Annotated in this window: 41 protein-coding genes (1 of these 41 running past the window's edge); 22 read left to right on the top strand and 19 right to left on the bottom strand. The window is 46.5% G+C overall.

What is annotated here, in order from left to right; all coding sequences use genetic code 11:
• From E5331_RS13745 to E5331_RS13730, 4 genes are all read left to right on the top strand, one after another.
• Positions 1–854: the 3' end of a TonB-dependent receptor gene (locus tag E5331_RS13745; RefSeq protein WP_135984795.1), read on the top strand. 1,840 nt of this gene lie to the left of the window's left edge; only the last 854 of its 2,694 coding nucleotides appear in the window; its start codon lies off the left edge, out of view; its stop codon occupies positions 852–854.
• The gene (locus tag E5331_RS13740; protein ID WP_123483307.1) at positions 842–1,963 is read left to right on the top strand and encodes a DUF4249 domain-containing protein; all 1,122 of its coding nucleotides are present in this window, start codon (positions 842–844) and stop codon (positions 1,961–1,963) included. The genes E5331_RS13745 and E5331_RS13740 overlap by 13 nt, the downstream gene beginning before the upstream one ends.
• 342 nt (positions 1,964–2,305) lie before the next feature.
• Positions 2,306–3,247, top strand: coding sequence for a YeiH family protein (locus tag E5331_RS13735; RefSeq protein ID WP_275441224.1), 942 nt, complete (start codon positions 2,306–2,308; stop codon positions 3,245–3,247).
• Between the two features lie 50 nt (positions 3,248–3,297).
• Positions 3,298–4,245 carry a prenyltransferase gene (locus E5331_RS13730; protein ID WP_135984797.1) on the top strand — a complete coding sequence of 316 codons (948 nt, stop codon included), beginning with the start codon at positions 3,298–3,300 and terminating at the stop codon, positions 4,243–4,245.
• Between the two features lie 91 nt (positions 4,246–4,336).
• Here E5331_RS13730 and E5331_RS13725 read toward each other — a convergent pair whose 3' ends face one another.
• Positions 4,337–5,530, bottom strand: coding sequence for an ATP-binding protein (locus E5331_RS13725; protein WP_123483304.1), 1,194 nt, complete (start codon positions 5,528–5,530; stop codon positions 4,337–4,339).
• Positions 5,531–5,865: 335 nt separating this feature from the next.
• On the opposite strand from E5331_RS13725, the gene E5331_RS20420 reads away from it, so the two are divergent.
• The 8 genes from E5331_RS20420 (at position 5,866) to E5331_RS13690 (ending at position 16,920) form a co-directional block, all read left to right on the top strand.
• Complete coding sequence (locus E5331_RS20420; protein ID WP_168355239.1) at positions 5,866–6,003, top strand: hypothetical protein; 138 nt, start codon at positions 5,866–5,868, stop codon at positions 6,001–6,003.
• 456 nt (positions 6,004–6,459) lie between these two features.
• Complete coding sequence (locus tag E5331_RS13720) at positions 6,460–9,696, top strand: helicase-related protein (RefSeq protein WP_123483303.1); 3,237 nt, start codon at positions 6,460–6,462, stop codon at positions 9,694–9,696.
• Positions 9,697–9,699: 3 nt separating this feature from the next.
• A complete protein-coding gene (locus tag E5331_RS13715; RefSeq protein ID WP_123483302.1) occupies positions 9,700–10,305 on the top strand; it encodes a DUF4391 domain-containing protein in 606 nt (201 codons plus the stop codon).
• Positions 10,298–11,062, top strand: coding sequence for a hypothetical protein (locus tag E5331_RS13710; RefSeq protein WP_123483301.1), 765 nt, complete (start codon positions 10,298–10,300; stop codon positions 11,060–11,062). Before E5331_RS13715 ends, E5331_RS13710 begins: the two co-directional genes overlap by 8 nt.
• Positions 11,055–12,929: a site-specific DNA-methyltransferase gene (locus E5331_RS13705; RefSeq protein ID WP_169477663.1), complete on the top strand. Its 1,875-nt coding sequence runs from the start codon at positions 11,055–11,057 to the stop codon at positions 12,927–12,929. The genes E5331_RS13710 and E5331_RS13705 overlap by 8 nt, the downstream gene beginning before the upstream one ends.
• Positions 12,930–13,054: 125 nt before the next feature.
• On the top strand, positions 13,055–13,264 hold the full coding sequence (locus tag E5331_RS13700) for a hypothetical protein (RefSeq protein WP_123483300.1): 210 nt from the start codon (positions 13,055–13,057) through the stop codon (positions 13,262–13,264).
• A complete protein-coding gene (locus E5331_RS13695; protein WP_123483299.1) occupies positions 13,257–13,874 on the top strand; it encodes an ATPase in 618 nt (205 codons plus the stop codon). The genes E5331_RS13700 and E5331_RS13695 overlap by 8 nt, the downstream gene beginning before the upstream one ends.
• The gene (locus E5331_RS13690) at positions 13,858–16,920 is read left to right on the top strand and encodes a type III restriction-modification system endonuclease (protein ID WP_136013264.1); all 3,063 of its coding nucleotides are present in this window, start codon (positions 13,858–13,860) and stop codon (positions 16,918–16,920) included. Before E5331_RS13695 ends, E5331_RS13690 begins: the two co-directional genes overlap by 17 nt.
• A gap of 53 nt (positions 16,921–16,973) precedes the next feature.
• Here the strand turns inward: E5331_RS13690 and E5331_RS13685 are convergent, their stop codons facing one another.
• The 11 genes from E5331_RS13685 to E5331_RS13635 form a co-directional block, all read right to left on the bottom strand.
• The gene (locus tag E5331_RS13685) at positions 16,974–17,816 is read right to left on the bottom strand and encodes a glycosyltransferase (RefSeq protein ID WP_123483297.1); all 843 of its coding nucleotides are present in this window, start codon (positions 17,814–17,816) and stop codon (positions 16,974–16,976) included.
• A complete protein-coding gene (locus tag E5331_RS13680; RefSeq protein ID WP_123483296.1) occupies positions 17,813–18,142 on the bottom strand; it encodes a hypothetical protein in 330 nt (109 codons plus the stop codon). Before E5331_RS13680 ends, E5331_RS13685 begins: the two co-directional genes overlap by 4 nt.
• Positions 18,143–18,144: 2 nt before the next feature.
• Positions 18,145–20,448, bottom strand: coding sequence for a translocation and assembly module lipoprotein TamL (tamL, locus tag E5331_RS13675; RefSeq protein ID WP_275441221.1), 2,304 nt, complete (start codon positions 20,446–20,448; stop codon positions 18,145–18,147).
• Positions 20,449–20,455: 7 nt separating this feature from the next.
• Entirely contained in the window at positions 20,456–25,423 is a 4,968-nt protein-coding gene (locus tag E5331_RS13670) for a translocation/assembly module TamB domain-containing protein (protein ID WP_136013263.1), read from the bottom strand.
• 66 nt (positions 25,424–25,489) lie between these two features.
• The gene (locus E5331_RS13665) at positions 25,490–25,891 is read right to left on the bottom strand and encodes a VanZ family protein (RefSeq protein WP_123483294.1); all 402 of its coding nucleotides are present in this window, start codon (positions 25,889–25,891) and stop codon (positions 25,490–25,492) included.
• Positions 25,892–26,097: 206 nt separating this feature from the next.
• On the bottom strand, positions 26,098–26,844 hold the full coding sequence (nudC, locus tag E5331_RS13660; protein WP_123483293.1) for an NAD(+) diphosphatase: 747 nt from the start codon (positions 26,842–26,844) through the stop codon (positions 26,098–26,100).
• Entirely contained in the window at positions 26,845–27,312 is a 468-nt protein-coding gene (gene folK / locus E5331_RS13655; RefSeq protein WP_123483292.1) for a 2-amino-4-hydroxy-6-hydroxymethyldihydropteridine diphosphokinase, read from the bottom strand.
• Positions 27,312–30,293: a translation initiation factor IF-2 gene (gene infB / locus E5331_RS13650; protein WP_123483291.1), complete on the bottom strand. Its 2,982-nt coding sequence runs from the start codon at positions 30,291–30,293 to the stop codon at positions 27,312–27,314. The genes folK and infB overlap by 1 nt, the downstream gene beginning before the upstream one ends.
• A 62-nt stretch (positions 30,294–30,355) precedes the next feature.
• The gene (gene nusA, locus E5331_RS13645) at positions 30,356–31,603 is read right to left on the bottom strand and encodes a transcription termination factor NusA (RefSeq protein WP_123483290.1); all 1,248 of its coding nucleotides are present in this window, start codon (positions 31,601–31,603) and stop codon (positions 30,356–30,358) included.
• 6 nt (positions 31,604–31,609) lie between these two features.
• Positions 31,610–32,074, bottom strand: coding sequence for a ribosome assembly cofactor RimP (rimP, locus tag E5331_RS13640; protein WP_123483289.1), 465 nt, complete (start codon positions 32,072–32,074; stop codon positions 31,610–31,612).
• A gap of 241 nt (positions 32,075–32,315) precedes the next feature.
• Positions 32,316–34,166 (bottom strand): DNA polymerase III subunit gamma/tau, encoded by a 1,851-nt coding sequence (locus E5331_RS13635; protein WP_420813814.1) that lies wholly within the window; start codon positions 34,164–34,166, stop codon positions 32,316–32,318.
• Positions 34,167–34,414: 248 nt separating this feature from the next.
• Here E5331_RS13635 and E5331_RS13630 point away from each other — a divergent pair, with 248 nt between their 5' ends.
• From E5331_RS13630 to E5331_RS13615, 4 genes are all read left to right on the top strand, one after another.
• Positions 34,415–34,972, top strand: a complete 558-nt coding sequence (locus tag E5331_RS13630) for a cob(I)yrinic acid a,c-diamide adenosyltransferase (RefSeq protein WP_123483287.1) — start codon at positions 34,415–34,417, stop codon at positions 34,970–34,972.
• A gap of 104 nt (positions 34,973–35,076) precedes the next feature.
• Complete coding sequence (locus E5331_RS13625; RefSeq protein ID WP_123483286.1) at positions 35,077–35,298, top strand: DUF2795 domain-containing protein; 222 nt, start codon at positions 35,077–35,079, stop codon at positions 35,296–35,298.
• 517 nt (positions 35,299–35,815) lie between these two features.
• Entirely contained in the window at positions 35,816–36,757 is a 942-nt protein-coding gene (locus E5331_RS13620; RefSeq protein WP_123483284.1) for a hypothetical protein, read from the top strand.
• Between the two features lie 308 nt (positions 36,758–37,065).
• A complete protein-coding gene (locus tag E5331_RS13615) occupies positions 37,066–37,512 on the top strand; it encodes a DUF3800 domain-containing protein (RefSeq protein ID WP_123483283.1) in 447 nt (148 codons plus the stop codon).
• 416 nt (positions 37,513–37,928) lie between these two features.
• Here E5331_RS13615 and E5331_RS13610 read toward each other — a convergent pair whose 3' ends face one another.
• On the bottom strand, positions 37,929–38,492 hold the full coding sequence (locus E5331_RS13610; protein WP_275441220.1) for a YdeI/OmpD-associated family protein: 564 nt from the start codon (positions 38,490–38,492) through the stop codon (positions 37,929–37,931).
• Positions 38,493–39,238: 746 nt separating this feature from the next.
• On the opposite strand from E5331_RS13610, the gene E5331_RS13605 reads away from it, so the two are divergent.
• The 6 genes from E5331_RS13605 to E5331_RS13580 all read left to right on the top strand — a co-directional run bounded on the left by E5331_RS13605 (position 39,239) and on the right by E5331_RS13580 (position 48,646).
• Positions 39,239–39,727 carry a hypothetical protein gene (locus tag E5331_RS13605; protein WP_135984812.1) on the top strand — a complete coding sequence of 163 codons (489 nt, stop codon included), beginning with the start codon at positions 39,239–39,241 and terminating at the stop codon, positions 39,725–39,727.
• A 107-nt stretch (positions 39,728–39,834) separates the two neighbouring features.
• On the top strand, positions 39,835–42,597 hold the full coding sequence (locus E5331_RS13600; RefSeq protein ID WP_123483281.1) for a DEAD/DEAH box helicase: 2,763 nt from the start codon (positions 39,835–39,837) through the stop codon (positions 42,595–42,597).
• Between the two features lie 190 nt (positions 42,598–42,787).
• A complete protein-coding gene (locus E5331_RS13595) occupies positions 42,788–44,182 on the top strand; it encodes an alpha-amylase family glycosyl hydrolase (RefSeq protein WP_168355237.1) in 1,395 nt (464 codons plus the stop codon).
• Positions 44,183–44,686: 504 nt separating this feature from the next.
• A complete protein-coding gene (locus tag E5331_RS13590; protein WP_123483279.1) occupies positions 44,687–46,006 on the top strand; it encodes a TolC family protein in 1,320 nt (439 codons plus the stop codon).
• Complete coding sequence (locus tag E5331_RS13585; RefSeq protein WP_123483278.1) at positions 46,003–47,037, top strand: HlyD family secretion protein; 1,035 nt, start codon at positions 46,003–46,005, stop codon at positions 47,035–47,037. Before E5331_RS13590 ends, E5331_RS13585 begins: the two co-directional genes overlap by 4 nt.
• Position 47,038: 1 nt before the next feature.
• Positions 47,039–48,646 carry a hypothetical protein gene (locus E5331_RS13580; RefSeq protein WP_123483277.1) on the top strand — a complete coding sequence of 536 codons (1,608 nt, stop codon included), beginning with the start codon at positions 47,039–47,041 and terminating at the stop codon, positions 48,644–48,646.
• Between the two features lie 219 nt (positions 48,647–48,865).
• On the opposite strand, the gene E5331_RS13575 is transcribed toward E5331_RS13580, so the two are convergent.
• The 6 genes from E5331_RS13575 to E5331_RS13550 form a co-directional block, all read right to left on the bottom strand.
• A complete protein-coding gene (locus tag E5331_RS13575; RefSeq protein ID WP_123483276.1) occupies positions 48,866–49,927 on the bottom strand; it encodes a TIGR04133 family radical SAM/SPASM protein in 1,062 nt (353 codons plus the stop codon).
• Entirely contained in the window at positions 49,924–50,388 is a 465-nt protein-coding gene (locus tag E5331_RS13570) for a radical SAM-associated putative lipoprotein (RefSeq protein ID WP_123483275.1), read from the bottom strand. Before E5331_RS13570 ends, E5331_RS13575 begins: the two co-directional genes overlap by 4 nt.
• Positions 50,389–50,491: 103 nt before the next feature.
• Positions 50,492–52,549 carry a transporter gene (locus tag E5331_RS13565; protein ID WP_123483274.1) on the bottom strand — a complete coding sequence of 686 codons (2,058 nt, stop codon included), beginning with the start codon at positions 52,547–52,549 and terminating at the stop codon, positions 50,492–50,494.
• A gap of 168 nt (positions 52,550–52,717) precedes the next feature.
• A complete protein-coding gene (locus E5331_RS13560) occupies positions 52,718–54,394 on the bottom strand; it encodes a helix-turn-helix domain-containing protein (RefSeq protein ID WP_135984814.1) in 1,677 nt (558 codons plus the stop codon).
• 72 nt (positions 54,395–54,466) lie between these two features.
• Positions 54,467–56,173: a sigma-70 family RNA polymerase sigma factor gene (locus tag E5331_RS13555; protein WP_123483272.1), complete on the bottom strand. Its 1,707-nt coding sequence runs from the start codon at positions 56,171–56,173 to the stop codon at positions 54,467–54,469.
• A gap of 73 nt (positions 56,174–56,246) precedes the next feature.
• A complete protein-coding gene (locus E5331_RS13550; protein WP_123483271.1) occupies positions 56,247–57,344 on the bottom strand; it encodes an ROK family protein in 1,098 nt (365 codons plus the stop codon).
• Positions 57,345–57,671: the final 327 nt, after the last annotated feature.

Below are 57,671 nucleotides of genomic sequence, written 5' to 3'. Positions count from 1 at the left end.
CGCTCAGATGGCAGCCGGCAAAGGATTGGGCGGTGAAGGCCGGCTATTCACGCACAGTGCAATACGTGCATCAGCTCATCCAAAGCTCCATATCACTACCCACCGACCAGTGGGTGCCCGTCACCAACGATCAGAAACCCCAGACCGCCGACAAAATTTTCGCCGGCGCATACTATTCGTTCGGCAAAGGCTGGACTGTATCAGTGGAGGGTTACTGGAAAAAGATGCGCAATCTGCTCGAATATGCAGATGAATACTACCTGCTCTCGCCTGAGACCGATTGGACAAAGAAACTGACTGCCGGTAAGGGTTCGGCAAAGGGATTGGATTTCAAGATCTCAAAAGATTTCGGTGCCTTATCCGGACATATCGCCTACTCCCTGATGTGGGCAGACCGCCAATATGCCGATAAGAATGGTGGCAAGCCATTTCCCGCACGCTTCGACAACCGCCACAAGATAAATGTGCTCCTAAATTGGAAAATCAACAAGAAATGGGAGATGTCGGCAGCTTGGACAGGGATGACCGGCAACAGAATCACCCTCCCTACCCAGTGCTGGCAGGATCCCGCGCTCGCCCCCTGGAATTATGACATGACGCTTGCAACGGAAGTGAACAACTACCGCCTCCCCTTCAATCACCGCCTTGACCTCAACTTCCGACGCTATAATCGCCGAGGTTATTGGGATTTCTCCCTATACAACGCCTATTGCAACATGAGCACCATAGGCGTACAGCGTGACTATTCCGATAAATTCGACTACAACACCGGACAATATAACTTCTATCGGGTATTCAAGAAAATCAAACTCATACCAGTAATCCCATCAATATCTTACACATGGCTATTCTAAAATATTTCTTCCGCTACTTCCGGACCCTCTATTTCTCTCTGCTCCTTATCCTGTCGGCTATGCTGACGGGATGTTACGAGGAATTTGACCCCAACATAGCATCGACCCCAGTGCTATGCATGAACTCGCTCATCACTCCCGGCGACAGCATCAAAGTCAACCTATCACGCACCTGGAGATGGAATGAAGTCGACCCGAAAATCGTAATTACGGATGCCGATGTCTCGCTATTCGTAAATGATGAATTTAAGGAGACTATGGTATGCAAACTCGTAACTGACAATAATGACGGCTATTACGAATTTGATGAGAACGGCATTTATATTTATCACAAGAAAACACATTACGCATATCTTGCCGATTATATCCCTAAAAGCGGCGACCGCATACGCATTGAGGCACACGACAAGAAATATGGGGATGCTTCGGCAGAAGTGACAGTGCCATACCCAGTCGAAATAGATGCCGTAGAGACAACCATGCATAATTTTAGGGTTTACACAAATAAGTTCGGACCGGATACCTACGGGATGGATCTTGATATGTTGGTATGGTTCACCGACCCGGCAGACACTGATAACTTCTTTGAACTCTCATACCCCAAAAAACAATACTCCTGTTCTGACTATGAAGGCTCAGACGACCTTTCAACTGAAGACAGCTACTATGAAAGGGTGGATGTAAATTATATCGACTATTCGGGAGAACCTTTGTTTACCGAACATGTGTCGATATTGGAATCAACCATTACCGAGACATTCGGATATACCATCTTCACCGACCGTCGCATAAAAGGGAAGAGCTACCCTCTCCACCTAAAGTTTGAACGTGTTTCATACGAATGCTATAATCCCGACAAGAATCCGGAATTGGGGAAGGTAGGCATTACGGTCACGCTATCGCATATCGACCGTAGCTACTACGACCATGTGTTGTCGGTGTGGCAGGCAAACGACGGCATCGCCGGCTCATTGGGGAGTATCGGTTTCGGCGAGACGGTATTCGCCTACAGCAACGTCTCGACGAAGGCGGGCGTGGTCACCGCCGCTGCCCCCTACACCGTCAAGGTGCCGATCCGCGACCTCGTATTAGAGAAACTGGAGAAATAATAAAACACCGCCAAATAACGCTATTCTGCTCATGCAGATTTCCCGACGGTCGGACAGGCTATCAACAAAGTCTATCCGACCGTTAAAATTTTCATATTAATGCAACAGTTGTTTAATCTGATTTTGCAAATTTCCTATTTTTATTTAATTTTGCATCGCAATCTCGAAAGCAGACCGGACTTTCCATTATGCCCCCTCTACTTTTATTGAGGTTATAACCCAAATCAATAATTATATATGACATCTAGAAACACAAATCTTCAATCCGAAGTAAATCAGAACCCGCAAAAAAATATGATCTCAAAAATAGGCGGTCCTCTTTATTGGATACTTCTCGTGATAATGCTTTTCCCGTTTGACCTTGTGTTTGGAGAGAAATACCAATTCATCACCCCTCCCGTAGCACTCTTCATCGGGTTGGTATTCGCATTCACATTCGGTATCCCCTATCCTAAATTCAATAAGAAACTCTCCAAATATCTTCTGCAATTCTCTGTCGTGGGCTTAGGCTTCGGCATGAACCTTCAGAAGTCGCTTCAATCAGGAGCCGACGGCATGCTGTTCACCGTAATTTCCGTAATCGGGGTCATGGTCATAGGCGTGGTGCTCGGTCGCTACATGATGATTGACCGCAAGACCTCCTACCTCATCTCAGCCGGCACAGCAATCTGCGGTGGCAGTGCGATAGCAGCCGTAGGCGGTGCGCTGAAAGCCAAGGAGAACGAGATGGCAGTGTCGCTTGGCGTAATATTCATACTCAACGCCATAGCCCTCTTCATCTTCCCCCCCTTGGGACATCTATTCGGATTATCACAAGCACAGTTCGGCACGTGGGCGGCAATAGCGATACACGACACAAGCTCCGTAGTCGGAGCCGGAGAAGCCTACGGTGCGGAGGCTTGCGAGATAGCCACACTGATAAAGTGCACACGTGCCCTCTGGATAATCCCACTCGTATTCTTCTCAATATGGTATTTCCGCAAGGATAAGAGTGGGGAAGGCAAGGCAAAGATCTCCATACCCTGGTTCATACTTCTCTTCGTCGTGGCAATGGTAATCTACACCTACACTCCCGAGAGTGCTCTTCCTGTAATGGCACCCATCTATTCCAGTCTCGTCTTCATAGCCAAGAAGGCGCTGGTGGCAGTCCTCTTTGCAATCGGTGCGAGTCTGAGCCTTAAAGTGATACGTCAGGTAGGCGTAAAGCCGTTGATTCAGGCACTCACCCTATGGATGGCAATCGGTGCGACAAGCCTCTTCGTGGTGATGTATACGATCGCCTGATGCTCTTTTAGAAACATTCCTAACTATTCCACCAAAACTATCCATCTATTATGTCCCCCCGTCAATCAATCCTGACCCATGTCCGTCTCAGTTCACTGATGATGGGCATTGGTTGCGTATTCGCCGGCACTGCATGTGCTGCGATTGGAGGCTACACTGAATTATTACCTGCCAACCTGTGTATGATTTTCGTAATCTTCGCACAGTTGGCAGGCAATTTCTATTTCCGATATTTCAATGAAGTGCATGCCTGCGGCAATCATATCGACTCCAGGATCAACTCCCACTCCAAGTCCTATTCCAAGACCTTTCTAAAGGAGGGGAGCATCGCCTGCGCACTGATTGCTGCTCTTGCCGGATTATCGATAGCCGTATCAGGAGGATGGTGGACACTTATGGTGGGTATATTCGTCGCATTTGCAGGCTGGATAACGATGGGTGGCAACATGCCATTGCTCCGTACCCCTTACGGAGTCATTGCCCCGTTTATCCTTTTCGGGCCGGTATGCGTCATCACGACAGCCCTGATACAGATCGAACGTCATCCGGAGCATCCTCTGAGTTGGATTGACGTCGCTCCCGCCCTATATATGAGTATAGTGATGGGGTTGATGTGCGTCAACGCGACAATGGTATACGGATATAATAATTACTACCGCAACAAACGCAATTCAAAGGAAACTCTTGTAGTTGCCGTTGGCAAGAAATTTGCACGTGTGATATTCCTCTTGAACGGCGTCATCTATACGGCAGTGACAATTGTGATGTGCCAACAGTTGAATTTCTCATTGAAGGGTCTCGACATAGTCCCCTCCATACTCTGTCTCCTTATTGACATCTACATCTGGTATCAGATGCGCACACTGCCGCGCGAACATCATCACACCCTCATTGACTTCGCCAACTTCAACGTGCTCCTCATGGGTCTCCTCACCTTCATCATCTTCGAGATCACCGGCACACCCGACGTCAGCACAATGAGCTTCTTCGGTCTCTGATCCATCCGACAACTTCAAGACAAACAGATATAACGGAATTATGACGATATCGCCATAATTCCGTTTTTTATCACCGGCAACGATAATGGAGTCAATATAAGAAACCGAATAGCCACAATGGGATTTTATTGCTGAATCCAAATTCAATGTCATCTGCCACGACAAAGCTATCAGGAATATTTCGGATCTGGGCAAAACCTTTGCCTTTCCCTCCAACTTCAAACAGATAACGCCCATCCACCATGAAATCTCCATCTTTTGCAAATCCCACCTTATGACTCACACTAAGGAATGAGGCGAAGGTGCTTTCCCGTGCAGCCCCAATCTGCGGTGTGCCAAGTGCATACATCAGCGAGGAATTATCAAGCAATATTTTCTGAGGCTTCACAAGGGCTTTCGGACCTCCGACAGACATAAACAGCTGACGTATGATACCAGCCCTATCCAACAGATCAAATAACTTCAGTAGCTGACTTCTGTTGCTACCCATGAGTCCCGCCAAAGTACTCATATTGGGAATGTATGGCAAGGATGCAGAAACAATTGCCACCAGTCGCTTTGCCTTTATTAGAGTCTCATATTCAATTTTTTTCTCAACAGCAGGTATATCATATTCTATGACTGTAGATACACTCTGCACAAGCCGACTATAGTAGTCATCCGTTTTCATTGACTTATAGAACGGATAGTAACCTTTCTCCATGTACTTTCTGAACATCGGAAGCACATCTATGACCGACGATATTGAGGCTGCAATCTTTTCATGAGAGAAAAGTACATCTGAAAGGTCAAGTCGTTGCGGGATATCATATCTTTCAAACATCAGGAACTCCCTAAATGATAAACCGGGCAATGTGTGCATTGAAACACGACGAGATAAGTCGCCTATTGAATGATCTATCTCAAGCAGCGAGGAGCTTGTGAACACAACGTGAAGTTCCGGATAGGAATCATACAGATTCTTAACCTGTTGTTCCCATCCAATAAGCCTATGAACCTCATCCAGATAGAGATGCGAGACACCTCTATCCAACATATTTTCAGCCAATTCAATCAGAGAATGGTTGGCAAACCATATATTATCAAGAGATACATAAAACGATTTTTCACCTGTTGGATCCATCGCCTTGATTCTCTGCATCATCATGGTTGTCTTGCCCACTCCTCTTTGCCCCATGATACCTATCAGAGGTTGTTCCCAGTCTATTTCAGAGAAAAGGAAACGATGGAAACGCGTATTGACATCAGCCAGCCGTCTTTTATATGTCCTTATCAGAATATCCATATCTATCAATATTAATTATTTTGCAAAGATAATAAATTGTACCGAGTAAAGTACAATTTATTCAATTAAACCTTCAAAGGTACAATTCGCAAAATTGTACTAAGCAAAGTACAATTTACCAAATTAGACTATCAAAGGTACAATTTTAAGAATTGTATCGAGCAAAGTACAATTTATCCAATTAGACCATCAAAGGTACAAAAAATGATTTAATTGTTTGGATTTTGTCTGAAAACAGCGATTTAATTGTTTGGATTTTGTCCGAAATATAGTTTAATATCCTGTGTATATGAAGAATAATTACTAATTTTGTAGGCAAACTAAAATCCATTCTTATGTATATTCCGAGAATCATTGACAATTATCTGAAAGATTGGGCGGCAGACAATGCCATACGTAATGTGGATATCTGTCCCCTCTATGCCATTTCCATGATGAGAAAATTACTTTCCCAAAACAATACTTTCTGCTAAAGGATGTACTTTCCCCATCATATTAGATTGTCTCTTCAAATATTTTTAGTAATTTTGCACATAGACTTCCACGCTGTGGGAGCGTTGCTCAGAGAAGCATAACGCTACGGTACGCGGGAAATCTAACAACATATTTAAGAAAAGCGTATATTGACGCTTTGTTCTTGGCAACTCGGAACTTCGAACACTCCAAACAATCGCCAAAGGACAGAGTAACGATAGACGCCACGGGTATGTATATACCTATCCGGCTCATTTCAAGCACTGCTTGGAATGAGTTTGGGGTATCTGCACATAGCAGCGTGGAGTCGAAGTTGCTCGTTCTGGCGATTAAAGCAAGTTCGAAGGCTACGAGTTGCGGGACGAGTAACGATAAGACTCCCGCTTTTCTTTTTGCCCAAACAAATCTAATTATGCCATGTAGGAGTCAATGGCTGAGAAAGCGAGTGACCCGAAGTGCAACTCATTGACAACATAAATCAAACCCTGCGTAATGATTTGGTGTATACCATCAAATCAGGTAGTCGTGTGTCAATTGCAGCAGCGAGTTTTTCAATTTATGCCTTTCAGGAACTTAAAGAGCAACTGAAAGAGATCGATGAGCTACGTTTTATATTCACATCGCCGTCCTTTGTTACAGAAAAAGCTGACAAACAGCGTAGGGAATTCTACATACCCCGTCTTAACCGTGAACGGGATTTATTCGGTTCTGAATTTGAGATTAAATTACGCAATGAGCTGTCTCTTAAAGCCGTTGCAAAAGAATGTGCAGACTGGATAAGGAGAAAGGCTTGTTTCAAGTCAAACCGCACCAATGAGAATATGATGGGCTTCATCAATGTAGATGATGTCAATTACATGCCTATCATGGGATTTACAACTGTGGATCTTGGATGTGAACGAGGCAATAACGCCTATCAGTTCGTTCAACGCACAGATTCACCGATGTCTCAGTTCTACTTGAATCTTTTCGACCAAGTGTGGCACGATAGCGAAAAACTGCAAGTAGTTACAGACCAAGTTCTCGACAATATCACCAACGCATACAAGGAGAACTCGCCTGAGTTTATCTACTTTGTGACACTATACAATATCTTCAACGAATTTCTTGAAGATATTTCCGAAGACGTTCTGCCCAATGAGGCCACCGGCTTCAAGTCAAGCGTGATCTGGAATAAACTATATAATTTTCAAAAGGATGCCGCTCTCGCAATCATTAACAAGCTGGAAAAATACAACGGCTGCATACTCGCCGATAGCGTCGGACTCGGCAAAACCTTCACCGCACTTTCTGTAATCAAATATTACGAAAACCGCAACAAGTCGGTGTTGGTGCTATGCCCTAAAAAGCTGCATCAGAACTGGGTGACATACCGCTCCAACTACGTCAACAACCCATTGGTTGCCGACCGTCTGCGTTATGATATTCTCTATCACACCGACCTTTCCCGATCATCAGGACAGAGCAACGGTCTTGACCTCGAACATATAAACTGGGGCAATTACGACCTTGTAGTTATAGATGAAAGCCACAACTTCCGTAACGGCGGCAAGGTAACTACCGATGAAAACGATGAAAACCCTCGCGAAAACCGCTACCTTCAACTGATGAATAAAGTGATCCGTGCAGGAGTGAAGACAAAGGTGCTGATGTTGTCGGCAACCCCCGTAAACAATCGTTTCAACGACCTCCGTAATCAGTTGCAACTCGCCTACGAGGGGGATTCAGAGCGAATGGACGCACTTCTAAACACCTCGTCATCCATCGACAAGATATTTCGTGATGCACAGTCTGCTTTCAACCGTTGGTCAAAACTCAACCCGAAGGAACGCACCACGAAGAATCTACTCTCGCTACTCAGTTTCGATTTCTTTGAAGTGCTTGACAGCGTGACAATAGCCCGCAGTCGTAAGCATATCGAACAATATTACGATACCACCGACATCGGGAAGTTTCCCGAAAGGCTCAAACCAATCTCACGTTCTCCAAAACTTACAGATCTTCCTACGGCGGTGACGTTTAACGACATATTTGTGAGTGTTACTGAGCTTAATCTCGCCATCTACACGCCTTCCGACTTTATCCTGCCGAGCAAACTTGAAAAGTATATTGACTCAAAGGGTGGCTCACTTGGAAATCTCTCTCGTTCAGGCAGGGAGCGCGGCATCCGACAGCTCATGAGTATCAACCTGCTCAAACGATTGGAGAGTTCGGTAAATTCGTTCCGTCTTACACTGTCAAGAATTAAAAGGCTATTGGAAGACACAATCACAAAGATTGATGACTTTGATATCAACCATAATAATTCCAGTGTCGCAGAGCCGGGCGTTCATTATGGCTTTGACTATGATGAACAGGAAGAATTGGCAATGGTGGGAGGCACAAAAACAGCCGTTGCCCTTGCCGACATGGATTATATTCAGTGGCGCGAATATCTCGCCAAGGATCTCGATAATCTCCGCACACTGCTATTCATGCTCGAAGAGATTACCCCGGAACATGACAGCAAACTCCGGATGCTTATAGAAGACATTCGCTTCAAGTTTACGAATCCTATCAATCCCGGCAACAAGAAGATCATAATATTCACCGCCTTCTCCGACACTGCTCAATATCTTTACGAAAATATTGCTCCGCTTATCAAAGAACATACCGGACTTAACACAGCACTTATTTCCGGCGATGTCGAGGCAAGATGTACGATAAAGACACGTGAGAAGATGGATTTCAACAAAGTTCTCACCCTTTTCTCCCCCATATCGAAAGAGAAAACAGCCATATATCCAAACCTTAACAAAGAGATAGATGTGCTTATAGCAACAGACTGCATCTCCGAAGGTCAGAACCTTCAGGATTGTGACTATCTCATAAACTACGATATCCACTGGAATCCTGTGCGTATCATCCAACGCTTCGGGCGCATTGACCGTATCGGCTCGCGTAATGCAGTGATTCAACTGGTGAATTACTGGCCCGACTTAGACTTGGATGAATATATCGATCTCAAAGGGCGTGTAGAAGCCCGCATGAAAGTGTCAGTACTCTCTGCCACCGGCGATGACAATCCTCTCACAGATGCCGAACAGGGCGACCTAAAATATCGACGTGACCAGTTGGAACGTCTCAAAGAGGAAGTTGTGGATATTGAGGAAATGAATACCGGTGTCTCGATAATGGACTTGGGCTTGAACGAGTTTCGCCTCGACCTGCTTGAATACATCAAGCATGGTGAGGACATAGAGCATACCCCGATGGGGCTTCATGCCATTGTTCCTTCGTCAAAAGGTGCACCGCCGGGCGTAATCTTCGTTCTCAAAAATCGCAACAATGCAATCAATATTGACCGTAAGAACCGACTCCATCCATTCTACATGGTCTATATCTCGAAAGAATCGGAGGTAGTCATTGACCACCTTGACCCGAAGAGTATGCTTGACACAATGCGCCATTTGTGCCGTGGCAATGCCACACCGATCCTTGACCTTTGCCGCCGATTCAACTCCGAGACACGCGACGGTCAACGCATGGGTATGTATTCCCGGCTACTCGGCGAGGCCATCTCCTCACTAATAAAAGTCAAAGAGGACACAGACCTATTCTCGTTTCTCGACGGCGACAGCGGCTCTCTTTTCGGCAATGAGATACGTGGTCTTGATGACTTTGAACTTATATGTTTCCTTATAATCCGATAAAGAATGTTAGGACTGCCACCAACCACTGAAGTCAAACGACCGCTTCCAAAGGCACAGCTATTTAAGCGGTTTGATTGGTCCCCATCGCAACGAGAGCGTTTCGATGGTGATGTGTCGCGTCTTGACTTCGTGAATTGGATTTCCCCCCGCACCATTCCCGGTATTGCAGAAGGGAAAGAAGTAAAGGAGATATTCTTAGTCGAAGTATCACTAAAATCGCGTGATTTCGACACGAAGAATATCACCTTTCTTGCCAAAAGCATACCGCAACGCATTGTGTTTGCCCTGCGATTTGAGGATGAAGTGAGCTTTGCCGTCTATCACGACAAACTTTTCATTTCATCATGGCTATCAATTGATGAGGCAACCTTAACTATCTCAGGTTTGAATCTGGATGCCGTTTGGGAAAACATTGTTTCATCAATCGGTCAATTCGCTGTGGAAGAAGACAAATCCCTTTCAGAGCAAATCAAGATTGACGAGGAGCGCGCCAAACTGGAGCGTCAGATTGCGGCATTGGAGCGTCAAATGAACGCCACCAAACAACCTCGCCGAAAACGCGAATTATTCATTGAACTACAAAAACTTAAATATATAATCAATGCATAGATTTTCAAATGTTCATAAAACTAATACCGAGATTGAATCTCTATTGCGTAGTAATGATATACCAAAAAAATACCGATGGTATCCATTTTTGGTGTCAGAATTAGAGGCAGATTTATCCCATGGAATTTTTGATAGACTTAATTTAACTATCAAAAAAAACATAGCATATAGTTTACAGTATTTGGAGTATATCGACTTACAACTATCTGAACTTCAATTCTCGGACAGCCTATATTGCATGCTATATAAAAACTATATTATCACAGCTGCAGCTATTGTTGAGTCTGTATTTTATCATATACTTTTCTACTATAAAAAATTAAAATATCAATTATATGGCAAACCGATTCTTCATGATGTGAAAACTTACAAAGAAGGCGAAAAAACTTTTGTCAAGGTTGAAGGTCATAAAGAAAAACTTAATTCTCCTAAAGAAGCTGTTCAGGATTTTCATTTCCTTATAATTTCAGTTTTAGAGGGTAATTATCTTAATATTACTGATTCCAAAGTGGCTCGTTCATATATATCTTACTGTAAGGAACTTCGAAAACGAGTGCATCTACATCTAAATCAAGAAGCATGGACATCGGATTACCATATATTCTCTCATAAGGAGTATGCATTGGTGCGATATGTTTTATATAGAATATTATCAGACCCTTTGTTTGGGCGTGAAAAGCAATTGATATTCCCAGAATTAGAACAAGAATCTTTGAATGTAATAATTAAAAATAGATATAACTATAATAATGGATAAGTTGAATATGCAGAGCGGTGATTTTGTGCGAAGCAATGTGGCAAAGATTGCTACATTGTTTCCGCAGTGCGTAACTGAGCGACTAAATAAGGATGGGAAGCCAGAGCTTGCCATCGACTTCGACAAGTTGCGGTCGGAGCTAAGTGACGAAATCTTCGGTGATAGCGAGGAACGCTATCAGTTCACTTGGCCGGAAAAGCGCAAAGCATCACATTTGGCCAATGAGCGCACGACTATGACGCTTCGTCCATGTAGAGAAGAAAGCGTAGGTAAGGATGGAACACCTGGAGGTTTCGATTCTGAGAACCTTTATATTGAGGGTGACAACCTTGATGTGCTTAAAGTTATTCGCGAAACTTATCTTGGCAAAGTCAAGATGATTTATATTGATCCACCATACAATACCGGCAATGACTTCGTCTACAACGACGACTTCGCCGTCAGCCGTGATGAGTTTGAGGCGCATAGCGGACTATTCGATGAAGAAGGCAACCAAACTGTTGACCCAATGGTACGCAATACCGAAAGCAACGGTCGCTTCCACACTTTCTGGCTAAATATGATTTATCCACGTCTGAAAGTTGCCCGCGACATTCTTACCGACGACGGTGTTATTTTCATTTCAATTGATGATAGAGAAATATCCAATATTACTAAACTATGTGATGAAATTTTCGGGAATTCTAATTTTGTATGCCAATTTACTTGGAAGTCAAAATTAGGAAAGGTCGGTACTACATCAACTATATCGGCAGTTCATGAGTATATATTATGCTATGCTAAAAATGTTGATTTAGTTAATTTTGAAATGATTGTAAAACAATCAGATGGGCGTAAGGAAAACCTTAGACAATGGGGGGTGGCAGATCGACGCGAAGATAGACCTTCAATGTGGTATCCTATAACTATAAATGGTATTACTGTTTATCCATACAAAGACAATGGAACAGAGGGGAGATGGCGTGTAGGGGAAGAAATGGCAAAAGAATTGTTGGCATCAAATGCTCTTGTTTTAGGGAATAAAGACGGTAAGTATAATATATACCGTATCTTTCCCAAGAGCGAATCGATATCGGCTTATACGACTTTATTACTTGATGATATTGGAACAACGGCAAAAGGAGCGATAACTTTAAAGGAACTCAAATTAAACAAAATATTTGATTTTTCTAAACCAGTTGAATTGATTAAACATTTTGTTTTTTTGTCAAAAGATAAACAAGGTCTGTATCTAGATTTCTTCTCCGGGTCTGCTACTACCGCACACGCTGTAATGCAGTTGAACTCCGAAGACGGAGGCAATCGCCGTTTCATTATGGTGCAACTCACTGAGGAAACAGACAAAGATAGCGAAGCTCGCAAGGCCGGATATGCCAATATCTGTGAGATTGGCAAAGAGCGAATCCGGCGTGCCGGGAAGAAAATCAAGGAGGAGGCCGGACTTCAAGGTCAAGACCTTGATATCGGTTTCCGTGTGCTCAAACTTGACTCGTCGAACATGGAGGACGTCTATTACACTCCCGAAGATTTTGATGCGAATAATATATTCTCATCTATTGACAATGTAAAGCCTGACCGCACTCCGCTCGACTTGTTATTCCAAGTGATGCCCGAACTCAATATCGAGTTATCAGCCAAAATTGAAGAAAAGGAAGTCATTGGTAAAAAGGTATTCTTCGTTGATGATACCTATCTTATCGCCACCTTCGATATGGATGTAAACGAATCAACCATTACTGGAATCGCCAAAATGAAGCCACAATACTTCGTGATGCGCGATGCCTCTGCTGCCAATGACAACGTACTCGACAACTTTGAACAAATCTTCCGTCACTATTCACCGGATACTATCCGCAGGGTGCTATAAATAAATCTGTTAAGATGTGTCAACCCCGACACCTTTGGTTATCAATTAAAAAATTTTATCCAAAACATCATTATTATAAGAATTTTTGTTATATATTTGTAGATTAATATGTAATTAAAAATAACATGTCGGAACAGGAACTCAATTCTTATCGTTTTGTGTCAGGTCTTGAACCCGGTGACGAACGACTTAGCCAAATCATGAAAGAGGCGGCTGAAACAGCTATCGCCCGGCATCAGGCAGCTGAAGCACAAATTTCTATGAAAATAGATTTGATGAGAAAAGAATTACGCGCCAAGTGGAGCAATCAAATTAAATCCGCAATCAATGGTTAAACCTAATCACAAACCGGAGCTTATAGTTATTGCCGGACCTAACGGATCCGGCAAAACCACTGTTACGCAAAAATTCCTGCACCATGAATGGGCTGAAGGAACAATCTATATCAATCCTGATCAGGTGGCAAAAGATGTTTTTGGCGACTGGAACTCCAAGGAAGCTGTACTTAACGCCGCCAAATATTGCTCAGAATTGAGGGAGAAAAATCTCAAAGAAAAGTCCAGTTTTGTGTTTGAATCCGTTTTTTCCGCTCAAGATAAAATTGATTTTATTTTAAGGGCGAAAGAAGCCGGATTTTTTATAAGATTGTTCTTTATTGCAACCAAACATCCCTCCATCAACGCATCACGAATCACTAAACGAGTAATGGAGGGCGGACATGATGTTCCGATTGCAAAAATTATCTCAAGGTATTACAAATCAATTCTTAACTGCGAATTAATCGCAAACGTAGTAGACAGGCTTTATGTCTACGATAACTCAATAGATGGAGAGGAGGCAAAGCCTCTTTTCCGATTGTCGAATGGTGTTTTGGGTAAAATGTATGTAGATAAACTGCCGGAATGGGCAAAAAACATTTTACCTAACAATGAAATTCAAATTTAAGATACAGTCATATCAAACAGAGGCGGTGAAGAACACCACCGACATTTTCACCGGACAACCCAACAGGGATGCCTCCAAGTATCGCCGCGACCTCGGTAAACGAATTAAAGGAGTAATCCACTTCGATGGTGACGATGACGGCTACCGTAATGCCGACGTAGAGCTTACGTCAAAACAGTTGCTTGAAAATCTCCATTCTGTACAGACGGCTGCCGGAGTACAACTCTCCAAATCATTAAGCAATATTGAAGGTCTCGGTGCAGTCAATCTCGATGTGGAAATGGAAACCGGTACCGGCAAAACATACGTCTACATCAAAACGATGTTCGAGCTTAACAAGCTATATGGCTGGTCGAAGTTCATCATCGTTGTGCCAAGTATCGCCATCCGCGAGGGCGTGGCAAAATCTTTCCGTATGCTCGAAGAACACTTTATGGAGCAGTATGGTAAGAAAGCTCGTTGGTTTGTCTATAACTCGTCAAACCTCAACCAGCTTGACCAATTTTCACAGGATGCCGGACTCAATGTAATGATTATAAACACTCAGGCATTCGCTACCTCTATGAAAGAGGGTGGCAGGAGCAAAGAGAGCCGCATAATATATTCCAAGCGCGACGAGTTTGCATCGCGTCGACCTATTGACGTGATTGCTGCCAACCGTCCGGTTATCATTATGGACGAGCCACAGAAAATGGAGGGTGCAGCCACGCAAACCGCTCTCAAAAAATTCAATCCGCTTTTTGTGCTTAACTACTCAGCCACGCACAAAACTAAACACGATACCGTCTACGCCCTTGACGCACTCGATGCCTACCGTGAGCGTCTTGTGAAGCGCATCAAGGTTATCGGTTTCGAACTGAAAAACCTTCGTGGCACCAATGGCTATATGTATCTTGACAATATTATATTGTCGCCAAGCAAGCCTCCAATGGCAAGAATATCCATTGAGGTGAAGAATGTCGCCGGTGAACCACGCCGACATTTCAAAACCTTTGGGGTTGGTGATTCACTGTTTATTGAGTCCAATGAACTGCTCCAATATAAAGATTATACTATCGCTGAGATATTCCCAGGCTCCAATACGCAACCTGTCGGCTATGTAACATTCACTAATGGAGTCACACTCCGCAGGGGGGATGTCGTTGGTGATACAAACGAGCTGCACATGCAGCGTGTTCAAATCCGGGAGACTATCAAGGCTCATTTTGAGAAAGAACGCCTGTTATTCAAAAAAGGCATCAAGTGCCTGTCGCTTTTCTTCATTGATGAAGTGGTGAAATACCGCTCTTACGATAGCGTTGGTAATCCGGTCAAAGGTATTTTCCAACAGATATTTGAAGAGGAATATGCACGCCTTGTAAATGACGAGTTCCACATCTTCGATGAGGAGTATAACAAGTATCTGCGTCGATTCGCGCCATATCAGACTCATCGCGGCTACTTCTCAATTGACAAGAAGGGGAAGATGATAGACACCAAGACAAAGCGCGGTTCTGACATAAGCGAGGAAGCGTCGGACTACGACCTTATCCTTCGTGACAAAGAGCGTCTGCTCAGTTTTGACGAACCTACACGTTTTATCTTCTCTCATTCGGCACTGCGCGAGGGTTGGGACAATCCCAACGTGTTCCAAATTTGCACACTTCGCCACAGCAATTCCACAACTGCAAAACGTCAGGAGGTTGGCCGCGGATTGCGTATATGTGTCGACAAGAATGGCATTCGTCAGGATAAAGAACTGCTTGGCGATGAAGTGCATAATATCAATGTGCTTACCGTAATAGCTAATGAAAGCTACGCCAACTTCACAAAAGACCTACAACGTGAAACACGAGAAGCATTGAGAGAACGTGCATCCAAAGCCTCCACAAACTACTTTGAGGGTAAGACAATCAAAGTTGATGGTCTGCCACATGTCATCACAGACTCTGAGGCAGCCCGCATAATGATTTATCTTGAAGATAATGACTATGTGGATGACACCGGGGATATCACCCCGAAATATCATGAGGACGTTGCCGATGGATCGGTTGCTCCATACGGAGAAAAACTCGCTCCAATAGCAGAGGGTGTGACCCGCCTTATCAACTCCATCTTCGACCCCTCACTGCTTGAAGATATGACTGAAAATGGAGGTAAGACAAAGTTGCCCGAACCAAAACTCAATGCCAACTTTGCCAAACCGGAATTTCAGGCTTTGTGGAAAGCCATCAACCACCGGTATGTATATACAGTAAGTTATGACTCTGTGGAGTTGATTGACAATGCCATATTGCATCTCAATACCGATGAATTGAAAGTACGCACGTTACTCTATATCAAGATTGAGGGTCAGCAGGATGTTGAGGATGTAACGCAGTTTGGAGATACCAAGTCAACGTCAAATGAGTTGACTGATGTGAGCACATCATCAGTAAAATATGACCTTATCGGTCAGGTGGCAAAAGGGGCCAATATCACCCGACGAACTGCCGCAAAAATCCTTCAGGGGCTTAGTCCTGCAAAACTCGCTTTGTTCCGCAATAATCCCGAAGAGTTTATCCGTAAGGTAGTGGAGATAATTCGTGAGCAGAAAGCCACGATGATCGTTGACCATATCCACTATCATCTCACAGAAGGGAAATATAATTCCGATATCTTCACTGCGGCAAGCCGTGCTGACTTTGACAAGGCTGTTCAGTCTTCAAAGCATATAACCGATTATGTTGTTTCCGACAGTAAGGGTGAGCGCGACTTTGCACACGATCTGGATGAAGCGAATGAAGTCGCGGTGTATGCCAAACTGCCCCGGACATTCAGTATTCCCACCCCCGTAGGGAACTACGCTCCCGACTGGGCAATTGCCATGCAAAAAGGGGACGTCAAACATATTTTCTTCATTGCAGAGACCAAAGGCTCATTACAATCCATGCAGCTCAACGCAATAGAAAATGCCAAGATCGACTGTTGCGCCCAACTTTTCGAAGAAATCTCTACGGACAATGTCAAGTATCATAAAGTAACTTGTTACCAAGACCTTATCGATGCTATGACTTCTGCGAAATAAAATTTAGACTCCATTCATAAAAAGCGATAAGATTCCATTTTTGAGAGGGGGTCTTATAGCTTCCAGTGGTAGCGGGAGGGATAGGCAAGGAGCTTTCTTTTTGCTCTTACACCCTCGATGAGGGCGCGTAGCGCTGTGGGCAAATTTATGGTGCCGTTGCGGCTTGCACGCCATGCTTTCAACGGGATGCGCAGCAACAGACTCACCGGGGAATATATCATTGACATCACTGCGCCTTGTCCTCGCAGTATCGGAGCCGTAGCCCGTCCCCCTGTGGAGGGCTGCGGATGGGCGCATAGACGCCTGTCGATATACCGGCAGTCGTAACCCCTCCTTATAGCCGATACCACAAACATCTCGTCCTCCCCACATCCAAGCATCATCCTTCCAAATCCCAGCACGTCTGCACCGGGTCCGAAACCGGGATGGAACTGCAAATCGCCTATCCTATCCCTGCGGAAAACTATCTCCACACAGGAGACCCAATACCCTTTCGGGAATGGCAATCCAAGACGGCAATTGGAGGATGGATACCGCTTCCCTCCGGGCATATCCGCCCGGAAGAGCGCGACGTCAATCGACGGCTGATCCGCAAAGGCATCCGCTACCCCTTCCAGATCCTCCTTACGGAACACAAGATCATCATCCGCCACGACCACCAGCCCACTGCGGCAATGCGACAAGGCATTGTTGCGGTTACGCGACACTCCCTCCTCATCAAGCCGCCACACCTCTACATCTCCCCTACACTCCAATCCCTCCGGCAACGGCATACCTTCGTGACGTTGCCAAGAAATAACATATCGTACCCCCTCAATGGGTGGAAGCAGCATCCTCTCCACCCACTCTATGCGGATGCCGAACGTGGCTATAGCTATGTCTATACTCTTCCTCATCTTCTCCCTATATCATCAAATAACCGTTCATCAAGGAAATTACGCCTACGGGGAGCAGTAACAACACGTTCCCTCTTCCCGGAGACAGAATCAGACCTGTTCCTCCGCTTCCGTCGGGCACGTTTCCCGTTCACCTCCGCAGATTCCTTTGCCGCATTATTCAGGGAATCACCGTCAACCAATATCTCAATATCAGCCGGAGAGATGTCGTCATCCTTGCTGTCGCACTGCCGGAATATAAGTCCGATGCCGGTAATAAACAAAGCGAGAGCCGCGACTACAATTACGCCGCGTCTCTCGGATGATGTCAGTGGATTCTTTTTCATAATCAGAATGGATAGCCTATTGCAAGATGGAAGGCGAAGGCATCCTTAAACGGTATGTTGAAATATCCAGGCTTATATGGTGCGTGAAGACCATAACCGAGATCACCACGTATCACCATCATGCCGATATCTACACGAAGTCCCACACCTGTGCCCAGAGCGATATCCTTCAGGAAAGTAGCCCCTTGCAACTGACCTCCGGGACGCATCGGGTCATTCTTAAGAAGCCATATATTGCCGGCATCAAGAAATACTGCCCCATGAAGCACACTCACTATCGGGAAACGGTATTCCGTATTCAATTCCAGTTTAAACGTACCGGTCTGGTCAAAATATCCATCCTTGACAGATTCCGGTGCCCGATACGAACCGGGACCTATTGACCTTACCGTGAATGCTCGTATGGAGTTGGCACCCCCGATATAGAACTGCTCTGAATATGGCACCTCACGCGAATTTCCGTAGGCGTGGGCGGCTCCGATAAGCACTCTCGACACAAGCCAATGGTCTGTCGCCTTAATCAACCGGCGGCTGTAGACAAGTTGCGCCTGTCCCTTCACAAACTGTGAGAAGGGGGTGCCGAACAGCTTCTTCTCACCTTTCACGCCACACGCACTCCATATACCATTGAAGATATTGCCCGCCTCTGTCACTGTAACGGAGAAATTGATGCCATTGATACGCTCGCGTTCAAAAAACTTGTCGAGAGTATAGGTGTATGACATCTGCGGGATAAACTGATTCTGGAAACTGAGTGCCACGGCAGGATTCTGCGACATGATCGAGTCAAACTCATGGGTGGTGGAGATCAGCTTATTGTAGGAGAGCTTGAATGGAGTGAACTGATTGACGGAATTACGTGATGCTTTCCATTCGTATGTGATGCCGGTATTGAACTCCGCCAGCTTGAAGAAGTGCGGACGGTTCAATATGCTTGCGCCGAGATTGATTGTGGTCCAGTTAAGTTCCCTGTTGGTACGCTTTATAAAACTTGGAGCCAACATACGCGGGAAAGCAAGACTCGCATTCAGTCCGAATTCGTAACTGTTGAACACGCTTCCACGGTTGCGTCCCGTCTGCCATTCATAGGCGGCAGTAAGCTGCAACCCAAGTCTCTCGCCACCGCCGAAGAGATTGTTATGCGACAGACCGAGGATAAGACCCGGACCAAGATAACTGTTGGATTTCGAAGTGGCGTTCACCTCTATCGAAGCCTCAATCGGCTGATCAAACTGGCAGGTGGTGTAGACATCAAGGGTGGCGTTTCCGGAAGTGGTGTCCACAGGCACCGGCTGTATCTGTATGTTGCCGAATATACCGAGACGGGAAAGACGCGTCTGCGTGCGATTCATATCACGCACAGAAAATATCTTCCCCTCGCGGAATGTCACGCATGAGGGTATGAGATTCTTCCTCAACCGGGCAGGACGCATTACTATGACGTCGCCTCGCTTAGTAGGGATTGTATCCGGCGTGCCGGGATCGCTCTGGCTGTCACGCAGGATAGTGGTGTAGATATTGCCTGTGCGATATTGCTGGCGTGCCATCTTGGGAGTGTTGGCGGCGATTGTCAGTTTGATCGCCACATTGCCGGGGGTGATCAATGAATCTGCCAGGAACTCAATATATTCCGGACGGAAATAATAATATCCCCTGTTGCGCATTGCATTGACGATACGGATACGTTCGGAGGCAAGGGAATCCACACAAAACACCTCACCTTTCTGCAGATACGGACTTTTCTTCGCCACGGAATCAACAAAGCGCGCCATCGGTTCCGGCTTGTCAAGATAAATGATGGAATCTATGCGATACGGATTGGTAAGGCGGATCTCATAGTCCACACCGGCTTTCTTATGATTGGTCTTGCTGTAGCGTATGTCGTAAGTGGCGGTAGAGCCGAAATATCCATTATTATCCAGAATCTGCTCCATCAGCTTGACACGCATCTCAGGCCTCACCTCACTTATCAGCACAGGAGCCTTCACAAGTTTATTATACAGCCATCCTTTGAGTCCGCCGGCACTGTCGTTCCAGTTGTTGTAGACCCAAAGACCGAGAGGAATCTTTATGAAGGGAGCCACCACGTAGTCATTGGCGTCACAGTTGGCAGCCTCTTTCAGCCCGTCGACAAGCGCAATAGGAGCCTTCTCATCTCCGGGTGTCTCCACATTAAATTTCCCGACACCGGTGTAGCGTGTCTCTCCGGCACCCAGACGACGGGTGGTGGAACAAGACACCGCCGCCAAAGCCATGACTGCCAATGCAATCAACGGCATATATATCCTTATATTTCTGGTCATCATAATCCTGTCATTCTTTATTGGTGATGGAATCGGGTTTTATACTATCCTCTTTTATAACCGCACTCTCGCCGGGAGGCACAACTTCAGTGCTGTCCTTAGGCACCGAATCTTTTGGCAATGCCGGGAACATCGGACGCGCAATAAGATCGGATTTCTTTTCCGGTATCCACGTGCTAAGCCTGAACAGATTGCGGAGATTTGCAAGACGGCGTTTCATCACGAAACCGACACCAGTCTCCGTAATCTCACCCTCAAGGATACTTTCGTAGCCCGTGTGGCGGAACAGACGCATATACATGGTGACGTTGCTCGTCTGCTTCAGCATGTATTCAAACGATATGTCGCTTATCAGATTCTCCGAGAAGTTCTCATCGGCAGAGGCATCAGTGGTGTAGTTGCCACCGACTGAGATCTTGAAGCGGTTGTCGAACAATGACTTCGACATGCTGTAGCTATAGCTCATCGTGCTTCCGGTCTCTCCGTTGACCGTCTTGTTATACTGATCGACGCCGAAACTGAGGTCTACGCCCTTCACATTATTTGCCAGCCAACTGTTGAGCTGCGATGTGAGCAGACCATAGAGCTGCCCCTGGAGAAGGTCGTTGCTTGCTGTCCTGACACCCTGACCGCTATACTGTCCGGTAAGCAAGAGGTTGATCGCCGCCATGCTCCTCTGGTCAGCACTCATCGACAACAGTTCGTTCTGCACGGTCATGTCGTCTTCCGTTGACAGGTCAAACTCCACCTTCGGAGAAGAGAGCGTATTGGATACGGCAAGTTTCACCAGGAAGTTGACAATACGAGAATTGCCGTTCTGGAGAAGATTTGCCTTTACATCATCGGTAGCGGATATATTGAGTGTAGGATTCATAATATCTCCATTCCAATGCACGTTGCTATTGGGATTGAACACAAACTTCTTCTCACCCACCATCGGCACACTATATCTGACGTAGCCGTTGCCTACCGTCAGCTGTCCGTTAAGACGCATATCACCCATATAGTTCTGGAAGTAATTAAGAGTGCCCGATGGAGATACTTCCACTTTACCGTTGCCGGTAGTGGCAGTGCCCGGTATGTCAACCGTCACCTGCACTCCGGGCTGTATCGTAAGACCCGCCACTATTCTCATAGCCATAGCCGGAGCCACGCTGTCGACGACAACCACTTTCGTCGTATCGTTGAAGTTGACAAACTTCACTACATCGGAGGCATCCTGCTGCGTAAGCTGCGCCGTTGTGGGTGACACTGCATATGTCACGTCAGTGGCAGAAAGCACATTCACATCCGCAGTCAGGTTGAGATGGTCAAGCGCACCGGAGGCTGAACCGTTAAGATCCATAAACAATTTGCCATATATGTCGCTTTTCGCCTTCTTGGTGTTGCCGATAAGCTGGAAATTGCTTGCATTCATTGTGAGGTTAAACAATATGGATGAGAAATTCCGCGCATCAACCTCACCATTCAGCACAAGAGGATTGTTGTTGGCTCCCCATATATTGAATCCATTCATACTAAGTATATTGTCAGCGACGTTGATTGAGTCCTGTCCGAATTTCAAGGCAGAACCGATCATAGGCACAAAGACACTCACTGAATCACACGCCAGATTTCCATTGAAGACGGGAGACGTGAACGTGCCCGACATATCAAATTCTCCATTAAGATAACCCGACAGTCTCGCCACATCATTGCCAAGGAACGGATTTGCCACTGACAAGGGGAAGCGCGTGAGTTCCAACCCCAATTTCTTAGGTTCCAGGTTACCCACTGAATCGGGGCGCAGCATCATCTTTGCCACCATTGCATCCTGCTTATCTATCTTTAGGTTCAGCAACGCGCCGGTAGAACCATCGTTGTTGCGTCCAGCCCTCAGACCAAGGTCAAAATCTCCCACACGCAATTTGTCGTACGTGAAATCTGTCACGGAAAGGCTACCTCCACCATACAACCAATCATTGACGTATCCGACATTAAGATCAGCATCAACAGATGCTGTAACAGGGGGGGCGAACACCGATAACTGTAGGAAATCCTGTATCTTGATATTGTCAAGCACAAGATGCAGTTCATCATTACCGTTCTTACCCTCCTGGGTCTGCATAAGTATGCTGCTCTCCTTACTGTTCGCCATGAGATTTGCATCCACACGTTTAGTGAGGAGATTATAATCTATATGGTTGTCGTCATTGAATTTCCACGGCATATAGGCTATCGTAGCCTTCAGTGGCGTGAAATGGACAGACACCACAGAATCCGTGACCGCACCTGTCATACCGAGACGGTAGCCAATCTCCCCCTTCTGGTTGAATTGCGTCATTGATAGAAGCACACGGTTTGAACCGAAATAACCATTAAGATTGACGTCAGCAAATTCCGCAAGCGAGTTATTGCTTCTGTTGCCCATGTGCATGTAGTAGTCAAGCAACTTACCGCGCTGACGTAGATTGAGAGAAAGCGTGTCAGCCCTCATGGTGCCGTTGGATGCCTCCAGCAACCCGACATGACCGCTGATCAGCGAATCATTCGACAAATGGGCATATACAGTGTCAATACTCATGCCCATAGTATGGAGATACTGACCGACAAGCCCTTTACCGGACGCATTGACGTCAAACCGGAACGACGGCAGCGTCCGCTGTATGCCTGCCACGTCAAGATTACGTTCCTTCACCTGATGCATCACGGAATCCGCCACCAGTGAGAAACTCTCGACAAGTGGCTGCAAACCGGTGTCGCCGGCAAATTCCACGCTGGTCATGCTGGCATCCATGCGGGCATTGACCCTATCGACAGTAGACTTGAATGACGCGGTGAGCGCACCCGGCACAGAAAAATATTGATTGCCCGATGTCCATTCCACCTTGTCAAGGCGTATGTCGGCATTATATAGCCATTTTTCCGGACTTGCACTTCCCCGCAGCGTAATGTCCATCTTTCCATTATTAACTTCCGGACTGATCCCAAGCTCATGTAGATCTATCTCCCTAAGGTTCCCTGTTATGTCAAAGGTGTATAGATCGGGAGCCAGCGTGCCGGCACCCTCCACACGGAATCTCATCCCGGAATTATCCGAAGTCGCCACAAGGTCGTAATTACCGTCGCTCAACGTGACATCGGCAGTTATATCCTTCAGAATCTTTTTCTGATATACCAGTGAGTTTATATCGAGCTTCACATCGGTCACTGCATTATCCAACGTAGGATTGAAACCTGCCCCACTCGCAGTCATGCTTCCTGTCACCTTCCCTATACCGAGTTCCGGCATGAAGTAAGCCACATTGACCTCTCTCACCTTAAGGTCGGCGTCATATCTCTCCGACGTCATGCCCACTTTCCCTTGTGCGGCAAGATCTCCGGCAGAAGTCATAAGGCTGAAATTGACGCCATAGTTCTGGTTGTCGGCAGTGGCGTCACCCTTCAGTTTCAGCACTGGTATTCTCATCGGGAGTTTTCCAAGCATACCCTCCACGATGCCTGGATTCACCACGTTACCCTCATACTTAAGGCGCGCCTTCAGCCGCTTATAGTCAAGTGCGTTCTGCGCATGGCCGGAAGCATTAAGCGACAACACGCCGGGCATGGTGATGGTCAAACCGGGGATATCCACGTCTGCCAACGTTCCTTTTGCGCCAAGATCAAAGTTAAGTGGTGTGCGCGACGGTATCTTCCCAATATAAGTATTCAGCGTCGGCATGAATGCCTCAATGTCGGGCATACCGAGACTTCCCGACGCTTTCACGTCAAGAGGAGCCTCCGGCTTCATCTCCATCAATGCAAATGGGATGCCGGCAGTGGCAGACAATGAGGAATAGAGAGTCTTTACCTGAAGATCCTTCAAGGCAAGTCCGGCGGAATCCACCGATACCACGCCACTACCTTCCGTAATCTGCAGTCCGCTACGCTCCTTCGCAGCGATTCTGACTATAGGGAGCTCCACGGTGGACGCTGCATTATAAAATCCGGAGAGAGCGATATCCACATCCTTCACCTCAATATATGAGGGGTCAAAACCGGGCATGGGCGTTGCATCCTTCACGGCATAAATGGCAGCAAAACGGTTAAGTTCCACAGTGTCGCCACGTATTATCATAGGTTGCGACGGGGTTGCCTGCACTGTATCGGCGACGGGGGCGGGATGGGATGCCAGATATTCCGGAGTGGGCGTATAGTAGGTCACGTCGCCATCGGCTGCCCCTAAATATGAAGCGGACACCTTATTATTGCCGAGATCCACCACTCCATTCCTCAGCATGAGTGAACCCGCCTTCAGCGAGAGCGTATCAATCGTAGGCAACATCGACATATCAAAACGGAAATTGTCAAGCCGTAACTCATTTGCCTTTATAAGGAACGGTACGGCGGCGGTGTCGGTAGGGGTGGGCTTCTGTTTCCACACATCCATATACAGCGAGAGATTGCCATCCTTCAACACTCCCTTGTTGAGAAGTATCGAACCGGATGCCATATTTGCAGAACTCTTATCGTCAACCTCAAGCAAGCCCGCCTTCACTTTAAGCACCATCGAGGAATCGGGCGACACCATGCGGTAATAGCCGTCGATGAGTCGCAGGCGGTTGATATCCACGTCAAGGCTGAACAGCGGGCGCAATTTAACGTCGGCAATCACCTCTTTAGCGTAGACCATAGTATCACCACCAGCCTCAACCACTGTCACACCCGACAATGCGACATCGACAGGCCATCTAAGCCGGAATCTGTCAATGCCTATCTTCATGCCCGTAGACTTCTGAACAATATCACACGCCATGTTCTTGACAAACGTCTGCACAGGCGGCACATACAGTAATATGGGCAATGCAATCAATACCAACAGCAACCACATCAAAGTCTTCAGCGTAATCCGAAGCCATTTGTTGCGGATGAGATGACGGCGCGGTTTCTTGCCATCCTCATGGTCTGGAGTGGGGGCGTTTCCCTGCTCAAGATCTATATCTTTGTTAGTTTCTGACATAGTGCTATCTTTTGTGGAATTGTGGAATATCGAATTGTGGAATTTAGTATCGCGGAATGTAGAAATCTACAACCAATGCCGCTGAAGACGGCTCCAAAGAAAGACGCATATCACTACACCGGCTACGTCTGCCACCATATCTCCGGGATCAAACCCTCTGCCCATTGCCATCCATCGCTGAATAAATTCTATCAGTATCCCTAATGCGGATGAAATGAAGGCTGCGATAAGCATTACCCCTGATCCTGTCTCTCTCCAGCCATGCTTCCTCTGATAATCCAGCAGCAGCATCACGGAAAGGAATCCGAACATTATGGCATGCACCACCTTGTCGGCACCCGGAAACAAGGTCGGGGCGTCATCCCCCAATGGATCGGGCATCAGTGTGAGCCAAAGAATGAGCAATGTCGTGATTATCGAAAAGAGCCAATAAGGCAATCTTGAAAATATTTCTCTTATTCTGTCCATTTCTTTTCAATTTTTATTGAGGCGGCTTAATTCCGCAACTTCAATACGGCAACATGCGTCCCTACTCTCACTCCTATTAACATTAACATCTGTATAAAAGTTTTAACATTCCCTCCTATTTCCACTATATATTTGCCCGCACTCTCCCCACAGGCACCACATCAGCTTCATCACCATATTTCATCGGTCGGCTCCTCGCCCGACACTCATATCTCACCATTAAGCCACGCATCTATTATCTTGCGCGACAACGAAGGCATAGTGGGTATCGACGGGGGATTCTCACGGGAGAAAAATCCACCCTCTGTAAGTTCTCCATCGGCAAAACTAAATTCGCCCGACTTATATTCCGCGGTGAAGCCGATCATCAGCTGATATGGATATGGCCAAGCCTGGCTGCCATAGTAGCGTATATTCCCTATCTCAAGCGAAGTCTCCTCCATGACCTCCCTTGCCACACACTCCTCAAGACTCTCGCCTGTCTCCACGAAGCCTGCCACCAATGCCATGACGGGACGGCTAAGACTACGTGCATGCACCAGCAACGCATCATCCCCCCTCTTCACAAGCACTACTATGGCAGGGTTTAGTCTGGGGAAATACTCTTTCCCGCATTTCGGACAACGCTTGCTTATCTCCGAGCATCGCTCAAGAGGCTCGCCATCGGCAGAACAATGCCTCTCCGCCTCATTCCAATTAACCAGTTCCATCCCCTTTGCGGCGGCACGAAATTCCTCTTCCGACATGCTGCCCCAGGATTCACGCAATCCACGTCTCACCATACGTTCGTCTGCGTTGCCAACCGAAGCAAGCGATGCAGCTACGTATTCTCCGAAACGATACGTCTCACAACACTCCGAAAGCACCACCTCTCCGGCTACCGGCAGGCGGAAACATCCGTCACACTCCGACAACAACAGTTCGCCGCGCGACGTCAATATGTATTTCTCCATTTATTTATCCAGATTTTCAAGCATTTCAAACGGCGTCAGTCCTGTCAGTGGATGACGCCACCAGGGCATCAGTTCAGCCAATGGCTGAAGCACGAAACTCCGCTGCGGCATACGGGGATGGGGTACCTGAAGATGAGGCAAGTCAATCACCTCACTGTCAAACGTTATCACGTCGATATCTATCTCTCGGTCGGTATACCCTCCGGAAGCCGTGCGATGGCTCTTTCCGCTTATACCCTTCTCTATGTTCTGAAGCCTGCGCAACGTCTCTTCAGGATTCAAGTCCGTCTCAAACGTAAGTCCGACATTCAGAAAAGAATGAGTGGAATCAAACCCCCAAGGGGCTGATTCCACTACATGACTTATCTCGAAATCACCGAACTCCATGCTTATCGCACGCACTGCCCGGCTAATATTGAGTCTTCGGTCGCCAAGATTGCTTCCGATGTTTACCGATACTAACGCCATCAGAGAGATTTCTTCACTTCCACCTCCTCATACGCCTCTATAAGATCGCCCTCACGGATATCGTTGTAGCCCTGCACTGACAGACCGCAGTCGTAGCCCGACACGACATCCTTGACGTCATCCTTAAATCGCTTGAGAGATCCAAGCTCGCCGGTATAGATCACGATGCCGTCGCGAATGACACGCACCTTGCTCGTGCGCTTGATCTTGCCATCGCGCACAATCGCACCGGCAATCGTACCGACCTTGGAAATATGGTAGGTCTGAAGCACCTCTGCCGTGCCGGTGATCTCCTCCTTGATCTCCGGTGAGAGCAATCCTTCCATTGCATCCTTCACCTCTTCGATAGCTTTGTAGATCACGGAGTAGAGACGTATCTCCACGCCCTCCTTGTCTGCCTCCTTGCGTGCTGCTCCGGAAGGACGCACCTGGAAGCCGATGATTATGGCGTCGGATGCCGCAGCTAGCGTCACATCGCTCTCCGATATGGCGCCCACACCCTTATGAAGCACGTTGACCTGAATCTCGGGAGTAGACAGCTTGATGAGCGAGTCGGAAAGAGCCTCTACAGAACCGTCGACATCGCCCTTGACAACGAGGTTGAGCTCGTGGAAGTCGTTGAGCGCACGGCGGCGACCAAGCTCCTCAAGACCGGGACGCTTCTTGGTGCGCAGACCAAGCTCGCGCTGCAACTGCTCACGCTTGCCGGCAATCTCGCGTGCCTCCTGCTCCGTCTCAAGCACGTTGAATGTGTCGCCTGCGGTAGGCGCACCGTTCATACCGAGGATAAGCACCGGAGTAGAGGGACCTGCCTCCTTGACACGCTGGTTACGCTCGTTGAACATAGCCTTGATTTTTCCGTAGTGGGTGCCGGCAAGTATGACGTCGCCCACACGGAGCGTACCATTCTGCACAAGGACAGTAGCGACGTAGCCACGTCCCTTGTCAAGACTTGACTCTATTACCGAGCCGACAGCAAGACGGTCGGGGTTTGCCTTAAGGTCAAGCATCTCTGCCTCAAGCAGCACCTTCTCCATAAGCTCCTCCACGCCGATACCCTTCTTTGCGGATATGTCCTGGCTCTGGTATTTACCGCCCCATTCCTCCACGAGGTAGTTCATTCCGGCAAGTTCCTCCTTGATCTTGTCGGGATTTGCTGCGGGCTTATCTATCTTATTGATTGCAAACACCATCGGAACGCCGGCAGCCGACGCATGGTTAATTGCCTCTATAGTCTGTGGCATCACGTCGTCGTCAGCGGCTACTATGATGATGGCAAGGTCGGTCACTTTCGCACCACGCGCACGCATGGCGGTGAACGCCTCATGACCTGGGGTGTCGAGGAAAGTGATGCAGCGTCCGTCGGGAAGCGTCACGTTGTAGGCACCGATATGCTGGGTGATACCGCCAGCCTCGCCGGCAATCACGTTTGCCTTACGGATATAGTCGAGCAGCGAGGTCTTACCGTGGTCGACGTGACCCATGACAGTCACGATAGGCGGACGCGGCTGAAGATCCTCCTCCTTGTCCTCTTCAGGAGAGATGGCCTCCGTCACATCGGCACTCACATATTCTGTGGTGAATCCGAACTCCTCAGCCACAATGTTGATGGTCTCGGCGTCAAGACGCTGGTTGATCGACACCATGACGCCAAGGTTCATACACGTGGCGATGACGTTGTTGACGGGCACCTCCATAAGGTTGGCAAGGTCGTTTGCAGTCACGAACTCGGTGAGCTGAATGATCTTGCTCTCCGCCTCCTCACGACGCTGATTCTCCAGCTCGCGGTTGTGGATAGCCTCCTTCTTCTCCTTTCTCCATTTCAAGCCTTTCTTGGGAGTCTTGCTGGTGAGACGTGCAAGCGTTTCCTTCACCTGCTTCTGCACATCCTCCTGGTTTGTCTCCGGCTTCTGCGGACGCTCATTTCTGCGGTTGCCGCCTTTCTGTCCGCGGTCGCCACGCTTGCGGTCGCCGCCGCCACCGCCTTGCTGACCCTGCTGGTTGTTCTGACCCTGCTTGTCGCCACCCTTCTTCTTGTTGCGGTTCTCCGATCCGAATCCGGGCTGGGAAGCAGCCTTCTCGATGTCGATCTTCTCCTTCCCTATACGCTTGCGCTTCTTGCGGTCGGCATTCTGCTGGTCAGCACCCTGGGAAGATGATGCACCACCCCCCTGACGGTTCTTGTCGCCACGACGTCGGTCGTCTTTACCACGCTTTTTCGGACGTGTCGACTGGTTCAAGCTTGATAAATCGATTTTACCCAACACTTTCAGTTCCGGCTGAACCGGTGGAGTGCTCAGGCGGAATACGCTTCCTGGAGTCTCTTGCACAGTGTTTTTCTGATCTTTCTGCGACTCTTCTTTTACAACGGGAGCCTTCACTTCTGTCTTCTCTTGTATTGTCTTGTTTTCTACGGTTGCCTCCGTGCGTACTGACTCTTTCTCATTACGCACGGGCGCGGGAGCCGCCTGTCGCCCTGCTCCCGGATTGGATGCAGAGGCAGCGATCTCCTCTTTTTTCACATCTTTGCCGCCATTTCTTCCACGGTTGCGTTCATCTCTCTGGCGATCGGAACGCGATCGGTCCTGACGGTCGTCTGAACGTCCTCTCTGGCGGTCGGAATCATGACGGCCACGGGAGTCGCCACCGCGGCGTCCGTTGCCACGGCGGGAGCCTGCATCAAGGTCGATCTTTCCCAGCACTTTCAGCCCCGGTATACCCGAGGTGGAAGTGCCGCCCGACATCTCTGATGTGGCAGGATTATCTTTCTTAGGCTTGCGCCGGCCGTCGGTCTGTCCGTCGGCCTCTTTCTTCAATGTCTTGTCGTTGTTGAATTCATTCTTCAGCAACTCAAGTGAGGAGTCGTCTATTCTCGCGTTGGGATTGTTTTCTACATCCACATCATGTCGTCGCAGAAATTCCACCACTGTATTGACTCCGACATTTAGGTCGTTTGCTACTTTACTGATTTTTATGCGCATATATTGGTGAAGGGTTGTTTCTTTTAATTTATGAGGAAAGATTTATGGCTCACCGTCGCGAATCAGTCTTCAAATTCAGATCTGATCACGTTGAGCACATGCTCCACAGTGTCGTCTTCAAGATCGGCCTGCTCAAGCTTCTCGGGCGTAGCGTTAAGCACCGCCTTCGCTGTGCCGAGTCCTATGTTTTTAAGCTGCTCGATCACCCAGTCGTCGATCTCATCGCGGAACTCATCAAGATAGATGTCCTCCTCACCCTCCTCAATGTCGCGGTATACATCGATGGTATATCCGGTCAGCATTGTGGCGAGACGGATGTTGAGTCCCCCCTTGCCTATGGCGAGAGAGACCTCCTCCGGATGCAGGAAGACCTCAGCCTTCTTCTCCTCCTCGTTAAGACGGATGGATGAGATACTTGCCGGGCTCAATGCACGCTGGATGAAGAGCTGGGGATTGGCGGTATAGTTGATCACGTCGATGTTCTCGTTGCGTAGCTCTCTGACGATGCCGTGGATACGGCTTCCCTTGATACCCACGCATGCACCTACGGGATCTATGCGATCGTCATAACTCTCAACAGCAATCTTAGCACGCTCGCCGGGGATACGCGCAACGGCACGGATAGTGATCAGTCCGTCGTGGATCTCTGGCACCTCCTGTTCAAACAGACGGCGGAGGAAACGGTCGTCGGTGCGCGACAGGATTATCTTGGGATTGTTGTTCTGATTGTCAACACGCTTCACGATCGCCCTTACCACATCGCCCTTATGGAAGGAGTCGCTGGGTATCTGCTCATCCTTAGGCATGATCAGTTCGTTCTGGTCCTCGTCTACAAGAAGAGCCTCGCGTTTCCACACCTGGTGAACCTCCCCGGAGATTATCTCACCCTCAAGCTCCTTGAACTTGGATGAGATCGCCTCCTTCTGAAGGTCAAGAATCTTCGACTGGAGAGTCTGACGGAGATTGAGGATGGCACGGCGTCCGAACTTCTCAAAGAAGATCTGCTTTGACACCTCCTCGCCGATCTCACACTCAGGGTCGATCTCACGCGCCTCTGATAGCCCGATCTCCATGTTCTCGTTGTCGACGTCATCATCAGCCACGACCTTAAGATTCTGATATATCTCGCAGTCTCCCTTGTCCGGGTTCATGATCACGTCAAAGTTCTCGTCAGAATCAAACATGTTAGCAAGCACCTTGCGGAATGATTCTTCGAGAACGCTTATCATAGTGGTCTTGTCGATATTCTTCAGCTCCTTGAATTCGGCAAACCGGTCGACCATATTTACAGTTTCTACTTTCTTTGCCATAACACTTTAGAATTGTAGCATGTATTTAGTATATTTCACCTCATCATAACGGAAGACGTGGTCCACCTGCTCAATGACAGCACGCTTCGCCCCTTCCGGCTTAACCTTCTCCTCGCAAACGACCGTGAAAGCATCATCGCCGACCTCACGGAGCATCCCATGATATTTCTTGCCCCCTTTCGTCAGCACCTCCACTTCGTTGCCAAGATTCTTATCGTATTGACGGCGCACCTTGAACGGTGTGGTCAAACCGCTTGATCCGACTTCCAGTTCATAATCCTCCACGTCGCGGTCAAACGCCGACTCGATCTCGCGTGTAAGATCCACACAACGGTCAATGTCAACGCTCGTGTCGGAATCTATCTCTACCCGTATTTCGTTCTGTCCGCTTATCGACAGATCTACAAGAAAAAGGTCGCTCCCTTCAAGTCGCTCCTCTATGAATGCTGCAAGTGCGGTTTTATCTATCATCTTCTCTTATTTGAGGCGGTTGGATTGCATGCAGAATCAATACATGATGGTAATGGAACCAAGGAATGCGACGCTGCCTGGCAACCGACATTTTGTTAAAAAAGAGGAGGAGACTTACGTCCCCTCCGGAATGTTTTTGCAAAGATAGTAAAAATAATCCCCATTATTATTTAGAAGGGATATCTTTTAATGCTTTTATATATTAAATTAATATTTTTTAATATACATTAAACTAATTTAACTATACCAGCTCCCCTTCTATCGCATTAAGAAAACCTGCCAACGCCGGATTGGAACTAACCACTTGCTTAAGATATTCGCGTGGCGGAAGCTGCTTGGCACCCACCGGTTCGGTAGTAACCTCCACTTTCAGGCTCAGGTAGTCATTTTCAAGTCTGTCACGCAGATATTCAAGCAGACGCCCCATTGAAAGTTCAAAAGACTGCTGCTGCGCCGGATGATCCACGACAATACGATACGTATGCTGGTCTGCCGGCACAGGATGAGAAGCGCGCATGGCATTAACAAGGATATGGAGCGACGGATTGGATGCCGCAAAACTCCCCCATGCCTCCATGAAAACATCATGGTTGATAGGCTTATTGCGTCGGACAAGACCTGAAGCCTGGGGCGACGATGACTGCCGCTGTGCGTTAAGACGGAGAGTGGATGGGCGGGGCGCGACACGCGGACGTCCTGCGGCGGGAGCCTGATTGGGCGACGTCTGTGGAACCGACGGTTGTGGAGCCATTGGCTGCACAGGCGCAGGCTGCGGCGATATCGACTGCTGAGGCGGCATATACTGTTGGTAGTCGGTCGGCTGCTGGGGTGATGTAGACTGATGCATAGGCTGCTGTTGCACTACCGGTTGCTGCGGTGACGTCGGCTGTTGCGATACCACACTCTCCACAGATGGAGAGGGACGCCGCTCCGCAACCGGATCGCCCAGCGGCATTCTGCGATCCAGCGAATCAAAAGGGGGCGAGGCTGGTTTGAGCAGCTGACATAACCGGATGAGCGTAATCTCCACAAGCAGACGCTTACTTGTGGCAGTGCGATAGTTGAGATCACATTCACTCAGCAATCTCATCGCTGCATAATACCATTCCACAGGAAGAGTCTTCGCCTGCTCCGCATATCGGCGTGCCACCCCTTCGGAAGTCTCAAGCAACGTCACAGTGCGCTCATCCACTGCCACCAGCAGATCGCGCACATGGGCGGCAAGACCGTTCACCAGGAAGAGTGAATCAAATCCCTTATCGCGTATCTGCTTATATACCAACAGAGCCGACGGCACATCCCCCTCTCTGAAAGCATCCACAAGACGGAAATAATAGTCATAGTCAAGCACGTTGAGATTGTCTATGGTCTTCTCATACGTCACATCCCCCATCGAGGAGGCTGCCACCTGATCGAATATCGACAAAGCGTCGCGCATGGCTCCATCCGCCTTCAAGGCAATCACGCCCAACGCCTCGCGCTCAGTAGTGATACCCTCCTCCTTTGCCACATATTCAAGATGGTCAATCATGTCGTCTACCGTGATCCGCTTGAAATCATATATCTGGCAACGGCTCAATATCGTGGGTATCACCTTATGCTTCTCCGTGGTGGCAAGGATGAAGACCACATTCTTCGGTGGTTCCTCCAGAGTCTTCAGGAAAGCATTGAACGCCGCATTTGAAAGCATGTGCACCTCATCTATTATGAATATGCGGTAATTGCCATTCTGAGGCGGGACATTAACCTGTTCGGTAATCGAACGTATATCGTCGACCGAGTTGTTTGACGCCGCGTCCAACTCCACAAGATTGAACGACGTGCCCTGCTCTATCGCACGGCATGACTCACACTGTCCGCATGCCTCGCCATCAGCCGTAAGATTCTGGCAGTTGATTGTCTTGGCAAAGATACGGGCGCACGAAGTCTTGCCTACGCCACGCGGTCCGCAAAACAGATATGCCTGCGCCAGACGATGGCTTTCTATCGCATTTTTAAGGGTGGAGGTCAATGCCCTTTGCCCCACCACGGTCTTGAACGTAGCTGGTCTGTACTTGCGGGCCGACACTATATATGGCTTCTCTTCCGACATGCTTTTCTTGCTTTCTGTGGTTTTTGCTTGCAAATATAATACTTTTTCAGACCCCTTCCAATCTGAATATTCAATTTTTAACATCACAACCTCAACAATCTCTTACATTCTCACAACAATATTCTTTCGCTTGCGTTAAAAAATAGAAATTTCCACTTTGAAGGAATTTTATTTCGGTAATCGTAAAAAAATAATAGGATTACTTAGAAGTCGTTTAAACTTCATTATCACTCGTAAAATTCATAACAATGGAGAAAAGCAAACTTTATACCCGTACAGGCGATCTCGGCACCACGTCTCTCGTAGGAGGGAAGCGCATAAGGAAGGACGACACCCGCCTGGAGGCATACGGCACCATCGATGAGTTCTCATCATTTCTCGGAGCCGTATTATCCGATCCGGATTGCCCGCCTCATGAGAAAGAGACGCTGCTCGGCATCCAGAACATGCTTTTCAATCTCGGAGGCTATCTGGCGTCTGAAGTGAATGAGAATGGTGAAAACGCCGTGTGGGTTCTGACTGATGATGACCTGAAGGCTCTGGAACATGAAATAGACCGTCTCGACTCGGAGACCCCGAAAGTGAATGCTTTCGTGCTTCCGGGTGGCACACCCCTCTCCGCCAAGGCTCACATCGCCCGCTCCGTATGCCGACGTGCCGAGAGAAGGATACTGACGCTTGCCGAACGCGAATACGTGGATCCTCTACTAATATCCTACGTCAACCGACTGTCGGACTATCTATTCATCCTCGCCCGCTATTTCAACCATATCGCCGGTATAGACGAAATAATCTGGCACAGATGACAATTGACCTAAGAAGCGAATAAATCCGGTCAAGACCGACATAAAAGGCGCTGACATAAAAAACAGATAAACTGAAACAAATAACAAATAAAAACTGAAAAACTATGTATTGGACATTAGAACTCGCGTCTAAACTTGAAGACGCACCCTGGCCCGCAACAAAAGACGAGCTCATTGACTACGCAATGCGCAGCGGCGCACCACTCGAAGTAATCGAAAACCTCCAGGAGATGGAAGACGAAGGCGAGACCTACGAAAGCATCGAAGAGATCTGGCCCGACTACCCCTCCAAAGACGACTTCTTCTTCAACGAAGAGGAGTATTAATTGTAAAATATCCCATAAACCCAAGACACTCAATCGGATAAACAAAGAACCATTTGTTTGTCCGATTGTTTTTTGTGTCTATATACAAACAAATGCACAAACATAACCACCTCATTCTCAACATGCGCTTTATCCGCCATGCCCATTTGTTTGTCTAAAATACAACCCCTTTCCCGACCTTCGTGAATATCGACTATACGCATGAATATCTCCTCCCCTTTCCTCCCCATTACTTCATGACATTTCATCATCATGACAATCATCATGACAAATAAGTCAACCCTTTTCGGCTACTCCCTCCGCGACTACAAATACCGGCACACACAATCCGACATAGACCGTTTCCTCGCCCGCTGCCATTACCGCCACTTCGCCGAGTAAATCACGATTATAACCATTTTTATCTTTTTCACACTTTATTCACATTTAAGCATAGTGATTTTGAGTTGTGATCAATATTTACTATCTTTATTTACTATCTTTGCTGCATAATAAACTTTAACACTAATCATGTTATATGGAATCTCAAAGACCTCTTACAAAATTCCAACAACGAGTAAAAAATATCAAGACATCTCTGTTACTTCCGGGGGCTATTGGTAATATAGCCTCTCTTTATTTATTTAGAAAACTAGATAAATCAGAAAAAATAGGAATTATAGGATTGCTAAATTATCCTTTAATAGGAGCTATGGGATGGCTAAATTTTCTTTTTGATTTGGAATCATTACCATCGAATAAACGAGTAGCAATTATGATTCTTCCTTATTCCAAAATAAAAAATGTAAGTCCTTCAAAATCTGGAATTATATTCTTGCCTAAGATTATAGGCATTCCGGATTCGTTCACTTTCGATGGTAGTGTAGAAAGTGGGAAGCTTTATGTGCTTGACCCTCGTAATGATAAGAAATATTGTTCTGCGGATATCCTTGCTCAGGATTTAATTAATGACAGAATCCTTGAGATGAAGTATGTTTTCGAGCGTTTGGGAGCGACTAAACTTGATATTTCGTATCAGGGTAGTGAGGATAGCAGGGAAAGTCGGGATTTTGATTCTTCTAATGATTTGTCTGGTACATATAAAATATTTGGCTTAAATCATTCATCACGTGAGTTAGAAAGTTCAAGCCGAATAGCCTCTAAATATTATCAGTTTGAGATACACAAACGGCTTACTGGTAAAAAACTTCCAATTGATTGGAACTCTCTATATTGGTATAACAGTGATGGGGTGTTACAAAACGAGGTTAAAAGCATATTGGATGGCTTGACATCACAGGTGTCTTTTAAGACTGTGATGAGGAGTTATTCAAGTCAGGGTTCATCTTCTTTGACAACTGTTAAACAAGGCCTTTCTATCTTGAATACACTCGGTCTTTCCAGAGAATACCAAGAGGCTGAAAAAATGCTCTCTGAGTTATCAAAATCCACGATTTGGGAAGTTAATGTGGAATTTTAGAAGTTTCCATCTTGTCAAGAATAAAGGTGTATTGACATCATCTATCATCAAGGAAATTCAGAAGATGCTGGAGCACAATTCAGCGGGATTCCGTAGCGTGCCCGGAACAGCTCTTAAAAGCGCTTGTCTATACCGCAATTTTTTTGTAACTTTGCATTAGGAAGTAACGATAATTACCTGAAAATGACCAATAATTAATGGTAAGAATATAGGGCGCAACCCCTAAACAAACAAGCGGACTCTCACTCTGTCGTTACAGGCTCTGGTCAGCCCTCAATACAGAAAGGGAGTCCCACGATTAAGTTTTGATGAACCAACTATACGATATATATTGTGACGAAAGTTGCCATCTTGAACATGACGGGGAAAAGGCCATGGTTCTTGGAGGGATTTGGTGTATCGATTCTATACGCAAGAGAATCGCACGAGATATTCGAAACCTAAAGGTAAAATATGGACTCAATCCTCGTTACGAAATGAAGTGGAACAAGATTTCCAAAGGGAAATTAGAGTTCTATATTAAGGTAGTGGAATATTTTTTTTCCAATGAGAATCTACACTTCCGAGGAATGGTCATTCCAGATAAAAGTATGCTTCGCCATGCAGATTTTGGTCAGACACATGATGATTTCTATTACAAGTGCTATTTCAGCCTGATTAAAACTTTATTGCAGCCCGGAGACCATTATAATATCTATCTCGACATTAAGGACACCCGTGGGGAGACAAAGGTCAGAAACAGCCTTCCTTTCTGAATACAGGCATCAATCAAAGAAAAAACTGAAAGAGTATGAGGAATGGAAAAAGAATGAAGGTGTTGGCATCAATACTCCGGATGAACTGATCGCGTTGATACAGGAGTCCATAAAAAAAGCAAGAGGCTAACCTGTTCAGCCGCCTCCGTAACTCCTTCAACTGCGTGGTTGATGAGCTAATCGTGTCGCAAAATTACGACTTTTCCATGAGATAAACAAATTTTCGGGTCTAAAAGTTGAAAAAATAAAGGTGAACGAATGTGTAAATATGTGAAGTGCTGATGTGTCGCTGATGATAGTTCAGAATATAAGCGTCAGGTATACACGAAGTCAGGGGGCTACTCTCTCAACTACGGCACCGACCCTCCCAAGTGGAGAGCCGGTGCTATATTGTGCAATAAAGAACGATATTGCAGTTATATGTCAAGCAACCTGCCGTTGTCGTTCCATTGACCATACATTTCACCACGACGTGTGGCATCAATGAACTTTTGTAGGCGGCTATGGAAAAGCTCCGGATCATTCCTTTTTATCTGAATCGTATCAATGCGCACCCTTCGATACAATTCCGGGAATGAATTGAAATTTTTCCAAAGGGGATCTTCCTGTTTTAAGGCTTCCAATATCTCCGGCATTATCTCAAACTCTTTGGTGGGGTATTGAGCGCGACCAGCCTCCGTCATTCTGCCAAGAAGTTCCATCCTTCTGCATCTCGCTTTATTCAGTTCCGACCATATAGAACCTTTGCGACGGGGCACAAACCTCTGACGGGTAATGCCATCTTCGAATTTCTTGGTCATGCCATCAATCCAACCAAAGCACATCGCCTCCTCAACAGCATCAACATACCAAAATGTCGAGCCATCATCAACAGGCATACCTCGTTTGACTGTAATCCAGCACTCTTTCTCCGTGTCGTGATTAGCTACCAACCACTTCCGAAACTCATCAAGGTCTTTAATATCGAGAACGTTATTCATAATGATATACGTTATACCGTTTTCCTCCCAATAATGGTCATTTACATGGTAATCCTTATAGTCCAAGTTCCACTTTATTTTCTTTAGGGATGGGACTCCTCCATGCAGTATTCTCTAACCTCAGCGACGTGTCACGTCCTATGATGTTTAAGGATGTTCGGGTTAATTTGTTTTCATTTTGCAAAGATACAGAACAAATTCGACAGATGCGTCAAACTCTAAAGTAATTTATTCTTACTGCGGTCATAGATTACGCATACCAAAGACCTGATAGTATATTTGTAGTTCCGCTCGGTTGTCTAAAAGACTGAATCGAAAGGGCTGTATTCCATCGCCTTTCATCGTCAAATATACGTGTCTATCTCAACATAGATAATCAAGTGATATTCAAGGCTAATTGATTTCTTCAACTAAGAGGAATATCAATTGCGAAATATCTCATAAACCAAAGACATTCAATCGGATAAACAAAGAATTATTTACACAACTTCGGGATAAAAGAGACCTGGAAATTGGAATAGACGCTTAAAAAAGTTGCCGTTTCGTTTGGTGATATCAATGACATTTAATAATTTAGAGGCACCAAACAATAAAGCACATATCATGATTATCATGGATAAAGTTAGCGAAATCTTTTGCATGTAGATGATTTTTGCAAAGAATTTGGTACAGAGATGGCAAAACAGCCTCTCCCAGCCTCATAAGAGCGTCAATTATTGAAGTAGAAATATCTAACTATCAAAAGAATGATCGGATATAAATATTTCGGATATGTTTTTTTACTCACATGTTTTATAGCATGTGGAACAAATACAAGTGCTGAAACAGGTGTGGAGCAAATTACAGAGAATGTAACAGTTAATGATACAATTGTTGAAAATTCGGCTGATTCCGTACTGATTAATCGTGTTTATGATAAGTTCGTATTTGCGATTGATGCTGAGGGTAATGATAATCCAACGGATTATTTCACAACCAACGCATTGAAAAAACTTCAGCACGACTATGAATTTGATTGTGACAGAGGACCATGTTACGCTTACTATGCATTGAGAACGCAAGAACAGGATTCTAAGCCAAATTCGGAAGATGTATCAAATATCCGCAGAATAGAGTCTATTGGCGATGGATGGTATGTCGTATCGTACTTGGATATGGGATGGTCCGGTATGACTCGTATAAAAATCGTTGATGGAAAAATTGACGACTACGAACGATGTGTCTCCGATTTATAATTGTTTGTGATGATTGCGCGAACCACCATTTTTATTTCCCATGTTTTCTCTGAAATGAGTATAAAATTACTGAACATCTTTTCCCAAACACTAAACATCTTAATGCAATGACTACTAAAGCAGCTGAAATCTGTCGTTATTTCCGTGATGTATTGACCTTTAGGAATTATATCGAGGTTCCTGACGATAATGATTCCTATTTCACTATCTCTGATGAGGAACTGAAAACGGGAAAACTTAAGAAAGATGATACCCGACTGAGATTGGCTGAAAAGTGGTCTTCTGAAGATAAAAAAGATGATGATGATAATCTTTTAGAAATCATCCTGATTCCCAAAATCGTCGTTGATATGGAGCCCAAATATACTCCAACTAAAACAAAGGATGCAAATCAGGTATGGGAATATAAGAAAATCAGCCTTCTGTATATAAAAGCTACCTTAGACAGGAAATCCTTCGAGATAAGGAATAAGACAGGAGAGAGTCTGGTCTGGGCTGACCCATTGGTGAAAAGTGCAGATAATATATTCGTGGAGTTCTTTCGTGAATTGTTCTATAAAATATTCAGGAAAGATTCACAGGGTGAAATGGTAAAGTTCAGGTTTAAGAATGCTCCGTTGGAATGTGGAGAAGAAAACTGGGATCAGTATATTACCGGAGTTGACAAACATTTTGAGAAACGCACCGGCAAAAGCCTTTTCAATTCAGATAAACTCTCTGATGAGTATGGTAATTCCCATAATTTGTATATGGACGATCATCTACGGCAAACAATTGTAATGAAAGACGATGTAGTGTTTGCCAGTAAAAATATCGAGAGTCTACTTCATGTAATCGAGAATAAAAGAGATGAGAAATTACCTCTTTTTGAAAAAATGATTCTTGGGAACGAGAAGAGAAAGATTCTGAATGAGCACAAAACAGGAGAAAACCTTAAGAATCATCTTGGGCAGATGAAGGCTGATTTCCCTCTGGCAGATGCACAACGTGATGCGGTGCATTGCGCCTCTATCTTAGGGAATGGGGATGTTCTTGCGGTTTCCGGACCTCCGGGTACAGGCAAGACTACCATGTTGCAAAGCATTGTAGCAGATATGGTGGTTAGAATGGTGGTCAACCATTATGTGGACGGCGACATAAATGATGAAGAATCTTATAGTGCCCCACTTATCCTTGCATCTTCAGCCAATAATAAAGCTATAACGAATATAATAGATGCCTTCGGCAACGAGGATGACGACACGTCGAAGGTGGATATGTTCCACAGATGGCTGTGTTATGAGTCAGACAAGCGCAAAAGATTTGTGCCGATGGCGGTGTATTGTCCTTCAGCTTATGCCGGCAGAAAAAGGATTTCACAATATTTCGTCACCGGCATGAAAGGTGGTGATGATTACAAATGCTTGCGAAAAAAATATGCGACCGATTCATCTGATTTCTGCAACAGAGCCATACGTGCATTGTGGAAAGACGAAATATTTGAATATAAAAAGATAGAAATAGGGAAAGGGAACAGTGATAAAGAAATAATCGGAGCCATACTCGCCGAGCTAAAATATAGGATTGGCAAACTCCATAAAAAAATCGCCTATATAAGTGCTCAGATAGAGCATAAAGCTACCTCTTCTGCCTATGTGAAGAATATCATAGACAGTTTGTTTCTTGAATATAATACGAGAGAATCTGTCAAAAGGTTTGAGACACTTTATAAAGATAACCCGGAATCTGTAAGAGATGATCGGGAATCACTTGACCGTTTACTCGACTTGACTCTTCGCTTCGATCTTTACTGGCTCGCCGTGCATTACAATGAATGTAGGTGGATTATACTACTTAAAAATAAAAGCAATAAGGATAATGAACCAAGAGAGGTATATGGCAAGTATTTATGGAATGAGATAAAGTATATTTGTCCGTGTGTGATAGCCACTTTCTACAGAGCTCCAAAATTATTTGAATTTAAATCAAAAGATCGCCTGAGATATAATTTCGAATTGGCAGACCTTCTTATTGTTGATGAGGCAGGTCAGGTAAGTCCGGAGATTGGGCTTCCGACTTTTGCCCTTGCCAAGAAGGCTCTTGTAGTCGGGGATGTGAAGCAGATTCCTCCTGTGTATAGTGTACCGGAATGTTCGGAAGAGACTTATTGGTCGAATAGGGTCAATCCTGAAATGAAGGATACGGAAAGAGACATCCTTTCATGTTGTCGTTCGAATGTAATGGCAATATCAGAGAATAGGTGTAATTATGAGAGAATCACGCAATCAGGTAAAAAAGAACCCGGTCTTTTTCTTAATGAGCACAGGCGTTGCGTAGATGAGATAATTGATTACTGTAATAAATTGATTTATTGCGGAGAACTTGTTCCTAAGCGTGGAAGTAATACAAAGAAGGGTAGTAATCTTCCCCCACTTGGAATCTATATAGTGGAAAGCAACAGTGAGCTCAAAAGCGGCAGCCGCATCAATCAAAAAGAGATAGATGCCATTTCAGAATGGCTTGCGCAAAATGAAAAGAAAATTGAAGGTATATACAACAAAAGGATACAGGAACTTGTCAGTATCATCACGCCATTTAAAGCACAAAGTCTTAAGATAAAAGAAGACGAATATCTGAAAAAGTTCCAAAGTGGTACAGTTCACACTTTCCAAGGAGCCGAGAGTCCGATAGTGATATTTTCCCTTGTATATGGAGCAAACGATAATCCCACTTTCATCAAGAGCAATCATGAACTTATGAATGTGGCAGTATCGCGAGCCAAAGACCATTTCATAATTTTCGGGAGCAAAAAATGCCTTGAGAATAATCGTAAGGACAAGGCATGCCGGCTGCTACAAGATAAGCTGGAATCCCTCAATAATCCATTCTAATCTGCATCATACGCTTCCGTCTTATCATTTGACGGAAGCGTATTGATTCATCGTATGTCTGCATCCGTTTTAAAATGCGAGATTTCATCCGAAGAAAATGAGGGGCAGGACGGCTACGAACCATTCCGTGGTAGAGGATGTTTATCATCATTATGTGATTGTTCAATACTCTTTTTTCAAAATTCATTCTATGGAAAACACAACGGATAACAACATTAACCCGACTGCCGACTGGCGGGGGCTCACCATCTATCAGGTGATGGTGGGCTCTTTCATCCATTCTCCCGAAGGGGCAAAGGGGTATAGTAAGATGTGGGGACCTGACAACAATACAAAGGATGGTAATCTTCAAGGCGTCATTGAGGCTCTTGACCATATCGCTTCCATCGGAGCAAATGCCATCTGGCTTACCCCCATATTTGATAGCCGAGGTGCCTTCGGTGGTGAGAAACTTCAGGCTTCCGGTTATTTCGCAAAAGATTATTTTGCCATTGACCCACATTTCGGCACTGAGGATGACCTGCGTGAACTTGTAAACAAAGCGCACGAGAAAGGTATGTATGTATTTCTTGACGGGGTGTTCGGTCATCACGGAGGGGTCGAGAAGCCGTCACCATCGGGACACATCATTGACTCCACCCCTACCCTTAGCGAACGAGGGGAGGAAGGGGGCGAGGGCAACGTGAAATACCCCGAATCCCTGGAATATTTCAAGGAGGTGGCGACATATTGGATCGACAAGTTTGAGATTGACGGATGGCGTTTCGACCAGGCATACCAGCTCTGTCAGGATGGGCATAATTACTGGGTGGAGATTCGCGATGCCATACGGGAAGTGTGCGACCGTCGGCGCAATGAAGGGAAACAATGGGGCGTGCTCGGCTACATGGTAGGAGAAGACTGGAGCGATGCCGCAGGGATAAGCGCACGAGTATATCGCGACGGCGGATTGACGAGCGCCTTTGATTTTGATGGGAAGACACTCATCAGCGGACCGATGGGAGACCTGTCTGACGGTGGTCTCAACAACGGATGGGATGACGTGATCCACGTATACTCCAGCCCCACCTCACGCGGATATTGCTCTGATGATGTGCTTCCCAACCTTTTCGTAAGCAATCACGACGGATTCCGAGTAGCCGACCATTTCTACGACAACGATGATGAGATAAATGTGAAGACCCGTTTTGCCATACTTGCCGGCTATCCCGGACCCGTCACCCTTTACTACGGCGATGAATTTGCCGACCTCAGCCGTGACGACGACGGTGCACAGCCCGACAATGCCGCACGAACGTCGGGACACATAATGGCTGACGATGAACGTTCGGCAAGAGTCTACAACTACGTGGCAAAAGTAATCAACTTCCGCAAGGAGAATCCGGCAATGTGGCGAGGTACACAGGAGTTCAACCGTTACCGCAACGGTGATGCCGAGGTTCTCGTGGTTACAAAGACCGACACGGATAGCGACAACAAGGCGGTCATGATCTTCTCCGACCACGACACCACCGAGATTATTCCCGGCATCCCCTATCCCGTCGAAGTGAAAGCCTACGTCCCCGAGCTACTGCGCATCAGCTGACACCTTTTGCCTCCTCTCTTATTTTTTCGGGATAAGTGAAGTGAATTGTGACAAATTTACCCAACATTCCCAAACATCTCCATTATATCGGAGCCTATCGGGAGTATCGGGTGCAATGCACCCGATACTCCCGATACACCCTACGCGGAAGGGTACACGAAATACATTTGCCATATCATTTGGTAATCAGTGATGCGAGATATTATCAGGAGAAGCAGGAAATGTTTTTTCGTTACTATGACTATTGGATTGGGATTGAATTACTGAATTTTTTTTGTAACTTTGCAGTGCCGTTCACAAAGAGCGGGATGAAATGAATACAAATAATGCATATCAAGTAAGCTCAAAAGCAAAAGTTCGCAACTGCTCATTCATGGAGAATTGGAAGAGTACGCAGTGATTGTGCGCTCTATCCTGATTCTATGATATTCAAGGAATATCTCTGTCTGCCGGACTGCTGAATTGCCGGCTAATATCATAATTTTCCACTCTATTTTTTCATACATGAACAATCCACGATTGCTCACGGTGCTGTTTGCGTCAGCATTGGCGGGGCATGCTATCTGTGCATCCGCTCAATCTGCTGTCGTCATGTCGCCGGAAGAGCTGTTTGCAGCTGCCGAGAACCACAGCCGGCAGCTACGCCCGTCATTCTCAAGCGAGGAAGTGGCGCGGCAAGACGTAAGAGTAGCCAAAGCCGGACGATTGCCGGATATAAACGCCAACCTGTCATTAAACTACATTGGCGACGGCTTCACCACCCGGAGGGATCTCTCCGATTATCAGAAGGCTCCGATACCGCATTTCGGAAGCGGGCTATCCATCAACGTGTCGCAACCTGTATATACAGGAGGCGCGATAACAGCAGGGATCGAAATGGCGGAGCACAGACTTACCGCCTCAAGGTTCGCCACCGAACTGCAACGCGATAATATCAGGTTCAACCTTGTAGGCGACTACCTCGACATCTACAAATATATGAATCTGCGCGACGTGGTGGATAAAAACATCTCGCAGGCAAGGACAGTGCTTTCTGAAATGACGGCACGCCACGAGCATGGCACAGCCTTGCAGAACGACATCACTCGCTATGAACTGCTTGTATCTAATCTTGAGCTACAGCTTACCCGAATCAATAATACGATCGATATACTCAACCATAATCTCGTGACTATAGCCGGATTCCCGGCGGATATTACCGTGCTTCCCGACACCACAATCCTGTCAAAGGCTCTACCGATGAAGCAGGAGTCGGAATGGCAGGGAGAAGCCTCAGCCAGCTCTCCCGCGATACGCCTTGCCGAATCAAGCCGGGATATCAGCCACACCTCCGAACGTATCGCCAAGGCGGAACGGCTACCGAAAATAAGCCTTCAGGCAGGATGGAACATCGACGGTCCGATTCTCGTGGAAATTCCACCGATAAACCGCAATCTGAGCTACTGGTATGTAGGGGTAGGCGTATCTTACAACATCTCTTCCCTATATAAGACTGACAAAACGATTGCCAGAAGCCATGCCGCCTCAATCCATGCCAATGATGAGCTTGCAGCCGTAAGGGAGAACGTGGAAATGGGGATGAGAGCTGATTATGTACGCTATCTAGAATCATACGAAGACCTGAAGACGCGGCAGAAAAGCGTGGAGCTTGCCGAACGGAACTACAATATCACCACCACAAGATATTCGGCAGACATGGCATTGCTCACGGATCTTCTCGATGCCGCCAATTCCAAACTGGATGCGGAGCAGAAACTCATCGACGCTCGCATAAACATCATCTATTATTACTACAAACTTCTATTCACTTCCGGAAAGATATGACACATCGCACTAAAAAAATCCTCTCCTACGCATTAACCCTCATCGTGATAATAGGAGCCGCCGTCTGGGTCGGCTCAAGATTCCTGCATCTCGGTAATGTTGAATTTACCGACAACGCCCGCATACAACGTCAGATTGTGCCGGTCAACAGTAGGATACAGGGCTATATAAAGGAGATACGATTCAAGGAATATGAAAAGGTCAGCAAAGGCGACACGCTGGTCATTATCGACGATGCCGACATGCGGCTCCGCGTGGCTCAGGCAAATGCCGACTATCAGAATGCACTTGCGGGGCGCGGTGTGGCAGACCGTTCCGTCGGTGTCGCATCGGCAAATGCCGCTGTAAGTGCTGCTTCAATAAAGGAGGCGAAGGTACTGATGGATAATGCTGCCGTCGAACTTGAACGCTACTCTGCATTACTCGGCAAGGATGCCGTGACTCGTCAGCAATATGACGGTGTGAAGACTGACTACGAAGCGAAGAAAGCTCGCTATGAGATGCTCTCTCGTCAGCGCGAGGCGACAACGAGCGTAGTGACAGAGACACGCGAACGCTTATCCCAGACAGACGCCGGGATAGAATTGACAAAATCGCTGCTTGAGACGGCACAGCTGAATCTGTCGTACACGGTGATCACAGCCCCATGCGACGGCTACACCTCTCGCAAGGAGATACAGACCGGACAGCTCGTGCAGCCTGGACAGACGTTGCTGGATATCGTCGAGAGTGGCGAAGTGTGGGTGGCGGCAAATTTCAAGGAGACCCAGATGCATCATATCCATCCTGGGAGTGAGGTGGAGATAACGGTCGATGCAATACCCGGCAAGGTATTCGCTGCCCGTGTGAAATCAATATCGACAGCTACCGGGGCTGAATTGTCGGTGATACCGCAGGATAACTCTGCCGGGAATTTTGTGAAGGTTAGGCAACGCATACCTGTGAGAATCGAGTTTACAGGCGACAGTAATCGGTCAGACCTTGATCTGCTGCACGCCGGAATGAATGTTGAATGTAAAGTGAGATATTGATATGGGCGACTGGCACGCACATCAAGGACCCTTCGACATTCCCGATGTGCCCGACTATATTCCACGTAAGCTAAAACCCTGGCTGTTCATCCTCTTTGTGCTGATAGTTCAGTTCTCAGGGGGCGTGTACCTTGCTGCCGCCACCGATATGGTTGGATCCACGGCATTGATGCAGGAAGACATACTAATGGCGGGTTATGCGTCGCTCGTCGGTATGTCGATCAACTTCTGCGTCATGTTCAGGCTGAAATTCCGTTTTTCCAACAGAGTGAGCCTGCTGGTATGCGGCGCGGTGCTGATAGCCGCGAATCTTATCTGTGCGTACACTACAAACATGCCTCTGTTGGTGACGACCTGTTTTGTGGCGGGCTGGTTCCGTATGTGGGCAACCTTTGCATGCAACTCCACCATCCAGCTGTGGCTCACCCCGACACGCGACATGGCAGTATTCTTCTGCTACGTGTATCTTGTGGTCGACGGAGTGATCCAGTTGAGCGGTATAGCCACAATCTACACCGCTTTCCTGTCGCAATGGGAGTATATGCATTGGATCATGATTGCACTTCTCGCCCTGATGATGCTCATGGTACTGATATTTATCAAGCCGGTAAAGGGACCTATTCAGATACCCTTGCTCGGCATTGACTGGATAGGAGCAGTATTATGGAGCGTCTTCATGCTCTCTTTCACGTTTATATGCGTATATGGCAACTACTTCGATTGGTGGGATGCCATGGAAATCAGAGGAGCTGCACTTCTCGGAATCGTGAGCGGCGCAATTAATCTGTGGAGAGCCATGTTCCTGCATCATCCCTACATCTCGCTACAGGTACTCACCAACCGCAACGTGATAAGAGCCACGCTCATCTATTTGGTATTCTTCACTCTTATGGCTACGGAGCACGTGTTTGAACATAGCTATGCCGCCACCATACTCGGCTTTGATGAAACAAATCTCATTGATCTCAACTGGTACGTTTTTTGCGGCATCATAGTAGGTTGCGGGTTCACCTACGTCACGTTCGCCCTTAGGAAATGGAGATATAAGACCATGACGGCAATCGGCTTTGCCCTTGCCACTATTTATCTTGCCTATTTCTATTTCTTCATAGACTATGGCATTGAGAAGGAGATGCTGTTCGTTCCGTTGTTCACGCGTGGAATGGCATCGGTCATCATATCGATTGTGTTCCTCACGTCGATTGTGCAGAGTGGGCTGCATTTCTTTGTGTTTCCACAGGCATTGACTGTCAACGGCTTTACGGGAGCCGTCATGGGGGCTACTCTCGGACCTGCCGTGATAGGCGAAGCTCTACGTCATACAATGGCGGAGAATGCTGCAAATTTAAGTGCCGGTTTTGCATTATTTGACTTCCGAAGCTATAGTATGCCACTGCATGACCTCTATGGATTGGTGCAACGACAGGCTCTCGTTGTCTCGATGAAGGAGATCTACGGGCTGCTTCTCATCATATCCCTCATCTCGCTATTTCTGATATTGATAAGCTACTCCCCTATCCGACCGATGGCTATTTTCCCGAAATGGAAGAGGATTAGAAAAATCTTCAGGAGGGAGACGGAAATCGCTGTAAGAAGCTGCACTCAATAAGACTATTCCCAATCCCCGCCCTTGTATCGGTTGTATCGGTTGTATCGGTGTGATACAACCGATACAAGGGCACGAAGAAAAGAAAGAAATAAAAGAAATTTTTATTTTAAATATTTAAAAATTAATAAATTTCTTTTTTTCTTAGTGCAAACATCACGGGGATTCTTTGTGCGATGGTGGTTGGTCAGAAGGAGATGAGGCTGGTGGGGCTAATTGACATTATTTATGGAGATGGCAGTGCATGAGGTTGCCATCGGAGTCTCGCAGGTGCATGCCGTTACCTTCGCAGTATCGCCAGAAGGAGCAGTCGGCACATACGCCGCATCGCATCCATTGCCGGTCGCGATAGACTTCGTAGCGGTTCTGCCATACGTCCCACAGGTCATCCTTATAGATGTTGCCCTGTGTGTAGTCTGCCCGTATGCTCGGACACGCCCCGATGCTACCGTCAAGTAGCACAGACGCGACACTGACTCCAGCCTGACATTCAAAGAAATAGTCTCTCACCTCTCCTTCATAGCCGCCCATGAATCCTTCGCAACAGAATGAGCATCTTATGCGCCCCTCCTTCCTCGTGGCGGATATAAACTGCATCAGAGTCTCAACATCCTCTCTTGTCAGCTCGAAATCAGGGTATTGCGCTGCTCTTCCGGACGGAAAGATGGTGAAGAGTCGCCAACGTTTCACTCCGGCACCTATCAGAAGCTCCTTCAACTCTTCAAGCTGCGGCAACGATCTCCGATTGACGCATGTGACCACATCAAAATTCAGATCATCGGCTTTCGCCACCAACCTGATTGCCTCAATCGCCTTTTTGAACGACATCGGATGATTGCGCATCCAATTATGGGTCTCCTCCAATCCGTCAAGACTTATGGTGATGTTATGCAGTCCGGCTCTCCGCAGGCTTTCAAGCCGAGCGGAATTTAGAAGAAGTCCGTTGGTCACGAGTCCCCACGGAAATTCCATGTCATACAACCTTCGCCCTACATATTCTATATCATTGCGCACCAATGGTTCACCTCCCGTGATAATGATATTGAGCTTGTGGGGATCGACATGCCCGCGCAATGATTCCACCACCCTGATGAAATCATCCGCCGGCATATCACCCACCTTTGAACTGCTCTTGCAATCGCTGCCGCAATGTCGGCATGAGAGGTTGCATCGCCACGTACATTCCCAAAAAAGCTGTCTGAGCATGTGTTCACGCCGGCGGTTAATCTTAATCGGACGGTTAAGTTCAAGAGCGATGCGCTGTTTAAATGAAAGCGGTTTCATTCCTCTGCACGTTTCTTGAGATTAAAATCTACCGTGGCGGTAGATTTTCCCATATACCATATATTTTCATCATCCTTATCACGTATAAATTTCAGTTCCACCTCCACAGAATCGGGTTCAAGCCGGTTATCTTCAGGGATACAGACCACCTTCATCTTTTCAGGGAAACCGGTTCCGACAACCGTATAATTCCCCTCACTATCCGTATAAGCGGTTGCATACGAATATATTCCTGACGGAAATTGGGAATCTGTCGCTCTCATCGTTGCCTTCTCCACAACCTTACCATCTTCCGACATTACATGCCCTTTTATCTCAAACTCACCTATCGGAGTGCCATACATATACAGGATCTCCGGTTCATCCGGCTTATCAGATGAACATCCGAAACCGAGAACTGCCAGTAGCACTCCGCAGATACGCGAGACCACACCCATGAAATTAAAATTTTTAAGATTCATAACATTATTTGATTAATTATTCTGATAAATGCCATTAATACCATGCACTACTTATAAGATACGCAAAAGTAGGAATTACTGCATGACTATCAAAAAAAATTTTTTATCTGATGGCTCCCGACGAAGTGGATGCTTCATTTATCTCATCGTTTCTTCCAACTTTCTTACCATAGTTAAACGTATAGCTTGCCGTCAGCAGGAAATTCATACCCTTTGTCGGGTCATACGTCTTTTCATTAAATCCGTAATAATCCGTGTCAAGCCTCGTGACACATCCCAACATACTTTTCCTAAACGGATTAGCCACCGCCAACCCTATATTCCAATGGTTATCACCCCACCCTGCCTTCAGCCAATAATTATCACTCTCCCGACGATAAGAATAGGTGCCCGAATAGCCACGAAAGCCATTGTTGTAATGCCCTCTCACGTAAAAGTTGCCTAAATAATATGACACGTCTAAATTAATCATAAACATTGTATTCTCCGCGCTATATCTTCCCTCCACATTCTGATACGCCAACTGTGGGGCTGTCGAGAAGTGCAGTCTGTTGCCAAACGTTTTCAATGAGAACGACATGCCTAACGCAGCCTTATGATAATTCCCATCATTCTCCGGTCTGCGCAATATTGCCTTGTCGTGGTCAAACAATAGATATGAATCGACCGTATGATTATTCTCCAGATAATATTGCATGTAGGCAGAGGCTGAGAAGGCATTCGACATCAGCCACGTATAATTGACGGCACACAAGCCGACATTATAGGCTTTCAGATTCTCGTTGCCGGAATAATACATCAACTCATTCTCACGTACCACTGCCGGATTAAGCATCGAGGCATCTATACACTGGATCTTCGTGATCCCTTGAAACCTCAATGAATACTTCTCGCTGAAAGCATATTGCAGCGAAAAATATCCATACGGCATACATTTTCTGTCGCTTGCATCACCCACCCTATTGTCATAATAGATGGCACCACCTCCTATCCTACCGTAGAACTTATCCTTTGTGTAGGAATAAAAGAGAGTCGGACCCAGTAGGAACATACGCAGACGCTCATTGTAATCCGTATCGCCCGAATAGTTGAGGCGTGTGTTGGAGTACATCCCCGACAACCCTAACTGCAACCCATGCACACCAAACTGTTTTTGGGAATAAAGATCCCCCACCCAGGTCCATCCATTCTCCTCCATATTGTTGGCAATATTGATTCCGGATGAATAATCCCGGTTGATTTCATTATGAAGATAACTGACGGAAGTGACCACCTCCAATGCCCATTTCTTAGGGAGTGAGAAATAATAGTCCAAGCTCAATCTCGGTTCCATGGCAGTTCTGTCAGATAGCCGGTTGTAGGTCTCACAGTCAAACGCTTCCGGTCTGTAATATAGAAGTCCCGACATATCATCGTGAGGGGTAGAAGTGTACGCGAAATCCAGATAATGGGTCAGTTGCATCTTCTCAGTAGCATATATAGCTCGGGCAGACACCGATGGATTCTCAGATTCATATTTTGATGAAGACGTAATCCGGTTACGCTCTATCAGTCCGGAAGGGAATTTGAAATATCCGGTCTCACTCGTGCCGGAATGGGCGTCATTACGCATCTGATTATATGCATTGACGTCGAATACTGTCTTCCCACGTGTATACTTACCATATATGCTCTGTGTGCCCCGGTAGAAATCGTTGAAAGTATTATCCGAATACAGACGCACGTAGCCCCCATAATCATACCTCCTCATTATTATATTGACCACGTGACTCTCGTTGCGGAAACGCGGGTCATCTGGAAAATCCAGTACCTCCACACGCAATACGTCGCGGGTGTTGAGGGCATCTATCTCTGGCGGAGATGCCGGAAGCCAGTCGATAAATAATGCTACCGGCATACCCTCGGAGGTAGACACACTGTTACCGCTCACCTGCAGCGTAGGCACCATCATGTTCTGAAGTAATTCCGCGAGATTCTGTGAAGTATTCTTCTGTCGCGATGTCGGGATATAAGTGCTCTTTACAGCGGAAGTATACGCCGACTTAGCGTCAACCACAACCTCCTGCAGGTCTCTTGTCACCGTAGAATCCGGCACGACCTCCTGCGCGACAGATTCAATCACACACAGCATCGTAGCTGCAATCATAAAATTCACTTTCATATCATGAGTTTTTAACCTTAATAATGATGCAAAGTTAATGCTCTGATATGGTTATATTCTCTTTATATCCCTGATTATCTTTTGTGCAATCGCATCTATAATTATATGGTTATCAGCATAGATTAAAACAAAAAGTTTATATAGCGGTTCCATGCGTTTATCCCGGCATTAGCCATTGATGCGCGATGTGATTTCCAGGGCTATGTCGGCACCCTCGTCAAGCATCAGTTTCTTTCTGATCTCCGTCTTGCGCTGATAGATGGTGCGAGTGCTTTGCCCGACCACCACGCTTATCTCCTTTGTAGAGAATCCAGCCCTCAGCAGACACGCCAACTGAATCTCTCGCTCGTTGAGTAAATCCCCATATTTTTCCTGAAGACGTGTATAAAACGAATCGTAGGCAGAATCAATCACCGGGTATAGATCCGTCCAATTAAGAAGCCCCTCAAAATCCTTCTCGTTCCATTCCAACCGAGAGACCTGCCTCAACAACTCTTTATTGGCATCTGTCGGAGTGCCGGCTATCAGTCTTATCACTCCCAACTGTTGCAGCAGAAGTTTCCGGAAGAGTGCATCATCCGCGCTGCCTCCACCCTCTTTCTGACCCTCACTCTCGGCAAGAAGCCGCTCCAGTGTCTCCATCTTCTCCTCGGCATCCACTAATTTCTGGCGTTTGCGGACTGCGTACATACGCAATCCCCCTGCCGATATGATCATGACAAAAATCAGCACGACGCTTATCATTGTCAGTGTATGCTGACGCTTTATCCTGACCATATCACGCGCATTATTGCGATCACGGTTAGTCAGAATATCTTCAGACAACAACTTATAACGTTCTCCGGCAAAATATACGGAATCGTTGAAGGAAGCAGGGAGTGCCGAGAAATCTCTCATACCGTCCAGATAATTCAATACAGATCGTAAAACTCCCAACTCATTCCTTATCGACACATATTCCAACCCCCATTTACTCCATTCCTCTTGATATGCAGATTCCGCCTTGTCAAGATAGACCCGCGCTGAATCAGGCTGACGGAATGCTAAGAAAACTTGTGCAATCCCGGCATAGACATTGGAGGATGGTCTCCCCAATTCCTCCACTCTACTCAATCTCCTCAGCAACTCATCCTCCGGAAGCCGATAATTGATTGAATTGCGTAGATAATGATGCAATAATTCGCAATTCCCCTTTGTGGCTATCTCTACCGATTTTTCTATATGATAGAATGCCGAATCGCTGATTGTCTCGTCAGAACTCCGATTGGTTTCCCAACTGTACGCCACTCCTATGTTGTAATGACCCAAGGCGGCTACGCCCGGATCACTGGATTCCATCATCTTCGCGGAATATTCCTTTGCCACATCAGTCAGATTTGCAAGTAGAGCCATCTGTACCAACAAATTATACAAGTTGTATCTATTACTATTGATTGAATCGGGCACAAATTCAATCGCTTTTTCCACCGAAGAAATCGCACCCTGCATGTCGCCAATATATCTGAGGCGTATCCCCTCATACTTCATGCTTGATGCCGCACTAACCGAATCTCCCACTGAAATATAGTAATCCGCAGCACTTTTAAGAAGAGTATCGGAACTAAACGACTTGTCGGAAGCACTCGCTGACTCTGCATATAGTCTGGCATATCCCGCTCTCTTCCCGGCATCCATATTTTCCGGGAAAAGAATATCATTAAGCAGCTTATAGGCACTATCAGGATTATCAGGCATCAACTCCTCGGCAAGCGAAAGCTTCTTTTCATCCACAGCACGCTGGCGGTCGCAGGAAATCATACCGAAAACGACAACCAGCACCATTATCAAAATTAGACTCAATCTCATAAGGATTACTCAATATTTGTCAACAAAAGTAACACTTTCATTTAACACTTACAAATATTCCTACCAAACAGACTACATGTTGAAACGGAATCCGATTGGTAGTGAGAATCCGAATTCATTGTCTGTCCAACTATTGGGCACGCTGTAATTATGGGGGAAGCGGTATTGCAATGTCGGCTCAACAAATACGTCCACCTTATCCGACACACGGAATGATATGCCATAGCCGACAGATACCGACCACACAGGATTTGACTTGAACCCTCCTTTGACAAATTCAGGCGTTCCGGTCGTGGTTGTAACCACTGCATTGGAATATATCGGAAGGCTGAATTCTCCACCTGCCGACACATATTGCCGCATCTTCCCCAACGAGAATGTGGAGAACGTCATTTTTAACGGAATACCCAAATAATGCCAATGGCAATGGCTCTCTGAACCGTCGCCTTCAAACTTTGTATGAAGATAAGTATAGTTAAGCCCTGTCTCCAATCCCAAATTTTTCGTAAACCGCTTCCTTACCTTCAGAGACACGGATATCGGCATATAATTATGGTGAGCGGCATCCTTGTAATCCTTCATCGTAATCAGTCTTCCCCTGGTCCGCAGATTCCCATTCTCCTCTTTATCACCCTTATCAGGATCGAGATAATCCGGAGGAAGTGTTGGCAGATTCATCTCATAATCATAATCGCCAATCCCATTTTTGAAATCGGCAATACCGGCATCAACACTGACCCCGAATGACCATCCATTAGCGGAGGGGCTTGTAATAACAGGTTCGGCATTATATGCATACGTTGGCACATATTCATCCACACGTGGCAACTCTATGACTGCGGAGTCCGTGTTCTCCGCAACCCTCTCTTGCATTACCGGAGGGAGTGAATCATTCACCGCTTCCGAAATATCCGGAACGACTGCAATCTGCTCCTTATCAAATCCATGATTTTTATTCTGCAACACCTTAGTCTGCAAACCGACTGCATTATTTTTAACGGCAACATTATTCACATTAACAGAATCGACCGGTATCAGCACGGAATCAACAGGCATAACGACCGGGATTTCGCTCAACAATGCTTCATTTACCGATACGCTTCCGCCATCCGCCCCGCGCCACAACAGCAACACACCAGTAGCAATCACTCCGGTAATTACAAAGATGCCCGTTTGCAGACGATATTCCGTTATGAGCTTCTGCATCATCTTCCGGGCATGGAAAAGTTGCGAGGATGATGAATTAGGTGCGATCCCGAGTATTTTCCCGATCTCCTTATGCGATTTATTCTCAAGTACAGCCAATCGGAATACTTTCTGATAACCGTCGGGAAGTTTTTTTATAAGAGATTCCAGAGTGTCGAGGTCGATGAATCCATCCAATTCCGGGGAATCCATCATTTCCGGCATCTCATCAAGCATTGTTGATATGTCCTGCTCATGCAGGAAACGTAAAGCCAGATTTCTCATTATCGTGGCAAGCCAACGCTCTATGTAATCCGGATCCCGCAATTGGTCAAGACGGGTCATCGCCACGATAAACCCATCATGCAATATATCCTCAGCATCCTCGCCGTCGGGCACAAAACGGCGTATCACGCCCAGCATCTTGGGTGCGAATCTGGTGTACAGGAGACTAAGAGCCTCCCGATCCCCCCGCCTACATTCCTCCAGCAGACTACGGTTATCTATCAATATTTTCCGGTTATCAATACGGTTCACAATATAAAGATACAAAAATCCCGAAAATACTGCATCGCCCACAAAAAATTTTTTCATTATGAAAAATGACCATCGGCGAAACTGCCGATGGTCATTACAGGATTGTCTAAATTTGGGCTGCTATTCTCTCTTACTTTCTGTCGATCTGGGAGAGGGCGAAGACGTAGGCTCCGATTGAGATTGCCTCGCTCGCGCCGAGACGCGAGATCGCCACGCCTGTTGTCTTGACCGGACTGTAGGTGACTGTCTCGTCGAAACCATAGATCGGGAGCTCTACTTCGGAACCGCGTGCGAACTGACGGAATTCATCTTCGTTATCAAGGTCGTAGACGTTCATCTGAACACGACCTACTGTCTCGCCCTTGTAAGTAGAGAGTGTAGAACGCATCTCCTTAAGAAGTGCGGGCATGATATGATGTGCAGCACCTGTGACACCACCGCCGATCACCACGAGTGAGTCGGTCAATGATACAGCTGTGGCTATCGCATCGCCGGCTGCCTGTCCGAAGAGACGGAATGCCTCCTTCGCAGCCTCCTGATTACCCTCCTTCTTACCGTCGGCTATCTCGCAGATATCCTTCGGAGTCAGAACCTCGTCATTGCCTGAAAGACGGGCATACTCGCGCTGCACGGCACGTATTGCGACACTCTCCTCGCATATCACATCAGGGTTATGACGGTTGCGCAGGCAGAACGTCTCGATACATGAATTGTTGCCACGGTTCAGCTTATTGTCGATGACAGAACCGATGCCGAAACCTGTTCCGAATGTATAGCCGAGAAGATTGGTATATTCACGAGTGCCACCGATAGCCTTGATTCTCGCATTCACCTGCGGGAGGATACCTTCATGAGCCTCACCCAAAGCGAAGAGATCGCCGTCATTGTTGATGAATACGGGGATGCCGAACACCCTCTCAAGCATCGGGCCGAGAGCCACACCGTTACGGAATGAGGGGAAGTTGGGAAGGAAACCGCCGATCACGCCACGCGCATAATCCGCCGGACCGGGGAAAGCGAAACTGATTGCCACAGGGAGCTGCGGGAGTGATGATATCACCTCACGGAAACCTCCGATCATAGTCTGAAGGCACTTGTCGAGATCGTCTGAGTTTGAAGGATAAGTGATCGTCTCTCCGATGAAACGGTTGCCTCTCATCGCGCCGAACACAAAGTTTGTACCACCCGCATCAAGGGTGATCACAATTCGTTTATCGTCCTGATACATATTTATGCTGTTAAATTAAAGTTTTCATGATGTTCTGCAAAATTAGATATAAAAGTTCAAAACACTGTCTTAAATAACGCCAAAAAGGTATAAATATGCCTCATCCGGCACAAAAAAACACTGTCACACTCAAAAAATGTATTCATCCCTGCCATTTACATATACACAACTCTAAATTTCCCCATGATCGACAGCACTAAAATAATAAAACATTTGATATAAATTGTCGGTTATATCTATGGATGAAATACTCATCCGTTTGCAACCTATACTTAATTACTGAAGTTTCGCAAGCTGCACTTCAGTGGTTTAAAGTTTATAGTTTAA

Origin of the sequence: Lepagella muris, from assembly GCF_004793975.1 — a bacterium.
Lineage (GTDB): Bacteria > Bacteroidota > Bacteroidia > Bacteroidales > Muribaculaceae > Lepagella > Lepagella muris.
Note: the sequence above shows the minus strand (reverse complement) of the source record. Positions and strands in the feature narration are given on the sequence as shown.

Coding starts and splice junctions, on each gene's coding strand:
- nudC (WP_123483293.1), bottom strand. CDS start 26,844: ATGGAGAAATACATATTGACGTCGCGCGGCGAACTGTTGTTGTCGGAG.
- E5331_RS13625 (WP_123483286.1), top strand. CDS start 35,077: ATGTATTGGACATTAGAACTCGCGTCTAAACTTGAAGACGCACCCTGG.
- E5331_RS13590 (WP_123483279.1), top strand. CDS start 44,687: ATGAACAATCCACGATTGCTCACGGTGCTGTTTGCGTCAGCATTGGCG.
- nusA (WP_123483290.1), bottom strand. CDS start 31,603: ATGGCAAAGAAAGTAGAAACTGTAAATATGGTCGACCGGTTTGCCGAA.
- E5331_RS13730 (WP_135984797.1), top strand. CDS start 3,298: ATGTCCCCCCGTCAATCAATCCTGACCCATGTCCGTCTCAGTTCACTG.
- E5331_RS13700 (WP_123483300.1), top strand. CDS start 13,055: ATGTCGGAACAGGAACTCAATTCTTATCGTTTTGTGTCAGGTCTTGAA.
- E5331_RS13555 (WP_123483272.1), bottom strand. CDS start 56,173: ATGAAAAAATTTTTTGTGGGCGATGCAGTATTTTCGGGATTTTTGTAT.
- infB (WP_123483291.1), bottom strand. CDS start 30,293: ATGCGCATAAAAATCAGTAAAGTAGCAAACGACCTAAATGTCGGAGTC.
- E5331_RS13610 (WP_275441220.1), bottom strand. CDS start 38,492: ATGAATAACGTTCTCGATATTAAAGACCTTGATGAGTTTCGGAAGTGG.
- E5331_RS13585 (WP_123483278.1), top strand. CDS start 46,003: ATGACACATCGCACTAAAAAAATCCTCTCCTACGCATTAACCCTCATC.
- E5331_RS13695 (WP_123483299.1), top strand. CDS start 13,257: ATGGTTAAACCTAATCACAAACCGGAGCTTATAGTTATTGCCGGACCT.
- tamL (WP_275441221.1), bottom strand. CDS start 20,448: ATGATGACCAGAAATATAAGGATATATATGCCGTTGATTGCATTGGCA.
- E5331_RS13630 (WP_123483287.1), top strand. CDS start 34,415: ATGGAGAAAAGCAAACTTTATACCCGTACAGGCGATCTCGGCACCACG.
- E5331_RS13620 (WP_123483284.1), top strand. CDS start 35,816: ATGGAATCTCAAAGACCTCTTACAAAATTCCAACAACGAGTAAAAAAT.
- E5331_RS13690 (WP_136013264.1), top strand. CDS start 13,858: ATGAAATTCAAATTTAAGATACAGTCATATCAAACAGAGGCGGTGAAG.
- E5331_RS13685 (WP_123483297.1), bottom strand. CDS start 17,816: ATGAGGAAGAGTATAGACATAGCTATAGCCACGTTCGGCATCCGCATA.
- folK (WP_123483292.1), bottom strand. CDS start 27,312: ATGGCGTTAGTATCGGTAAACATCGGAAGCAATCTTGGCGACCGAAGA.
- E5331_RS13665 (WP_123483294.1), bottom strand. CDS start 25,891: ATGGACAGAATAAGAGAAATATTTTCAAGATTGCCTTATTGGCTCTTT.
- E5331_RS13560 (WP_135984814.1), bottom strand. CDS start 54,394: ATGAGATTGAGTCTAATTTTGATAATGGTGCTGGTTGTCGTTTTCGGT.
- E5331_RS13615 (WP_123483283.1), top strand. CDS start 37,066: ATGAACCAACTATACGATATATATTGTGACGAAAGTTGCCATCTTGAA.
- E5331_RS13635 (WP_420813814.1), bottom strand. CDS start 34,166: ATGTCGGAAGAGAAGCCATATATAGTGTCGGCCCGCAAGTACAGACCA.
- E5331_RS13570 (WP_123483275.1), bottom strand. CDS start 50,388: ATGAATCTTAAAAATTTTAATTTCATGGGTGTGGTCTCGCGTATCTGC.
- E5331_RS13565 (WP_123483274.1), bottom strand. CDS start 52,549: ATGAAAGTGAATTTTATGATTGCAGCTACGATGCTGTGTGTGATTGAA.
- E5331_RS13605 (WP_135984812.1), top strand. CDS start 39,239: ATGATCGGATATAAATATTTCGGATATGTTTTTTTACTCACATGTTTT.
- rimP (WP_123483289.1), bottom strand. CDS start 32,074: ATGATAGATAAAACCGCACTTGCAGCATTCATAGAGGAGCGACTTGAA.
- E5331_RS13680 (WP_123483296.1), bottom strand. CDS start 18,142: ATGAAAAAGAATCCACTGACATCATCCGAGAGACGCGGCGTAATTGTA.
- E5331_RS13705 (WP_169477663.1), top strand. CDS start 11,055: ATGGATAAGTTGAATATGCAGAGCGGTGATTTTGTGCGAAGCAATGTG.
- E5331_RS13735 (WP_275441224.1), top strand. CDS start 2,306: ATGCTTTTCCCGTTTGACCTTGTGTTTGGAGAGAAATACCAATTCATC.
- E5331_RS13550 (WP_123483271.1), bottom strand. CDS start 57,344: ATGTATCAGGACGATAAACGAATTGTGATCACCCTTGATGCGGGTGGT.
- E5331_RS13715 (WP_123483302.1), top strand. CDS start 9,700: ATGTTAGGACTGCCACCAACCACTGAAGTCAAACGACCGCTTCCAAAG.
- E5331_RS13670 (WP_136013263.1), bottom strand. CDS start 25,423: ATGTCAGAAACTAACAAAGATATAGATCTTGAGCAGGGAAACGCCCCC.
- E5331_RS13580 (WP_123483277.1), top strand. CDS start 47,039: ATGGGCGACTGGCACGCACATCAAGGACCCTTCGACATTCCCGATGTG.
- E5331_RS13595 (WP_168355237.1), top strand. CDS start 42,788: ATGGAAAACACAACGGATAACAACATTAACCCGACTGCCGACTGGCGG.
- E5331_RS13600 (WP_123483281.1), top strand. CDS start 39,835: ATGACTACTAAAGCAGCTGAAATCTGTCGTTATTTCCGTGATGTATTG.
- E5331_RS20420 (WP_168355239.1), top strand. CDS start 5,866: ATGTATATTCCGAGAATCATTGACAATTATCTGAAAGATTGGGCGGCA.
- E5331_RS13740 (WP_123483307.1), top strand. CDS start 842: ATGGCTATTCTAAAATATTTCTTCCGCTACTTCCGGACCCTCTATTTC.
- E5331_RS13575 (WP_123483276.1), bottom strand. CDS start 49,927: ATGAAACCGCTTTCATTTAAACAGCGCATCGCTCTTGAACTTAACCGT.
- E5331_RS13725 (WP_123483304.1), bottom strand. CDS start 5,530: ATGGATATTCTGATAAGGACATATAAAAGACGGCTGGCTGATGTCAAT.
- E5331_RS13710 (WP_123483301.1), top strand. CDS start 10,298: ATGCATAGATTTTCAAATGTTCATAAAACTAATACCGAGATTGAATCT.